Genomic DNA, 57,671 nt, shown 5'->3' on the forward strand with positions numbered 1-57,671 from the left:
TAGCAATTTTGAAGAAAAAAAGTAAATAGCAAAACATGAAATAAACAATATAATAATAGAAAAAATAATTTGCTTATATGCGTCTTTTAAAACCAACATTTCCAACTCATCTTGCTTTTGAGTTGCACAAGCAATATAGCTTACTTTAGCTTTTGAATTATCTATATTAGCGCAAATTCCAAATCTTTCTTCTTGTGTATCAACGCTTATATATTCAAATGTTTTATAATCTCCAAATTGCTGATGATATTTTTTTATCTCTTCTATACTTGGATGTTGAGTTAAGATTAGTGATTTATTATTTGATGCAAAAGGAATAGAGCTTGTTGTATCAAAAACAAAAACATTTCCTGGAAGTTTTTCAAAGGTCTTTTGCAAAGATGTTAGCAGTAAATCAACACCTAAAACACCTATCAACTTACCATTTTTCTTGATCGGGGTAGAATAAGTAAAACTAGGTAATTTTGTAACAGAATCTTCATAAACATCGCTTATAAACACTCCATCATTTGCAATAGCCCCTTTATACCAGTCTCTAGAAGTAGCATCGTAACTTGGATCATCATAAGAAGAAACTCCACCACCTCTTTTTCTAAAATTAACTCCTTTTTTATCAGAAACAGTATCGCTTACAAGCATAGTTCCATCGGGAAAACCAACATAGACAGCTAAAGTATTTGATCCATCTTTAAAAATTTTTAAATCATCTCCTAGTATTTGCTCCATAGAATCAAAATTTAAAACTTGATTTTTTCCCAAAGAATCAATGTATTTTTTTATGGCAAGTAAAATATCTATATAACCATCAACATATCCTTCCACTTGAGTTTCTGTGATCAATAAATAATCTTCATTCGCTTGTTTACTGTTTGAAATTAAATTATTTCTACTAGAAACAAATGCCATTATAGTGATTATTGATAAAGCTAAAAAGACAATAACACCAACAACAATGGACAATTTATTTTTCACACTCATTTGTGTATTTACATTCATATATCTCCTTTTTTGTATTTAAATTGAAGTATTTTAGTAAATATATTTTATCAAAAAAATAATAAATTTTAATAAAAATTATATATTATGACAAAATATTTGTTTATTATTTAAAATAATACTCTGCTGGTTTAGTGAAGAAAAATGAGGTATATAAGCATAACCGCTAATAGGATTTATAACTATACATATATGCTGATCTTGTTTATTAGATAATCTTATAATGCAATCATTATTAAAAGAAGCAAGTTTATCATAAGGACGCATAGCATTTTTCAAAGGTGTATATAAGCGACCATAATCATCAAAAATTAAACGCGTACTTCCCTTGCAAGCACCTTCAAACAAAACTTTTGAAATACCATATGTTTTTTCTATATTATATTTTAAATTCGCCTTAGAATCATTTTGATTTATTACTCCGCTTTGTCCTGAGTTCATCAATAAGTTTGGATTAATTAAATCAACAGCTATTTCTCTGTCTTTATTAATCATGTTTTTACCTATATTTGCATTACCATCACCATTTTTATCTAAAAAAATAGTATAAGTTTGTTCATTATTTGTAGCTGACTTTGAGCGTATGAAATATAATTGCCATTTGGCTTTAAACCACTCTCGTTTAGCAATGTTAAATTCTTTTACTCTAAAATCATTTTGTATTAATGCTAAATGTCTTGTGTATTTAATATCATTTAAAATTTGTTCAGCCCCTAAACGCAAATAGTCAGGTTTGTAATAAAAATACCCCATAGAAAACAATAAAGACAATATAATACAAACAAAAACTAGTTCTATTAAAGTAAAAGCTTGTTTCATTTTATATAATAATAAATTTTATGCTTACCTAAACTAACATATATCTTACTAGCTTTTTTACTAGAATGAAGTTCTAATTTACCTTTGGAAATACCATAAAATTTAAGTCTTAAAGCTAACTCTTTATCTTTAGTGAAAATATGTGTAAAATTTCTTTGTTTTAATTTTAAAGACAATTCTTTAGCAATATGATAATCATAAGCAAAATGTTTTTTTGGATCTTTTAATAAATAATAAAAACTTTGATTAAAAATAATACCAAGATAAAAAAATAGTAAAAAAACTAAAGAGCATTCTATAAAAATTTTATGTTTTAGGCGTAATTGTGGCATTCTTGAGCGATAAGAAGACATTAAATAACGAACTAATAATGGAGTACAAACTACACAAAAAGGTAAAAAGTCTTCTAAAAAAAGTCTTTGTCTTATAGAAAAAATCAAACAAAAAACAAAAGTAGTTGCACTAATAAACCATAAAAGAGGTTTATCATCTTGTAAAAGAATTCTATAAATAACATAAAAAAAATAAAGAAAAATTAAAGGTGAAAAGCAAGCTGCAAAAATACCTAAAGTATCTAAAAAATATCCTTTAGGTTTTCCACTTGCATCAAAACCATAAATACTCATTGCAATAGCAAATAAAATCAAAGAGCATGCAATAAGTAATTTATCTTTTTTATATATAGCAAAAAAGAAAAAAGATAAATATAAAATTACAAAATTTCCATCTACAAAAAGAACTAAAAAAAACAAGATATAAAATAAAAAGAATTTTTTATATTCAAACAGCACCAAAATCAAAAGCGTAAAAAATATTACTACGCTAGATTCATTGATAAGCAAAGCACTGGCTACACTACTAGGAAGTAATATAAAAAGCACAACAGAAATAAAAGCATCAAAAGAAGTTTTGGTGTATCTTAAAGCCAAAATATACAACAAAATACAACTTAAAGAATGCAACAAAACAAACGGGAGTCTTAATCCAAAATCATTTTGTCCAAGAAGAGTAGTACCAAATCTAGCAATCATAGCAATTAAGCTATGATCGTAAAAATAAATTTGTGCTTCACTATAGCTGATAGATAAAGTGCTTACACCATATAATAAAGCACAAAAATCAAAAAATAAAACGGCTAATAAATACCTTTTCATTTTTGATTAGTCAAGTTTTACAGGCCCATTACTTGCGTGAGATTGTAAAAATCTTAAAATTCTATCTTTTTCCGCATCAGTGATTTTAGCAAAACCTTGCATAGCAGATAAATATGCATCCCATTCTTCCATTAAATGTTCTTTTGGTTTATGTGCTGCGTGACAACTTGTGCAAGTATCATAATAAGTTAATTCTATCTCATCCCAAGCAAGAATTTCTTGATCGGTCAAATCTTTACTTTTAACTAAAAATTCCATTTCATTACTTGCATTTTTACCATTTAAAGTAAGTAAAAGATAAATTCCATCTTTGGTATAAGCAAGGCTTTTTGGATTTGACTCCACAACCTCACCTTTGACTTTAATTAAAGAGTATTCACCTTCTTCTTTTATAAGCTCCACTTTAGAGCCTTCATAAATTTGTCCTACTACTTTTTTACTAGCACTATCTAAAAGATCTACTTTTTCATTAAAAATAAACATATCTTTAGCAAACAAAGCACTAGCTAAAAAAGTTAATGTCAATATAATTTTCTTCATTTTAAGCTCCTATGATTTCTGGTGGTGTAGTTGAATTATAAGGTTTTATAACTTCTTTTAGCTTTTTAATACCCACTAAGCAAGTATTTACACTAGTTGCTTGAGCCATAGTTGAAGTTGGTCTTGAGCTTGTTAAAACATTTACATGGCCTGCATTACATCTTGGCTTGCTATCGCTTACATCTTCAGGGTCATACCAAGCACCCTCTTGGATACTAATAACCCCTTCCATGATATTATCTGTTACAAAAGCACCTGCTAAAAGTGATCCACGATCATTATATACTTCTACAACTTCTCCGTGGGTAATGCCAAGTTTTTTAGCATCATTTGTATTAATCATCACAGGCTCTCTACCTTGAATTTTATACAAATCTCTTACCCAAGTATTATCAAGTTGAGAATGCACTCTATATCTTGGATGTGGACTTACTAAATGGAAAGGATATTTTTTAACTAATTTTTCATTACCCAGCCACTCTGCAGGCTCAAACCATGTTGGATGTGCTTTAAAATCATCTAAATTGTATTTTTCAAATTTTGGAGAATAAATTTGGATTTTTCCACTTTCTGTTGCAAGTTTATTTGCCACAGGATCGGCTCTAAATTCAGAGTGTCTTACAAAATTATAAGCTTCTTTTGGTGGTTCAAAATGGATAAAACCTTGTTTCCAAAAGTCAGCAAATTCCATATAATAAGGACAATCACTTCTTCCATAAAAACCTTCAAGCCATTGTTGTTTTGTTTTATTACCTGTAAATTTTTTATGCTCTCTCTCGCCAATTCTTTTTGCTAATTCTTCGAAAATATCATAGTCATTTCTACTTTCAAAATAAGGCTCAATTACTTTTTTCATAGCATAAACATAATCTTGAGAATAAGAGCCACCAAAGCTAATATCATCTCTTTCTAAAGTTGTAGTTGAAGGTAATACAATATCTGCCATTTTTGCCATAGGAGTCCACCAAGGCTCATGTACAATTAATGTATCAAGTGTTCTTAAAGCTTTGATAAGTTCATTTGTATTTGGATGATGGCCCAATACAGAAGCGCCCACTACATACATGAGTTTAATTTTAGGATAAGTGATTTCTTTACCTTTAAATTTAACTGTTTTACCTGGATTTAAAATAGCTTCTGAAACTCTACTTGCAGGAATATTAGTATCAAGATTATTTTTACCTTGTGGTAAACCTACTGGTAATCTTACACCTGAAAATGCTTGACCACCACCTGAATAATGCATAGAAAAACCAAATCCACCACCAGGCAAGCCTACTTGACCTATCATTGAAGCTAAAACCATTAAAGTCCAATCAGCTTGCTCGCCATGGTGTGCTCTTTGCATAGCCCAGTTACCTGCTAAAAAGGTTCTATTTTTTACAAAAGTATCTGCTAATGCAGTAATAACTTTTTCTTCAACGCCGGTAATATTTGCAGCCCAAGCTGGAGTTTTATCAATACCATCAGTTTTTCCAAGCAAATAAGGTAAGAATTTGTCAAAACCATCAGTGTATTTTTCAATGAATTTTTTATCATATTTTCCACTTTTATATAAATAATTCATCATACCAAGCATTAAAGCAACATCAGTATTTGGACGAATCTTAATCCACTGGGCATTTAAAATTTCTGCTGTTTGAGTATATTGAGGATCGATAGTTATAAATTTAATTTTTGATTTGCTGTATTTTTTATAATAATCATCATTACCACGATTTGCAACTTTAAAATCAATTTGATTACATTTATAAAGATCAGCTCCCCATAAAACATAAACCTGAGTGTTTTCCAAAATAACTTCATGAGAAGTTTGTAAAGAATAAACTTCCAAATCTCCTACTATGCTAGCATTTACTTTACCAGCAGCACCATTACTATACTCACCATCAGTGCCAATATGGCCACCTAAAGCGGTGTTAAAAAATCTTCCTGCTACTGAGTTACAATTGTGCAATAAACCTACATGTCCCCATGCACCATAACTTGCATTAAATAAATTTTCAATAGGGGTTTCTTTTAATTTTTCCAATACAAGCTCTAAAGCTTTCTCCCAACTTACTCTTACAAAAGGTTCTTTACCTCTTAATTTAGGTCTTTTTTTACCTTCTAAAAAGCTTTTTCTAACACAAGGATACTTTACCCTAGTGTCTGAATAAGTTCTATCGATAATAGCATCAGTTATTACTGAAGGATGTTTATCAGATTTTTGTGGAGTAACTTTTACTATTTTTCCTTCTGAATTTACTTCAGCCCAAAAAGCACCAAAGTGAGTTGCATGAGGAATTTTTTTAGTATCGTAAAATTTTGTTTGTGCTGCCATTAAAGGATTAACGGAAGCAACTGCTGAAGTTGCAGCAAGACCTTTTAAGAATTTTCTTCTTGTTAAACTCATGTTTGTCCTTCCTTTTAGTTTAGTATTTAATTATATTGTATTATTTATAGCTAATAATAAACTAAATTTTAATACTCCAGAAAAAATCAATCCATTCTTTAGCTTCTTTAATATAAAATTCAGGGATTAATAATGCTGAAGTTTTGTAAAAAACACTTGCTACTTTAAGCTCTAAATGAGGAAACTTTTGACTTAAGACTCTCTTAATTTCTATCATAGTTTCACCACTATCTATGATATCATCTACCAAAAGAACTTTTTTATATGAACTAAGATCAGGAATATTAAAAATTTTAATCGTATCTAATTTTTGAGTATCTTCATAATGGATAGAATTTAAAGAAAATAAATTTCTATTACCCATACCTTCTGCTAAAAAATGGCCTAAAGTCATACCACCTCTTGCTATAGCAAGTAAAACATCGGGATTAAATTCCTCTTTTATTTTGCGCGTAAAAGGGATAATTTCTTTTTGAAATTCTTCATAAGCATAATAATACATAATCACTTCCTATAAAAATTGTAATAAAAATACCAATAATGAAATTGCACTTAAAATGATAATTCCAAGATTAATTTTATCAAATTCTTTTTGCATAATACGCATAAATAAATACGCAATAAAACCAAAAGCAAAGCCTGTTGTAATAGAATAAGTCAGCGGCATCATAATAATAATAAAAAACGCACTCACAGCTATTGCTTTATCTTTAAAATTAATATTTGCAACTTCCATAAACATTAAAACTCCAACAAGAACCAATACAGGATAAATAGAATTTGCGGGAATAGCTTTAAATACCGGTAGTAAAAATAAAGTGAAAACAAAACATATAGCAGTAACTAAAGCTGTAAGACCTGTTCTACCGCCTGCTTCAACTCCTGCTGAACTCTCCACAAATGCCGTTACAGTAGAGGTACCAACAACTGCTCCCATAGCTGAACTAACAGCATCTACCCCTAAAGTTTTTCCTAGTTTTTTATCACCTTGTTTTGGATCATCAAATATTTTTCCTCTTGAGCCTACGCCCGTGATTGTCCCTACGCTATCAAAAAGCTGAGTAATAAAAAAAGTAAGCACTATAGGAATCATACTAAGCTCTAAAGCTCCTTTAATATCAAGCTTACCAAATATTGCACTTAAACCATTATCTCCGTTTATAACTGGCATCGATAAAAGTTGTTCTGGAAACCTAGCTCCATCAATACCAAAAATCCAAGCACACAAAGCACTTACAAAAACAGCTAAGATAAAAGCAGCTTTAATCCTCCAAGCCCAAAAAACAAAAACTAAAAACAAACCAAATAATCCAAAAAGTACTTTAGTGCTTGAAAAATCTCCCAAGCCTACTAAAGTTGCTTCGCTTTTGGTGATAATTCCCATTTGCACAAGTCCCATAAAAGCTATAAAAGTTCCAATACCCGCTGATATAGCTTTTCTTAGATCATTTGGTATGCTTTTTATAACCCAAATTCTAAAATTAGTAAAAGATAATAAAGTAAAAACAATACCTGATAAAAAAACAGCCCCCAAAGCACTTTGCCAAGGAATTTGATAAGTATTACACACGCTAAAAGTAAAATACGCATTTAATCCCATGCCTACACTCATAGCCACAGGAGTATTAGAGAAAAAAGCACTTAAAGTAGTAGCTATAATAGTTACCAAAGCGGTTGCTACGATTAAAGCTTCTAGTGGCATACCTGAATTACTCATTATATTAGCATTAACTGGTATAATATAAATCATTGCTAAAAAGGTAGCAATACCTGCATAAATTTCAGTTTTTACATCGCTATTATGCTCTTTAAGTTTAAAAAAATCCATTTTAATCCTTAATAAATTTTTAGTTCATTATATAAACTATCTCGCTCTATTGCTATATAACCTGAACTTTGAATCATCTCTATGAAGGTTTTTAAACTTAAGCCATTTGAACTTTTTGCTCCACCTGCACTTTGTATGCTTTCTTTTTCTATGGTACCATCTAAATCATTTGCGCCAAAATCTTGAGCCACCATAGCTAAATTTATACCCATAGTTGCCCAATAAGCTTTGATATTTTTAATATTATCAAGCACTATTCTTGCTATAGCTAAAGTTTTTAAAATTTCCACCGAGCCAAGTGGCTTTTTACCTGTAATAAAACTATTATCTTGTTGCCAAACTAAAGGAATAAAAGCATTAAACCCACTTGTTTGATCTTGGAGATTTCTTAATCTTATCATGTGATTAATTCTATTTTCTCTACTTTCTATATGCCCAAATAACATAGTAGCATTACTTTGTTTGCCTTTTTCATGCCAAAGTTTGTGAATTTTTAGCCAATTTTCACTACTTACCTTACCATGACAAATTCTTTTTCTAACTTCTTCATCAAAAATTTCAGCTCCACCACCTGGCATAGAATCAACACCATACTCAAGCATTTTTTCTATCACTTCTTCATAACTCATATCAAAAGCTCTACTTAAAAAATCAACCTCAGCAGCAGTTAGAGCTTTAATGTGTAAAAATGGATATTTTTCTTTAATCATTTTAAAAATTTCTAAATACCACTGCCATGATGTATTTTTATTGTGCGCTGAAACAATATGAATTTCTTTCGTATCTCTTAAAACTGTCTCATCAACTATTTTCATTATCTCTTCATGTGTCATAGTGTAAGGATTAGGATTTTTCCTATGTGCTGAAAAAGCACAAAATTTACAAGTATCTGCACATATATTTGTAGGATTAATATGTCGATTGATATTAAAATAAACCTTTTTGCCATGCAAATTAGTACGAATTTTTTGCGCATATTTAGCTAAAGTAAAAAGCTCTAAATCCCAAAGTTTATTAGCCTCTTCTTCGTTTAATCTTTCTTGATTTTCTAATTTTTCTATAATTGTTTGCATATTCTTACCATATTTTTAATTTTAAACTACAATTATAATTTTAACTTACTTAAAATTTAATACAAAGTATTTTTTGGTATGATTTTAATAAAAATTTAAAGCAAGGAATAATTTTCAAAAATGGATATGCAAAAAATTCAAAAATTAAAAAATTCTTTAAAAGACTATGAAGCATATTGTTCTAGACTTTTTTTAAAGCAAGGTTCTTTTAGCTTTTACCATTCTAAAGAGATTGATCGTTTTATAGAAGATATTTATGAGCTTGTTTTAAATGATTTTTTTGATGATTTTTTTCCACATAATGACAAAATTCCTTTTTGTATTATCGCCATTAAACAATATGCTAAAATGAATTTAAGCATAAAAGAAAATATTGATTTATTGCTTATTTATAAAGATATAAAAGCTTATAATATTAAGCCTTTAATGAAAGCATTTATTACTTTTTTAAACGATATTGGTTTAAGCATTAACTATCAAATTTGTGAAATAAATGGACTTTATAATATAGCTAAAAATGAGCTTAAACAAAATATTTTACAATATCGCTATATTAGTGGTTCTAAGATTTTATTTAAACAAATCAAAGAAAAAATTTCCCAAGCTCAAGATGAGTTAAAAGAAGAATTTGCTCTAAAAATCTTGCATGAATTTAACCCTTATTATCAACCTTTAATCAAGCAAGAATTTGATATTAATAAAAATTTTGGCGGTTTAGATGAGCAACTTAATATAGAAAATTTAAATATTTTATTTAAAGATTCTCCCAAAAATTACATGCTTAATTTTATCAATGAAAAAGAATTTAGCGAATTTAAGCTTGCGAGTGATTTTTTATTTTCACTTAAATGTGCAATGAATCTTTTAGAAGGTAAAAACACAAATTTATTTTTAATACAAAATTCACAAGAACTTGCTAACTTAATGCATAAAAAAGAAAAGAAAAATTTAGATCTTAAATCCATACTCATTCAAAAAGCAATGCAAAGTATGCAAATTTGTGGAATTTATACACATTTTTTAGCAAGGTGCATCCAGGAAAAACATTATAAAGAAAATAAACTTTATGAAATACAAGATAACTTTTTTACTCATTCAGATGAAAATGAAAATTTAAATTCAATACTCAATCGACTTTTAAAACTAGAAGATGAGGATTTTATTTTTGATATTAAACTAATTTTTGCATTAAAAAGAGCAAAAAATAATGATGAAAATTTGGAGTTATTTAAAGGTATATTAGAAAAAAAACATTCTTTTAGTATTTTAAAACTACTAAACAATGCAAACATTTTAAAAGATTTTTGCAAACCATTAATTCAAAGTAAATTTTTACTCGAAGAAGAAGGTGTTTATAGCGCATTAGATAGAGCATTACTTTGCTTAAAATACTTTGAAGAAAAAGATTGCAAATTTGATAAAAAAACACTTCTAATAATAAAGCTTACCATACTTTTAAGTGCTATTCATGAAGAAAATGAAATTTCTTTAGCTAATATTTACAGAGCTTATGTTGGAAAATTCCAAGTTGATAATGAACTTTTAGATTTTGGCTTAAGATTATTTAAAAATTTCAATGCTTTTAAAGATATTATAGAAAAAGAAGATATTTATAATTCTACTATTGTATTAAATTTTATTTCCAAATTAAATGATACTCATACCCTAAAAACCTTACATCTTTTATCTTTTTGCAATGCTAAAGCTTTGGGTATAGAAAATCATTTTTATTATAAAAGTTTAGAAAGATTGTTTCAAAATGCACTAGAAGGTTTTGAGGATGAAAATTTAATTGATGAGAGTCAAAGAAGGGTAAAAAAAGAACAAACCCTAAAAAGAAGCAAGGCTTTTTTAGATCTTGATGAGCAAACTCAAAACAATATCACTCATATTAAATCTAATCTCTTTTTTATAAAAAATAGCTTTGAAAAAATTATTAAAATAACACAGATTGCGCAAAAAGAAAATTTTACTTTTTGGCTTGACAATCAAGATAATTTTACTCTAGAGCTTATAATGAATAGAAAAAATAATCTTGAAAATATACTCAACACTTTAAGTTCTTTAAATTTAGTCTTTATGAGTTTTTTTGAATTATTTGATGAAAAAGTTTATCTGAAATTTGAATATTCAGATATAGTAAGTGATAATCAAAAACAAAGTTTAGAAAATTTACTTAATTCTAAATTACATTTAAAAGTACAAAAAAAAGCAAAAAAACCAAACATTAAAAAAGATGAATTAAAATTAGACATGAATTATTCCAAAAGCTATGCCAAAATAACCTTAAACACAAAAGATCAAAAAGGTTTAATGGCTTATGTAATGGATGTGCTTGTAAGATATGATATTATCTTAAGTGCAGCAAAAATTCAAACTATAAAAGAAAGAACGCGAAATGTTTTGATTTTGCATAAAAATGAAAGCTTGCAAGATCATAAAGATCAAATTCTTAAATCACTAATAAGCGAGTAAAAGATGTGTGGAATAGTAGGTTATATAGGAACTAAAGAAAAGAAAAAAATCATATTAGAAGGTTTAAAAGAGCTTGAATATAGAGGTTATGATAGCGCCGGTATAGCAGTAATGAAAGATGGAGAATTAGACTTTTTTAAAGCGGTTGGAAAATTAGAAAATTTAGCTAATAAGACTGCTAATTTTAATAGTGATGGATTTGGGCTTGCTATAGGCCATACGCGTTGGGCAACTCATGGAAAACCAACCGAAATAAATGCGCATCCACATTTAGGACAATACTCTTGTGTAATACATAATGGAATCATAGAAAATTACCAAGAATTAAAAACAAAACTCACACAAGAAGGTATTAATTTTCTAAGTCAAACTGACACTGAAGTTATTGTACATTTATTTGAATATCATGCGAGTAATTTAGAGCCATTTGAAGCTTTTAAAAAGACTATAGCTGAACTAAAAGGTGCTTTTGCAATCTTACTTGTGAGTAAAAAAGATCCTAATACAATTTATTTTGCTAAAAATGCTGTACCACTCATCATCGGAAAAAATGGCGATGAAAATGAATATTATTTTGCATCAAGTGATGCACCTTTAGTTTCTTTAGTGGATAAAGTAGCTTATCTTGAAGATGGAGATTATGGATATGTTAATTTAAATGAATGCAAAATTTGTCATGATCAAGCTTATATACAACCTACTTTTGTGGCTTTAAGTCAAGATAAAAGTTATGCTCAAAAAGATGGTTATAGATTTTTCATGGAAAAAGAAATTTATGAGCAAAGTAGAGTTTTAGGCGAAGTTTTAATGGGACGATTACAAGGTGAGCAGATTGTTTTTGAAGATATAGATGAAACTCTTTTACAAAACATAGATGAAATCACACTTTGTGCTTGTGGTACAAGCTATCATGCAGCATTAAGTGGGGCTTATTTACTTGAAAGACTTGCAAAAATTAAAACTAAAGTTGAAGTAGCAAGTGAATTTAGATACAGAGAAGCTATTATAGGTAAAAATACTCTTTTTATAGTAATCTCTCAAAGCGGTGAAACAGCTGATACATTAGAAGCTTTAAAAATAGCAAAAACACAAGGAGTTAAAACTTTAGCAATATGTAATGTGGATAATTCTAACATCGTGCGTTTGGCTGATATATCTTTACTTACTAGAGCGGGCATTGAAAAAGGTGTAGCTTCAACTAAAGCATTTGCCACTCAAGTAGCAACTTTATGGATGCTTGCAATCTATCTTGCACAAAAAGCAAATTTAGATATGAGTAAAGAAATCAAAGCTCTAAGAAGCTTGCCAAGTATAGTTAAAGTTGAACAAAACTTACATGAAAAAGTACATAGAATTTCAAAAAGATACCTACATGGCCATGGCTTTTTCTTTATAGGAAGAGATGTATTTTATCCATTAGCACTAGAAGGAGCTTTAAAACTTAAAGAAATTTCATACTTACATGCTGAAGGCTATCCGGCAGGAGAGATGAAACATGGACCTATTGCTCTAGCAGATAGTGAGCTTTTTACCGTTGCATTAATGCCGCAAAATTGTCTTTATGAAAAAACAAAATCAAATGTAGAAGAATTAGCTGCAAGGGATTCTACTTTACTTGCTATCTCTCCACTTGATTTTGATTTAAGTGATGATTTTATAAAAACTTCAAAACAAGAGCACTATATGTGCGAATTTTTCGAAATGATGGTAATCTTACAACTTCTAGCTTTAGAAGTTTCTATAAGACTTGGCAATGATGTGGATATGCCAAGAAATCTAGCAAAAAGTGTTACAGTAGAATAATATTTGTGTAGTTTTGAAAAAAACTACACTTTTTTAAAAAATTTTATAAATACTTCTTAAATTATAAGCAAACTTTAGGGTTTATTTAGTTTAAATATCACAACTTATTTTATTACAAGGAAAGGCCATGGAATACAGAATCGAACACGATACTATGGGAGAGATTAAAGTTCCTAATGATAAATATTGGGGAGCACAAACTGAAAGAAGTTTTGAAAATTTTAAAATTGGTTGTGAAAAAATGCCAAAAGTTTTAATTTATGCTTTTGCAAATCTTAAAAAATCTTTGGCTTTAGTAAATAATAAACTTGGCAAATTAGATGATGTTAAAAAAAATGCTATCGTGCAAGCTTGCGATGAAATTGTAGCAGGAAAATTTGACGATAATTTCCCATTAGCAATATGGCAAACAGGTTCAGGCACTCAAAGCAATATGAATATGAATGAAGTTATAGCAAACCGTGCAACTGAAATTATGGGTGGAGATTTTAGAAAAGAAAAGCTTGTTCATCCAAATGATCATGTAAATATGAGTCAAAGTTCAAATGATACTTTTCCAACTGCTATGAGTATAGTTTCGGTAGAGCAAGTAGAGAAAAAACTTATCCCTGCTTTAGATGAGCTTATTGCAACTTTTGAAAAAAAAGTAAAAGAATTTGAAGGAATTATTAAAATAGGAAGAACTCACCTTCAAGATGCTACACCACTTACCCTAGCTCAAGAATTTAGCGGATATCTTTCTATGTTACTTCACTCAAAAGAGCAAATCATCGCTTCTTTACCTACATTAAGAGAACTTGCAATAGGTGGAACGGCTGTTGGCACAGGATTAAATGCTCATCCAGAACTTAGTGAAAAAGTAAGCGAAGAATTAAGCAAGCTAATAGGCACTAAATTTATTTCAAGTCCAAATAAATTCCATGCCCTAACAAGCCATGATGCAATTAATTTTACTCATGGAGCCATGAAAGGCTTAGCTGCAAATTTAATGAAAATAGCAAATGATATTAGATGGCTAGCAAGTGGTCCTAGATGTGGTCTTGGGGAATTAAACATACCTGAAAATGAGCCAGGAAGTTCTATCATGCCAGGCAAGGTTAATCCTACCCAATGCGAAGCTTTAACTATGGTTGCAGTGCAAGTTATGGGAAATGATGCAACTATTGGCTTTGCAGCAAGCCAAGGAAATTTCGAGCTTAATGTTTTCAAACCTGTGATTATTTATAACTTCTTGCAAAGCCTTGATTTATTAGCTGATGCTATGCATTCATTTAATATCCATTGTGCTGTTGGTATAGAGCCAAATAAAGAAAAAATAGATCATAATTTACATAATTCTTTAATGCTAGTAACTGCACTAAATCCGCATATTGGCTATGAAAATGCAGCTAAAGTAGCAAAAAATGCTCATAAAAAAGGTATTTCTTTAAAAGAAAGTGCTATGGAACTTGGCTTAGTAAGCGAAGAAGACTTTGCTAAATTTGTAGATCCTACAAAAATGATAGGAGTAAAAAAATAATCAAAAGACTAGGAATAACCCTAGTCTTTTTAAGGATTTAAATGATTTATGAAAATGATTTTTTATTTATAGAAAAAGAAGATTCTCAAATTCCTTGGGTGAAAATTTTTACTAAAGAAAACTACAAAGAATTAAGTGATTGTCCAACCTTTTTGCAAAATATGCTTTTTCAGTATGTTTTAGCTTGTGAGTTAAGCCTTAGAGAATACTACAACCCAGAAAAAATCAACATAGCTTCCTTTGCAAACTATGTACCAAGAGTGCATTTTCATGTTATGGCACGTTTTAAAGAAGATGGGTTTTTTCCTGAAAGTATGTGGGGAAAACAGCAAAGAGAAATTAAGGATTTAAATTTACCTGATTTTGAAGGATTTACATCAATATTACTTAAAAAAATAAATAATATTCATGTTTAAAAATTTATTAATTCTAGTTATCAAGTCCTATCACATCATCTACTTAGGATTATTTTAGTACAAAAATCATATAAGTTTAAAATATGAGAAAATCAAACTATAAGCTTGATAATAATTCATCTTTGTTTTTATAAAAGGTCAAATAACTTTTTTTTAAAACTCATGTTTTTATTAAAAACAGCAAATAAATTATTTAATATAATAAACTAAAATTTCAAAAAAGAAAGGTTTAAATTATGAAGCAATTGTTATTTTTACTTACACTTTGCTCATTTGCATTTTCCACGCAATGTGAGGTTAAAATAAAGCAAATTCAAAAAGAAATAGCTTATGCTAAAATTACAATCATCAAGAAAAAGCTTTAAGTTTAGAATTAGCCTTAAAAGAAGTCCAGGCAGATTGCGCAAAAGATCCTCTTTTTTATGATAAAAAATTAGAGGGCAAAAAACTTAAAGAGCAAGAGATAGAAAAAATCGAACAAGAGTTAAAAGAATTAAAAAAACAAAAAGATTATATGAGTAAAACAGAGTATAAAAATAAAAAACAAGCTTTAAAAGACAAAAAAGACAAAATCAAAAAAGAGATTGAAGAATACATCAACAAACTCTAATTTAATTCCAAATTTGCCACCACTTTTTATTTTACTGTTTTAATTTTTGCATTAAAATATTTTGATTTTTTAATGCAAACTCATTTTCTCCATCAAGCTTTGATAATTCTTTGGTATATTCTAAAACTTGTTTACTCAATCATTTTATTAAAAAATTCTATAGCCTTTTGATAATCTTCCAAATTCTCAAAGTCGCTTCTTAAACAAGAGCTAGATCAATATAAGTTTACAATTTTTTTAAGGCTTTTGTTTGCTTATCTAAAAGTATATAAACCTAGCTCTGTTAAAATATACTAAATAATATGTATTATCTAGTACATGGTTTTATTGAAAGCCAAAAGTACTTCTTGAAATTTCAAACAATTAAATCTACAAAATGCTCTATTATGATAAGCTTCCAAAAACAATACGCTCGCTTAAGACTTCATCGCATTTTTCAAATTCTGAATTTTCAAAATATTCTTTAGCTAAATCTGATAATTCAGTGATTAGATTATCCAAATATTAATCCTAGTTTTGATTTTCTTTATTTAAACTTTTCAAAAATTCTTCTATATTATATTTTGTTCTATAAGTTTCACTCATTAAGTGAATCAAAATATCTCCTAAATCAAGCACAGTCCATTCTTCACTACTTTCTATATTTAAAAACTCCTCACCTTTGCTTTTAAGATTAGTTTTTAAATCATCAATCAAAGAAAGCGCGTGTCTTTCCCCCATAGTAGTAGCAATCACTACAAATTTAACAAAATAATCCTTATCTTGCATATCAAAGCTTTCTATTAAATCTGCTTTTTTATCATCTAAAATCTGCACTATATTATTAATTCTTTCTTGCATTGTTTTCCTTTTGTTAAATATTTTTAAATTTAGAATAATAAAGCTTAACTTCTTCTTTGATTTGCTCACAAACTTGCGTTGTTTGTAAAGTTTGTCTTATAAAAGATGAAGAGATATTTACTTTAGTATCTAAAGTTTTAAAATGTTTTGGTATAAAAATATCATCTCTTTTAGCTATAACAAATTCTACCAAATTTTGCAATCTTTCAAATTCATGCCATTTTTCAAGACTTTGCAAATGATCAGCTCCTAAAATAAGATAAAATTTTGAACTTTCATATTGCTTATATAAAAATTCAACACTTTCTATACTAGGCACAGGTCTTTGCTTTTTTATTTCAAAATCACAAATTTCAACTTTTATTAAGCTTCCCCAAATTTCCTTGCACCATTTTAAGCGTCTTTGTTCATCTGCAGTAAATTCTTGTTTAAAAAGACTAATAAAAGTAGGCATAATAATGAGCTTATCAAGCTCTAAATTTTCTAATGCATTTAAGACTATAGCATTATGACCTAAATGAGGCGGATCAAAACTACCGCCAAAAAGTGCGATTTTCATTAAAATTTAACCTTTTTTTAGTAGAATTTTATCTACTTAATCATAAAAAGGAAATGAAAATGGCTGTAAAAGTTGCAATAAATGGCTTTGGACGCATTGGAAGATGTGTTGCAAGAATTATCATGAAACGCGATGATATAGAACTTGTAGCGATTAATGATACTACTGATATTGAACTCACAAAATATCTTTTTAAATACGACACCGTTCATGGGACATATGATGGTAGTGTTGAAAATGAAAATGATGATTTAATAATTGATAATAAAAAAATAAAAGTTTTAAAAAGTAGAAATGTGGCAGATTTAGACTTTGCAAAATATGGCGCACAAATTGTTTTAGAATGTACCGGTGCACACTTAACTATGGAAAAATGTCAAGGATTTTTAGATCATGGAGTGCAAAAAGTCATCATGAGTGCACCTGCAAAAGATAAAACTCCAACCTATGTTTTAGGAGTAAATGCACATGAATACAAAGGCGAAAATATCATCTCAAATGCAAGTTGTACCACTAACTGTCTAGGACCAATTTGTAGAGTTTTACAAGATAATTTTGGCATAGAAAAAGGTTTAATGACTACTATACATGCTTACACCAATGGTCAAAGTATTATCGATGCAAAAGCAAGAGATAAAAGAAGATCACGCGCTGCTGCACAAAATATCATCCCTACTTCTACCGGTGCAGCAAAAGCTATGAAGCTTGTTATGCCTGAACTTGATGGAAAATTACATGGTCAAAGCATGCGTGTGCCTGTAGCTGATGTATCAACTGTAGATTTAACTGCAACTTTAAAGAAAAAAGTAAGTAAAGAAGAAATTAATGAAGCCTTTAGAAAAGCAGCTGCTAGTAATTTAAAAGGCATATTATTAGTTGATGATGAAGAAAGAGTTTCAAGTGATTTTATAACTTGCTCTTATGGTGCAATTGTAGCAAGTGATTTAACTCAAGTTATTTGTGATGATTTTGTTAAAGTGGTTGCTTGGTATGATAATGAATGGGGTTATTCTTCTCGTTTAGTAGATATGGCAGTATTTATAGCAAAGGCTTAAGATGAGTAGTATTTTATCGATTAAAGATATTGATCTTGCAAAGAAAAAAGTATTTATAAGATGTGATTTTAATGTTCCTCAAGATGAGTTTTTAAATATCACCGACGATCGTCGTATTCGCTCGGCCATCCCTACTATAAGGTATTGTTTAGATAATGGCTGTGCAGTTATTTTAGCTTCACATTTAGGGCGCCCAAAAGAGATAGCTTCAAAATACTCTTTAGAACCAGTTGCAAAAAGACTTGCACGCTTAATGACTAAAGAAGTCATCATGGCTAAAGATGTTATAGGCGAAGATGCAAAGAAAAAAGCTAGCGAATTAAAGCCAAGTGAAATTTTGCTTTTAGAAAATTTACGCTTTGAAAAGGGTGAAACCAAAAATGATGAAAATTTAGCCAAAGAACTTGCTTCTATGGCTGATGTTTATATTAATGATGCTTTTGGGGTTTGTCATAGAGCCCATGCTAGCGTTGAAGCTATTACAAAATACTTTGATAATACAAACAAGGGTGCGGGATTTTTACTCCAAAAAGAAATTGAGTTTGCAAGCAATCTTATCAAACACCCTGCACGTCCTTTTGTAGCCGTAGTAGGTGGTTCTAAAGTAAGTGGGAAATTACAAGCTTTGACTAACTTACTTCCAAAAGTAGATAAATTAATCATAGGCGGGGGTATGGCCTTTACTTTCTTAAAAGCTCAAGGTTATGATATAGGAAATTCTCTTTTAGAAGAAGATTTAATTGAAGAAGCAAATAAAATCTTACTCAAAGGTAAAAATCTAGGTGTAAAAATTTATCTTCCTGTGGATGTTACAGCAGCGCAAACTTGCTCTCAAGAAGCAGTAATGAAATACACTCCTGTGCAAGAAATTCCTGCAGGTTGGATGGGGCTTGATATAGGTCCTGCTAGTGTAAGGTTGTTTAAAGAAGCACTTTCTGATGCTCAAACTATATGGTGGAATGGACCTATGGGGGTTTTTGAAATTGATAAATTCTCAAAAGGTAGTATTAAAATGAGCCATTATATTAGCGAATCTCATGCAACAACTGTAATAGGTGGTGGCGATACTGCTGATGTTGTAGCAAGAGCAGGTGATGCTGATGAGATGACTTTCATTTCAACCGGTGGTGGAGCATCATTAGAACTTATAGAAGGAAAAGAACTTCCTGGGGTAAAACCTTTAACGATAAAGGACAATGAATGATTTTTGCAGCAAATTTAAAGTGCAATCATACAAGATCAAGCTTTGAACTTTATGCTCAAGAATTAAATCAAAATTTAAACAAAGAAGATGAAGTTTTCATCTTCCCTCCTAGTATAGCTTTTTTAAAAGACAATTTTTCCTTTCAACAAGGCGCGCAAAATTTCTACCCTTGTGAAAATGGAGCATATACCGGAGAAATAGGTAAAATTCACTTGGAAGAATTTAATATCAAAAGTGTTTTAATAGGCCATTCTGAAAGAAGAGCTTTAAATGAAAATGAAAGCTTTTTAAAAGTAAAGTTTGATTTTGCAAAAAATCTTGATTTTAATATTATTTATTGTATAGGCGAAAGTTTAGAAACTAAGAATGCTAACGAAAGCTTGGATTTTTTAAAAAAACAAATAGAAAATATTGACTTATCTTATAAAAAACTTATCATAGCATATGAGCCTATTTATTCTATAGGCACAGGAGTTAGTGCTAATCTTGATGATATTAATACCATACTTAATTTTTTAAGAGAATTTACTAACGCTAAGCTTTTATATGGTGGAAGTGTTAATCAAAGCAATGTTAAAGAAATTTGTGCTTTAAAAAATTGTGATGGAGTATTAATAGGTTCAGCCGCATTAAATGCAAATGATTTTTTAAATATGATACAAATAGCCAAAGGTTAAAAAATGTCTTTAAGCAATGAAGAATTAAAAAGCATATTAGAGCATAAAATTGCTCTATTAGAAAACTCGCACAAAGAAGAGAAAAATATCTCATTAGAAGCCGTAAATTCCATCATTAAAATTTTAGGTTTGCCAAATGATTTTGGCCCTTTAGCACATAGATATTTTCAACTTCACACCCCACCTAGTCTCATATGGCTTCATTTAAGTGAATGCACAGGGTGTAGTGAGAGTTTGCTTAGAACTTCATTGCCTGACTTTTTAGATCTGATTTTTGATTTCATTTCTTTAGAATATCATGAAACCTTTATGAGTGCAAGCGGACACCAAGCAGAATCGCATTTAGAGGAAGTTTTAGAAAAAAAAGATTTTCTTTTGGCCGTTGAAGGCGGGGTTTGTGCTATAAATCCTTTTTATCTAACCATAGGGGCACATGGTGAAAACGGATATGAAATTTTACAAAAATGTGCCAAAAATGCTAAAACAATCTTTGCTATGGGAACTTGCTCAAGCTATGGAGGAATTCAAGCTGCACATCCAAACCCTACCAAAAGCATAGGAATTTCTAAAGTCTTGGAAAAAAAAGTAATCAATATACCAGGTTGTCCTCCAAGTGATGTAAATATCATCGCAGCGCTTTGCTTTTATATATTATTTGAGCAAGACATGGCTTTAGATGAACAAAATAGACCTTTGGCTTTTTATGGTAAATGTTTGCATGATTTATGTGAAAGAAAAGCTAAATTTGAAGCAGGCAATTTTGCTCAAAGTTTTGATGATGAAAATATAAAACAAGGTTATTGTCTTTTTAAAGTAGGTTGTAAAGGACCTTATGCTTATAATAATTGCCCTAAGGTTAAATTTAACTCCAAAACCTCTTGGCCAGTAGCTGCAGGACATGGCTGTATTGCCTGTAGTGAAGAGAATTTTTGGGATGATTTTGGTTTTTATGAAAAACCTATGAGCAATGAATTTGCTTATAATGATTTTTCTATTATATTAGATGATAAAATAATTCATAATAGCTCTAACAATGAGCTTAATTCAGATAATATTTTGTTAGATTTAGAAAGCGATATTAGTGGAATTTTTTATCAAAATGACACAAAGATTAATTTTTTAGACTTTAGTTTTGAAACTAATCCTAAAGTTTTTTTAAATAATTTTGCAAAAACTAAAATGGCTATGACTTTAGTACAAAACTATCAAGAGCAATTTAAAACATATTATAATTTTATACAAGAAAATTATGATGATGAAAGCAAAATTAGCAATAATATCTTAGATTTATTTTATTTTATATATCCTTTTATTAGCGGAAAAAAATTAAGCCATTTAGATGAGTTTTTAGATCTTGCTTTAGCTTATAAGTTCAAACATCCTAGCAAATTTGATTTTAAAACTACCATTAATGAACAAGCAAAGCTTGATGTTTCTAAGTCAATGCGTATGCCTTTGATTTATATTTTAGGTGGTTTAGATAAAGAAGCTATTGCTTTTGGATTGATTTTTTCTTTAAAAGAAAATTTAAAACAGGCTTTAAAAGCATGTAAAAATATACATAACAAAAAACAAATTTTAATACACTCAAATAATGAAAAAATACTAAAATTATTTTGGGATTTAACGAGTGTTTAAAGACTTAATGATAAAATATTTATCTCCCTAGTATTTGAAATTTGCAAAGCTTAAAAACTTTGCAAATTTATTTAAGATTTAGTTATTTTGACGATATAACTTTATCTTGATTTGAAAGGAACATTATGCAAATTTCTAGCTACAACTCTCAAAATTTTTCTATGGATATAAAAACAAAAAATGGCAATCATCTTTCTTTTTCTATGTACGATAAAAAAGAAGCAAAATTAGATAAAGATGGAAATTCAGCATCTTTGAGTTTAAGAAATCAATTTGGTTTTTCGTTTTCATATAGTGGCACAAAACTTTCGCAAGAAGAAATTGAAGAAATTAAAGAAGCAGTAGCCAAAGTACAGCCTCAAATTGATGAATTTATGAAAAACTCAAGAGTAGGAACCTTAAAGCCAAAAGAGCTTATCACCACTGCGATGAAAATTGGCGATGCTCTGCCTATACCAAAAAATGAAGAGCATAAAAAAGCAACCTTGCATGAGTTATTTAATATTATGGATAAAAGTTTAAATAAAGAAATGACAAAAACTGATCTTGAAGATATTAAAAAACAGATTTTCCAAGATAGTGCTAAATTATTAGAAGAAATTTGGAAGCAATATAACAATCAAGAAAAGAAAAAAGAAGAAGAAAATAATAAAGAATTTGGATTTTACGCTTAAGAAGGAAAATAAATGCAAGTAAAAGATATTTTAAAAAGCATGCTAGAACTCCAGCAAAAATTAAATGATGATACTAATGGTATAGGATGGGAAAATGGCTATACCAAAGAAGGTAAATTAATTAGCTTTAGAAGATGCATTTATATGGAGTGTGCTGAACTTATTGACTCTTTTGCTTGGAAGCATTGGAAAAGTATACACACTCCTGCAAACTGGGATAATGTATGTATTGAAATAGTAGATATATGGCATTTTATCTTGAGTTTAATTTTAGAAGAATACAAAGAAAAACAAATTAATGATAAAAATTTCATAGCAGAAGAAGTTTCTTCTGTAAGTTTTTTTGATGATTTTTGCAAAGAAACTTCTAATCCAAATGAAGCAGATATTTATGGAATTTTAAATGATATTGAGCTTATTATCCATAAATGCAGTGGATTTGATTATGATTTAGGTGAGCTTTTAAGTGTCTATTTTATTCTAGCTAGAAAATGTGGCTTAAATTTCTTTAAACTTTACAAAACATATATTGGAAAAAATATTTTAAATCAATTCAGACAAGAAAATGGCTATAAAGAAGGCACATATAAAAAAACATGGAATGGTGTAGAAGATAATGAAGTTTTAAATCAAATTTTAAAAGAAACCTTAGATTATAAAGAAATTTACAAAAAACTTCAAAATTATTACGATGAATTAAAATGAATATTTTATATCTAAGCTTGCAAAATTTTTTTAGTAAACCTTTTTTAAAATTTTCTTTTTTGCCTTTTTTTGTTAGTTTAATTATTTTAGCCTTGCTTGTATTCTACACCTATGATATCTTTTTTTCTTATATTGAAGATGTCATTAGCGGAACTTTCATGGCTTGGTTTTTTAGCTTTTCCATAGTACAATTTTCACTTACATTTTTGAGTGCCATAGGTGGATTTTTCATAGTAGTTTTTGCCTCAGTATTTTTATCCATGCTAATTATTTCTTTTTTAACGCCTTATATAGTAAAAAAAATAAATCAAAAATACTACAACTATTTCATACAAAAAGAAGTAAATTCTTTAGAAGTTTTACTCAAAACATTTAAATTTATATTGACTTTTTGCGTATTATTTATAATCGCTACTTTTTTACTAATCATACCTTTTATAAGTATTGTGATTTATTATGGAGTTTTTTATTATTTATTTCATAAACTTTTACTCTTAGATGTATTAAGCAATGTCTTGGATAAAAATTCTTTTAATAATTTTTATAAGAACTCTTCACCTTTGAACTTTAAAATAAGTACTTTAATATTTTTTATTTTATCAAGCATTCCTTTACTTGGACTATTTTTACAAGTATTTTATGTAATTTTTTTAACTCATTTGAGTTACCAAAAGATCTTAAATTTAGAAGCTAAAAATAATGGATGAGAGAATTAAAAAATTCATTCATTCTCAAAAACTCTTAACCTTGAGCGTGCAAGATAATGATGAAATATATTGCGCAAGTTGCTATTATGCTTTTGATGATAAAAATCTTGCATTGATTTTTGCTAGCGAAGAACATACTAAACACATTCAGCTTTCTTATAAAAATCCAAAAGTAGGAGTTAATATAGCACTAGATACAAATATTATCAATCTTATTAAAGGAGTGCAAATTAAAGCTATTTTTAGAAAAGCTACCGCAGAACAAGAAAAAATATATTATGAAAAATTTCCCTTTGCAAAACTTGCAAAAGCTTGTATTTTTACTCTAAATATACAATGGGCAAAATATACCGATAATAAAATTCTACTTTCTAAAAAATTAGAATTTTTTATTTAAAAATATCCTAAAAATATAATATTTTTTAATAAAAATTAATTTTTTTATAATTTTTTAAATATTTTTTTAATAAAATTATACAAACCATCATAATCATAAAGTCAAATATTGACTTTGTCAAGGAGAAAAAATGCTCTCTTCTATTAAGAAATACCTACTAGGTAATTTTTCCAACAAAATAGCTTTCTTAGTTTGTATTTTTGTTGTAGTTTTGCTATGTGTTTTAGGTTTTTTTAATTATGTTAAATCTAAATCCAATAGCCATACACTGTTAGTTCAGTTTCAACAAAAGGTTGCTTTTGATGTGAGTAAAAGATTTGATTTATACGCAAGCGATAGGCGCAATATGATCAATTCTTTAACAAAATACATCAAAGAAAATAAAAATAATCTAAATTCAATACAATATACTAGTTTATTAAATTCTATAGGAAATTCTTTGGGTTTTGATTTAACCTATGTGGGTTTTGAAGATGGAACTATATTTAGATCAAATGGCAATAATCAAACTCCAGAAAGTGGTTATGATCCTAGATCTAGAGGATGGTATAAAGAAGCCAAGGGAAAAAGAGAGTTAATTGTCACAGATCCTTACATATCATCTAGTATGCAAAAACCAACCATTTCTTATGCTAGTCCTATTATAGACAATGGAAAAGTTATAGGTGTAGTTGCTGCTGATTATGATTTGAAAAAATTCTCAGAAGAAGTTTTGGCTATAGGTAAAACACCTTATTCACATGCTGCTGTTTTAGCTGATGATGGAACTTATCTTTTTCATACCGATTCTTCCAAAATCTTAACCTCAACTAATATTAGTAAAGATATTATTTCAAATTATTTTAAAACAACTGAAGGTGCAAACAAAGGTCTTTCTAGGGATATTTTCAAAATTCAAACTAAGGAAGAAGGGATCAAAGCTTTAATTTGTAATGGTAGTATCAATCCAAAATATACTATTTGCTCTATAGCTGATTATGATTTTTACAGCGATACAGCTAAACAAACATTGATGGAACAAATTATTATTTCCTTAATTGCTATTTTTATTACTTTGATTTTTATTAGAATAATCATTTCTTATAATCTTAAGCCAATTGCTATTATATCTTCAGGCTTGCATAATTTCTTTAACTATTTAAATCATAAAGACATTCATTCACACCCTATTAAACTAAAAACTCAAGATGAATTTGGGAAAATGGCAGATGAGATTAACGAAAATATCAATATCATCAAAGAAGCTCTAAGCAAAGACGCAAAAGCTATTGAAGAATCTGTAAATGTTGCTAGAAAAATAGAAACAGGTGAGCTTAATTTACACATTAGCTCTCATGCTAACAATCCACAAATTCAAGAACTCATAGATGTTTTAAATAAAATGCTTGATACTTTACAACAAAAAATTGGTAATAATTTAAACGAAATTCAAGCGGTATTTGATAGTTATAAACAATTAGATTTTACTGCAGCTATTAATACCCCAAAAGGCGATGTTGAAAAAGCAATCAATGCTCTTGGGAATGAAATCAAAAACATGCTTTCAAAATCACTAAACCAAGGTGAGTTATTAAATCAAAAAGCTGAAGCACTCAAACAAAGTATGCATGAACTTACAAATGATGCCACACATCAAACCTCATCATTACAAGAAAGTGCAAGAGCTTTAGAGCAAATGAATTCAACTATGAGTGAAATTTCTATCAAAGCACAAGATGTAGTTAAACAAAGTAATGATATTAAAAGTGTTACCACTATGATTTCAGATATTGCTGATCAAATTAACCTACTTGCATTAAATGCAGCTATTGAAGCAGCTCGTGCAGGAGAACATGGTCGTGGCTTTGCTGTTGTTGCTGATGAAGTTAGAAACTTAGCAGAAAGAACTCAAAAGTCTTTAGGTGAGATTGAAGCTAATACTAATATCTTAGCCCAGTCTATAAATGATATGGGTGAAGCTATAAAGGAAGAAGCTAATGATATTAGCCAAATTAATGAGTCAGTGGCTACTATAGAAAAACTTACACAACAAAATTCTCAAACAGCAATACATACAAATGCTATTGCAAATGAAGTAGATTCTTTAGCACAAGATATATTAAGTGAAACAAAAAAAAGAAAATTTTAAAAGATGCCTTTTTGGCATCTAGATTTAAGAAAAAGAAGGTTTAATTTGTTCTAACCAAGCATCAATTCTACTTTCGGTTAAATCCTCATGGTTATCATTATCTAATGCAAGCCCTACAAATTTATCTCCTTCTACCGCATCACTTGATTCAAAAGTATAACCACCTGTAGAAACTGAACCTACTAAATTTGCACCTGCTGCTTTTAAAGCCTGAGCAAGTTTTCCCATAGCACTACAATATGTATCTGAGTAGCTTTCACTATCTCCCATACCAAAAACTGCAACGGTTTTTCCACTAAGATTTAAAGCTGAAAAATCAAAACTATCCCAATCATCTTGAAAATCTCCACTTCCCCAAGTAGAAGTTCCGCAGATTAATTTATCATAAGAATTGATTTTTTCTGCATTAATATCTGCAATATTTAACACATCTGAAATTCCTAATTTTTGAGCGATCATATTTGCCGCACCTTCGGTATTTCCCATAGAGCTACCATAAATTACTGCTACTGACATTTAACATCTCCTTAAAATTTGATTATTAATAGTATAGGGAACTAATTTTAGCAAAGTTTTGTTATTTTCACATAAATTATGTCTTATTTCTTTATGTTGAGTAAAATTTTTATTTCTTGGATACACAATATAAAATATTTCAAAAACATTTTTTTTGATAATTTGCAAAGCTAAATTTATATCCTTTTTATTATCTTCAAAAAAAGAAGGCATAATAGCCATTTTATCATTGATAATAATGATATTTTCTTGAATATCTACCCTAGCCTTTACATTGCTTTTACAAATTTTATCATATACAAAAGACTCAAAAGCCACCTGTGGATCTAAGATAAAATTTGATGACATAAAAACATTTTGTATTAATCTAGCTAAAGCATATTTTGGCATCTTTGCTTCAAGCTGTAATTTATTTAAATTTCCTTCTTTATATGCTTTGATGATTTTATGAGAATATGGACAAAATTGTTTTATTTTACTAAATTTCAAAACCCTTTCTGTGATCATATTTTGGATTTTTAACTCAAAAATATTTCTTAAACTAGTAGCTTTTTTTGCATAAATATAAGGTATTTTTAGATCATTTTCCACCAAAGAATTATACAAATTTAAAAAAATAAAATTAATATTTTCTTGTTCTAAATCTCTAAATATTTTAGGTACCAAATCCTCTTTGTTATTAAAACCAAACATATTATGCCTTTTTTGTACATTCATAAGTTTGTTCAAGACCAAAAACCTTGCAATATTCGCAATATACACAACTCACACTGCGTTTAGCACAAACCAAAGGTATATTGCGTTTTTTTGCCTCTGTTTTAATTTTTTTCATGGTGTTGTGATTTAAAAAACTAGTAAGCATGACTATGCATTCAGTATTTTGTGGAATGGGTTTTCTATTTACCCTATTTTCATTTCTAGCATCCCAATGCTCTATACTTTTTGCGCCTAAATTTGTCAAAACTGCCTTAATTGGAGTAATTTCATCTGCACCTATAACCAAAACTGACATTGAGCTTTCCTTTTATAAAAATGATAATTGTTATTATAATTTATAAAAGATAAATTTTAACTGATACTCAATATCAATTTTTAAAATTATGTATTATAGGTTTGATCAAAAATATCTGCGTGTAAAATCTCTTCTAAAACCACTGTAGCATATGAACCTTTTTGCAAGAAAAATTCTAAAGTAAAATGAGCTTTTTCTTCATCATAATAACTTTTACAATCTTGCAAATAAGACCACATAAAGCGTCTTGAACCTTGCATTTTATCTTTAAACTCATATGCAAAAGAAAAAATCTCATCTTCTAATTTTTTAGCTAGACCTTCATTTGTTTCATAAGCTTTAGAGCCTATTAAAAGCCCCATAGAACTAATATCTTTTTGATTAAATCTTTCTACTTCACTTGGCAAATCTTCACATACAAAGCATTTACCAAAAGGATAATGCCCTAAAACTTCACCTTTTAAAAGCTTAAAAAACTGCTTTTGATTTTTTAAACTTTTGATTTCATCTTTATCTAAATCATAAATTTGTTTTATTTCTTTTTCACTAAAATCATTGATAAAATGTGATAATTCCACCCTTTTACTCAAATATCTGTTAAAAAGTTCGCTTTGAAAGGCAGAAATTAAAAATTCTTGTATTTTTTTATTTTTGATTTTTTTACCTTTTAAAATTTCTAGTCCTTGTAAAAAATTATCTTGAAATTTACCAAAACGCTGATATCCAAAATAATTAGCAAAACCTTGTTCTTGGATATTTTTGAAAGCTTGTTCTATTTTTAAAGCATCTACTTTTGAAACTTTTTTTAATCTTATAAAAAATGAATTTCCTTTTAAATGCCCTATTCTAAGTTTATTATCATGATAAAAACTTTCTAAAATTTTCATCTTATCATGTTTAAAATTTTTTAAGCCCTCTTCAAATTTTTTAGGCATAGAAATATATTGAAAAGTTAAGCCTTGTTTATCTTTTAAACCACTATAACCAAAATCTCTCATTTTAACACCGCTTTGCTCACTTAAAATTCTCAAAGCTTCACTGGTGCTTAGATCTTTTTTTTGTATATGTAAAATAAGATGTTCACCTTTACCACTAAATTCATACAAAGGCTTTTCTCTTACTACAAAATCATTACTATTTTTTGAAAAATACACATTTATCGGGCTGTGTTTTAAAGTATATAAGGGCTTAAAAATGATGTTCTCTTCCATAAAATTTATACCTTCCTGTTGTTGTTTTTGCAAAAATATTTAGTTTAATTCTATGCTTTTTAGCCATATTTTGTATAAATATTTTATGTTTTTTATCAAAAGCAAATAAAATTTCATACTCTTCTGCACTATTTAAGCTAAATTTATCTAATTTTTTAAGAAATTTTATACCAAGTTGATTTATAAAGAGCATTCTCGATAGATCCTTATTTAAACCATCTGAAATATCCATACTTACTCTGACTTTTTTTGCTATATCATAAAAAAATTTCTGCCTTAAATTTGGTTTTATAAAACGATGTTTAGAATGTAATTTTCCACCGCGAAATAATATATTTAAACCTTTTAAACTCTCACCTAATTTCCCACTAAAAGCAAGCAAATCTCCCTTTTTTAAACCTTTTCTAAAAATAGCCCTTTTATTCACTTTAGAAATAATAGTTATACTAATATTAATTTTCCTATCTGCTATAGTATCTCCGCCTATAATTTGCACCCCAAATTCTTTTGCGCTATCTAGCAAGCCTTTTTGCAAAGCTTTAACTTGTTTCATTTCTAAACATTTTGGTAAAGAAAGCCCCAAAAGAGCGTATTTTGGTGTAGCATTCATAGCAATTGCATCAGAAATATTAACGAGCATAGCTTTTGCGCCAATTTGCTCTAAACTCATCCAAGAGCGTTTAAAATGCACATCCTCACAAAATAAATCTTTAGAATAACAATATCCATCGATGATTGCTCCATCATCTCCGTTGATAGAATTTGCAAAAGCATTTATAATAAATTTTTCTTTATCCATGTGAATATTTTATACAAAAAGCTTTTAATTTTATATAATAATCAAATTTTTATAAGTTTAAAATGTATATAATCAAAAATAATACCAAGGATAAAAAATGCAAATAACTTTAAGAATTTTTCGTTTTGATAAAGATAGTGATTATTTAGCTTATTATAAACCATATGTTTATGATAGTAAAAATTTTAAAAGTGTTTATGATATTTTAAGTCAGATTAAAAAAGATGATATATATTTTGATTTTGAAGAAAATCCAGAAAGTTGTATTAAAGTTAATCAAGTTACCATTAGACAAAGAAGAGATTTAAGTAATATTATTGAAAGATTTGGAAAAGAACTCATCATAGAACCACTCGATACTAAAAGAGCTATTAAAGACTTGATCATGGATAAGAGTGATTTTTTAGAAAAACTTGAGCTTTTTAAAGGACTTATTGACATACATGATATAGAGCTTTACAAGCAATATGATTTTTTATATTATACAAGCGAAGTAAGAGAATTTCTACCTGAATATCTAGGAGATAGTTTCTTTATATTTGCCTATAAAATGCTACTTAAATATCCAGAAAAAACTCCACAATTTTTAAAATTGATAGCAGATGAAGAAAAAGGAATTTATTATCATACTAAATTCAAAAATTTTATTTCATCTAATGAGCTTGACTATGAATCTTACATCAAAGAATTAAAAGTTATGCTTGTAAAATCAGGTCTTGCAAGAAGTATTTTTTAAGGAATTAAAATGTATAAAATTTATACCAATAGCAATAATGATTTATTTTGTTATTTTGATATTATCAAAAATGTCTTAGATACAGTCGGTGTTGAAAGCACATTATGTGAAAAACCTTTGGGTAAAAATTATTTTATTATTGACTATGATCCTAAAGATATTTTAGATGAATATTCTAGAATGATGAGTGAGAATAATATCTTAGCTTGCGAATATAGCTCTTATGAAATTATGAGTAAAATCGATAAGATTAAATACGCTCCAAAGTTTTTTTTAAAATACTTAAAAACAGAACACATTAAATATTTTTTTGATAAATTTAACATAGGTGTATATCAAGGATTTTCCCATGCTAATTGCTCTTTAGAACTTGCTAAGATTCTTAAAGCAAATATAATTGATTTTGAAAGAAAATATAAGAGTTGTGGCTATGGGTTCTTAAGTTTAAATGCGCAATTAGCTTATAAAAGTGCAGCAGCAATCATTTTAGATGCTTATGATAGTGGTTGTGATTTTTTAGTTGTAGAAGATTTTTATTCTTTTTATATGTTTGATAAGTGTTCTAAAGAATTACAAGCAATTTCAAATAGAAATTTTGAAGATTTTTATATTTTAAGTTTCGCAGAGCTTGCAAATTTAGCTCTAGGTATAGTACCATACACTTTAAAAAAACACAAATTAAAAGTGAGTTTAGTCAATGAAAATCGCTCTTGAATGCAAGGATTTAATTTTAGAAAAAACTTTAGAAATTGCTTTAAAAGATTTTTTAGTTTTAAAAAAAGATTGTGATTTTTTAGTCTGTGATGAAAAAATCAACACACAAAAGCCACAATTTATCATCAACAAAAAATCAAATTTCTTAACTCACCCTTTTAACATAGAAGAGTTGCTATGTGCTTTAAATGATTTCAATGCAAGCTTGCAAAATATTGCCTATAAAATAGCAATGCGTGAGAAAAAAATTATGAATCAAAAATGTGAAGCCATTTTAGAACAACTACGCCAAGAAAGTCATGAAAAAATCGATGCAATATTTGATCTTTATAAAACAGAGTTAAAAAATCTTATCAAAGAAGAAAGTAATAATGCATAAAACACAAGAATATCAAAGCGTAAGAGATTTTTTAAAAAATTACAAAGAGGATAAAAAAACAAGCTCAAAAAAACAAGCTCAAAAAATTTACACCACCATAGAAAGTGGAATTTATAAGGGTAAAAAAATTTTACTTCCTAGCCTAGATACCACAAGAAGCACTAAAAGCATAGTAAAATCATGTGTTTTTAATGTTTTGCGTTTTTCTTTGCAAGATAAGGTTTTTATAGAGGCCTTTGGAGGAAGTGCTTTAATGGCATTAGAAGCAAGAAGCAATGGTTGTTTAAAAAGTTATGCCATAGAAAAAGATAAAAAGGCTTATGAAATAGCTTTAAAAAACGCTTCTGGTGTTGATCAAAATACTCTTTGTTTTAATGATGATACTTTTAAAAAAACTCCTCAAATTATTCAAAATTCCAAAGAAGATATTATTTTATATCTTGATCCTCCATTTGATATTAGAGAAGGTTTTTTTGATATTTATGAAAAAACTTTAAAATTGATAGAAAATATACAAAATTCAAATGTAAAAATCATTATCATTGAACACCACAGCACTTTTAAAACTCCAACTAAAATACAAGATTATGAGAAAACTAAAGAAAAAAAATTTGGCTCAACTACTCTAAGTTTTTACTCCTTTATATAAATTTGGAACTTTTTTTGCTTTAATTTTATGAAAATAGCATAGATTAAAGGAAGAATCGATGAGAATATTATTATTTTGCTTGGTATTAAATCTAAGCGTTTTTGCAGCTACTATTAAAGAACTTACCAATGTAGTGGGTGTTAGAGATAACCAACTTATAGGATATGGTTTGGTTGTTGGTTTAAATGGAAGTGGAGATGGTACAAGTAGCGAATTTACTCTACAATCTATTTCAAATATGCTTCAAGGTATGAATGTAAAAGTTAGCCCAGGCGATATAAAATCAAAAAATACAGCAGCAGTAATGGTAACAGCAAAACTTCCTGCTTTTGCAAGAAGCGGAGATAAACTTGATGTAAGTGTAGCTTCTTTAGGTGATGCAAAATCTTTACAAGGTGGAACCTTACTTATGACAGCTCTAAAAGGAGTTGATGGAGAGATTTATGCAGTAGCTCAAGGTTCATTAGCTATAGGTGGACTTAGCCCAAGACCGGGTGCAGCAGGAACACACTCAACCTCAGCAAATGTTATTAATGGCGCTGTAGTAGAAAGAGAAATTCCACAAAACTTTAGTCAAAGCGAAGATTTGATTTTAAGCTTAAAAGAAGCAGATTTTAAAACAGCTAATAATATAGAAAGAGTTTTAAATACTATTTTTGACGCAGATATAGCAAAAGCTTTAGATTCTAGAACTATAAAATTAACAAAACCTGAAGAATTTTCTCATGTTGAATTTATGGCAAGAGTATTAGAACAAGATATAGCTTATACCCCAGAAAGCAAAGTAATCATTGATGAAAGAACAGGAACTATCGTTGCGGGAGTAAATATAGAAGTTGAACCTATATTAATTACTCATAAAGATATTACTATAAAAATCGATCCAAACAATACCGTAGCTTTAGGACAAAATGAAATCGATATGAAAGATGGTGGTATTTTAGACCCTGTATCTAATACTTTAAAAATCACAAACAATAAAACAACAGTAGCAAACATAGCTAGAATGTTAAATAAACTTGGAGCAGCACCAAATGATATCATAGCTATTATGCAAAATCTAAAAAGAGCTGGTGCAATCAGCGCTGAATTAGAGGTGATATGATGAGAGTTGATAATTATTTAGCGAGCAAAAATTACAGCAGTGAGCTTTATGAAAACATTACCAAGCATAATAATAGCTATAAGGCTGCTAAAAACTATGCAGATAGTGCTTTTAAAAATGATTTAACTCATATACAAGCATTAAATGATGAAGATAAAGCTTTAAAAGAACAAACCGATGCTTTTGAAGCTTTCTTAATCAAAAGTGTTTTGGATATTTCTTTAAAACAAGAAAATTCTTTATTTGGAAAAGATGCAAGTGATGAAATTTATTCATCTATGTATAATGATACTATGAGTAAAGCATTAAGTGGTGGTTTAGGTTTTTCAAAATTATTATTTGATTATTTAAAAGAAAGGCGTTAAGTTATTTTTTTAAGTGTCGATATGGTTCTTAGAGTTTTTCAATAGAACTGGAGGCTTAAAATGATAAACCCTATACATCAAAGCTATGTGGCTCAAGTTGCTACTAGCGATATAAATAAAACAGAAAACAAAGAAAATAACAAGGCAAAAGAAACTCAAAAGGTAGAAGAAAATAAGGCATCTTTTATTGCTTCACAAATAAAGAATGGCGAGTATAAAATAGACTTGCAAGCCACTTCAAAAGCAATAGTAGATTCTTTATTATAATTTTTATCCTTTTTTGGGTTAGTGCCTAAGAAAGGATAAAAAATGGTTAAACAACACTTAGACAAAACAAATTCTATTTTAGAAAAACTCATCAATCTTACTTTAGAAGATATAGCTCAAATTCAAGCTGCTAATCACCAACATGTTAGCAAAAGCGTAGAAGAAAAAACTAAACTTGTAAATGATTTTCAAATTGCTAAAAAAAATCTTGATAAGGCTTTAGTAGAACTTAGCAATCAAGGAAACAATAAGGGTTTAGACGAACTTTTAGATGATGAAGATAAAGAAAAACTTGCTCTTTTAAAGCAAAATTTAAATACCTTGCACCAAAAAAATAAAGAGTATGCTAAGCTAGCTCTTATTATTAAAAATTTTTACGACAATCTTTTAAACACAATGTTTGAACAAAATGGAACAAATAATGCTTATGGGGATAATAAGACAATTCCAGATTCATTATTTAAGATCAATGTTTAAAGGCTAAGTCATGGGAATTTTTGATAGTTTATATACAGGGGTTAGTGGTATAAGAGCTGCTGAACTTCAAATCAATACCACAGGTAACAATATCTCTAATGCAAATGCAGTATTTTATACTAGACAAAGAGCGGTGCAAAGTTCAGGTATGTCTCTTGATAGAGGTGGCTTACACCTAGGAACAGGTACGCAAATTGATACTATTAAAAGATTGCATGATGAGCATTCTTATTATGAGCTAAAAAACGCCACTACTCAACAAAACTATACAAATTATTTAGGACAAATTTTACAAGAAGCAAGTCAAAGATTTCCTGATATGCAAGGAACTGGTATTTTACAAGATTATAAAAATTACTATGATGCGTGGAATAACTTTGCTTCCAACCCAAGCGATGGAGCAAGTAAAATAGATCTTGTTAATAGTGCAAACACATTAGCTCAAAACATACAAAAAACATTACAAGATCTTAGCAAAATGCAACAAACAGTTAATGAGCAAATTCAACAAACCGTAGATGAGATTAATAACATTGGTCAAGAAATTGCAAATATTAATAAACAACTTGAAAATGAAGAAGTTTTACCTACCGATAATGCAAATCAACTAAGAGATAAAAGAGATGAGCTCGAACTTAGACTTTCAAAGTTAGTTAATGCTGTTGCTTGGAAAGGAACAAGCTCTCAAGATAGTACTTTAGAATCTACCATGACTGATTCTGGAAGATATTATGATTTAAGTATTCAAGGTTTTAGTATAGTAAATGGCTCTAGCTTTCACCCTTTAAAATTAGATAATAACAACCCTAATGGTTTTTATCAAATTTATTATGAAGTAAATGATGAAAACCGCTATGATTTAACAAGCAAAATTTCAGGCGGACAGCTTGGTGCTCAACTTGATCTTAGAGGTAGAAATTATGATGGCAATCATGATACTTACAGCGATGGAAAATTACAAGAGTATAAAGATATGCTCAATACCTTTACAAAAACACTCATAACTCAAACTAATAATGTCTATGCTCAAGCAGCAACCGATAAAGTAAATTCAGATGATTTAAAAGGTTTAAAATCTGATACTTCTTTAATGAGTTATGATAAAAACATCCAAGCAGGAAGCTTTGACATCACAGTTTATGATGAAAAAGGTGAGCCGGTTGCTACTAGAACTATAAAAATAGATGTTAATACCACTATAGAAGATGTTATTAAACAAATCAATGCAGATATTGATGATAATAAAAATGGTCAAGGTGGTGATGATTTAAATGATTATTTTCAAGCCTTTTATCATTATGATGGAAAAAGTGATAGCGGAAATTTCCAAATCAATGGCTTAAAAAAAGGTTATAAAATAGCTTTTAAAGACAATGGCACAAATTTCCCAGGCGCTTTAAATGTATCTTCATTTTTTAATGGTCAAGATGCAAGTAGCATTAATGTAAATTCAAGCATTAGAAATGATCCAAATAGTTTAAAAGCTAGTTCAAACGGAGTTGATGGAAATAACGATGTAGCTAACGCTATGTTGCAACTTCAAAATCAAAAAGTAAATTTTTATAATAAAGATGGTACAGTAGATACTATGACTTTGGATGGATATTATAGAAAATTTACAGGCCAAATTGCTTCAGATGCTGAAAGCAATGGCTTTGCGCATGCAACTAATATGACGGTATTTAATACAGCTTATGCAGAATACCAATCAAAAAGTGGTGTAAATACCAATGAAGAATTAGCAGCACTCATACAATATCAAGCAAGTTATGGCGCTGCAGCTAAAATCGTAACTACCGTTGATCAAATGCTTGAAACCTTACTTGGTTTAAAATCTTAATGCAAATTAAAGCTCTTTTAGATGAAGCAATTTTAAGCAAAAACACTCAAAAAGAGCTTTTCTCTCATCCTGATCCTTTACAAATTGCAAGTGTTTATAAAGATGAAAATATAGCCTTGCTTTGTGCTTTATTTGCCTATGGAAATGCTAAAAATATTGTAAATTTTTTAAATAAACTTGATTTTTCCTTGCTTGAGAAAAGCGATGAGATTATTAAAAAAGAATGTAAAAATCTAAAATACCGCTTTCAAAACTCTCAAGATATAGCTCAAATTTTCATCACACTCAAGCGCTTAAAAAATGAAGATAGTATAGAAAATATTTTTACCAAAACTTATCAAAAAGAGCAAAACATAACACAAGCAATAAAAGCTTTCATAGAAACAATTTACAAGCTTAATCCTTATAAAAGTTATGGTTATGAATTTTTCTTTTCAAAAGAATTTAACATTCCAAAAGGTCCTTTAAAAAGATACAATATGTATCTTAGGTGGATGGTAAGAAAAGATGAATTAGATTTAGGTTTGTTTAAAAATATAGACAAAAAAGATTTACTCATACCCTTAGATACTCATACTCATAAAGTTTCATTAAAACTTAAGCTTTTAAAGCGTAAGATTTATGATTTTAAAAGTGTTTTAGAACTTACGCAAAGTCTTAAAAAATTCGATCCTACTGATCCTATAAAATATGATTTTGCTTTATATAGAATCGGACAAAACAAGGAAAGCTTATGGAGCTTGAATTAACTTATTATGTGATTTTATTCTTTGTTGCTGCTTTTGCAGGTTGTGTTGATGCGATTGTAGGTGGTGGTGGGCTTATTACCATACCTGCTTTATTTGCTTGTGGTATTCCTCCTCATTTAGCCCTAGCTACTAATAAACTTCAAAGCACCTTTGGATCGCTCACTGCGGTTTTAGCTTATAGAAAATCTATGCATATAGAAAAGATAGCCTTGGGAATTTTATTTACTGCTATTGGAGCTGCCATTGGAACTTATGCAGTCTTACTAATAGATCAAAATGCTGTTAAAATCATTGTATTAATTTGCCTTGTTTTAATCTTTTTTTACACTATTTTCAAGCCTGATTTAGGCCATGTACATAATAAAGCTAAAATGAGCACTACAAGCTTTCAAATCATCTTTGGCTTGCTACTTGGTTTTTATGATGGTTTTTTAGGACCCGGCACTGGATCTTTTTGGATTTTTGCTTGCGTGATATTTCTTGGTTTTAGCATGAAAAATGCAAGCATTAATACCAAAATCTTAAATTTTACTAGCAATATAGTAGCTTTAGGGGTATTTTTATACTCTTATGAGGTGCTTTGGAAAGTTGGTATTTTAATGGGTATAGGCCAAATTTTAGGTGCTTTTATAGGATCAAAACTAGTCTTAAAAACGCAAGGAACTTTTATCAAAAAACTCTTTTTGATTATGGTTGCTTTAACTATAGCTAAGGTTGCTTATGATTATCTTGCTTAAATTTCTTGACTAATTTGCCACATAGGTAAAAATACACCCAAGGCTAAAACTAAAATCAAACTCGCCATAAAAATTGTCATCAAAGGCTCCAAAACACTCAAAAGCTTTTGAGTATAATTTTCTTTTTTATACTCATAAAACAAAGCAAGCTCATAAGTACTTTCATCTAATTTAGAACTTTTTAAAGCTAAATTTAACATTCTTATCACAAAAGGCTCAAAAAGCTTTGTGTTAGAAAAAGCTTGAGCTAAATCAAGTCCTGATTCAAATGAAGTCTTTATAATAAACATTTTGTTTTTAAAGAATTGATTTTCTATACCTTCACAAGCAAGTTCAAAAGCTCTTTTTATATCCACCCCTGCTTTTAATAAATATGAAAAAATTAAGAAAAAACAAAATTTATCTTGATAAAATATTATTTTTCCAAAAATGGGAAAATAAAAAAGAATTCTATGAAAAAACAAAGACTTCCTAAAAAAATAAGTAAGTATTATAAAAAATCCTATATTTAATAAAATAATCATATAAAAATGACTAAAAAAATCAGCTATAATAAAAAGAATTTGAGTGATTTTTGGCAAATCCAATTCAAGTTGTAAAAATAAAGTTTTAAATTCAGGCAAAACTAAAGTTATAAGAATAAAAAAAGCAAAAATAATACACATAAAAACGAAAAGTGGATAAGCTATAGCCTTTTTTAACTGCTTAAAACTATGAAGATTTTTTTCTTTTAAACTAATAATAATATCAAGAGCCCTATGTAAATCTTCTCTGCCATCACAAATTTTTAAAATAGCACATTCTCTAGAATTTAAAATATCTTTAAAGGCTTCATTATAAGAACTTCCATTATTGAGTTTATTATAAATTGTATTAAAAATTTTAATATTTTGTTTTTCATAGCTTGATTTTAAAAATTCTAAAATTGCTTCCTGTAAGCTTAATCCTGCCTTTAAGATCATATTTAAATCCTTAAGAATGAAAATAAGCTCTTCTTCTTTGATTTTATGTTTTATCGGTTTGAAATATTCTTCAACACTAATAATATTTACAAATGACTTTAACGCAAAATTTCTAGCTTCATATAAATTTCTAGCCCTTATTATATATTGTTTTTGCTCTTTATTTAATACATAAAAAATAACAAATTTTTTCAAAAACTAATCTTTCTTAACTCATCTATACTTGTTAAGCCAAGTTTTGCCTTTTCTAAAGCATCCATACCTAAAGTCAAAAAACCTTTTTTTAAAGCGTATGTTAAAATATTTTCATAATTTGCATTATTTTCTATCATATTTTTTAAATTATGATCTAAAAATAAAAATTCAGCTACCATCAAACGCCCTTTATATCCACTATACATACACTCAACACAACCTTTTGCTTTGTAAAATTTTCCTTCAAAAACTTGATTTTGAAAGTAAAATTTTTCCTTGTTAGGTTCTTTACATTCACATAGTTTTCTTACTAATCGTTGAGCTATAATTAAATTAAGAGAATGAGCTATTAAGTATTCTCTTGCACCCATATGCTTCATTCTAAAAATAGCTTCTATAGCGCCATTAGTGTGTAGGGTGCTTAAAACTAAATGTCCGCTTAAAGAAGCTTTTAAAACTATATCCAAACTATCCTCATCTCTAATTTCACCTATCATAATCACATCAGGATCGTGTCTTAAAACTGCTCTTAAAGCTTTGTGAAAATCAAATCCGGCTTTAGAATTTAAAAGAATTTGTTGAGCATATTTAAGTTTATATTCTATAGGATCTTCTAAGGTGATGATTTTTTTACTTTGTTCAATTTCATTTAAAATAGCATGCATAAAAGTACTTTTACCACTCCCTGTTGGCCCACAAAACAAAATCAGACCATAAGGTGCATTCGTGTGTATTTTCAGCTGAATTAAATTTTCTTCTTTGATAAAAAGTTTATTAAGTTTTAAAACATATCCATCTTGTTTTAAAATTCTAAGCACTATGCTTTGTCCAAATAATAAAGGCATAATTGAAACTCTAAAATCATATTTTTGTTCTAAAATGATTTTAGAAAAACTCCCATCTTGAGCTTGTCTTTGTTCAGCTACATTAAGCAAAGCAATAATTTTTACATGCATCAATAAGGCTTGGTATGATTTTGCATCAAAACTATGTATATATTTTAACTCCCCATCTATTCTAAATCTTATATATACTTCATTTTCTAAAGGCTCTAAATGGATATCACTTGCTCTTAAAAAACAAGCATAAGTTAAAATTAAATTCAAAAACTGCTCTAATAAAAATTCATCTTTATTTTCATCACTTTTCAAACTAAGCTCTAATCTATTAAGATGATTTTGAAATTTAATTAAAAATTTAACCCTTTCTAGCAAAAATTCAAATTGCGTAAAAACACAAAGAAAAATCTTGATAGTTTTAAAACGATATAAATTTTGTATTTTTTCCAAAACATTCTCTTCCAATGGTTTAAAGGAAGCTATATGGATATTTTCATCATCTTCATAAAAACAAAAAATATTATGTTGTTCTATTAAAGAAAAAGGCAAAATGTGAAGATATTTTTCAAAATCAAAAGTTTGATTTAAATTTAAAAATTCCATTTTGTATTGAGAAGCAATTTCTTTTAAAGAATACTCGCTTAAGTTTTTTAATTTTTGATGTGTATCACTCAAAATAAATCTCCAAAAGCTTTTCGTATTCTTTTTTAGCTATTAAAGCATCTTCATATCTTCCGAGTTTTATTTTAGCATTAATAAAAACAAGCCAAGCTTCTTTTTGCAATAAATCAAAATCATTAGCCTCTATAGCCCAAAAGACTGCTTGTTTGTATTCTTTATTTTGATAAAAATATTTTGCTAAATTTAAAGCATTTTCATAGTTTGGTTGATTAATGAATTTTTCATAAAATATGTTTTGATCGAAACTATTGTTTTGAATTTCTATAGCATTTAAAAAAGAAAAACATATTAAGATTTTAAAACATATCATCTTCATGCTGAAAACCTAGGTCTTTTAAACTTAAAATTTTATTATTAGTTTTTACTAAACTTGGTTTGATAATAAAAACTATTTCGCTAATATCTTCATAATTTTGTTTTCCTTGAAATAAAGCTCCAAAAAGTGGAATTTTAGATAAAATGCTTATTTCATTATGATTATTAATGGTATTTTTACTAATCAATCCGCCTAAAATTAAAGTTTGTCCATCATCAACCTCAACTACAGTAGAAAGCTTTTTTTGTATAGTATCTGGCGCTATATTTCTTGGTTTGCTTTGTCTATGATTATCAAAACTATATTTAAAATCACTCAAGCTTGGATTAATCCTAAGCATAATTTTATGATCATCTGAAATCTCAGGCAATATATTAAGTAAAATTCCTACAAAAATAGAATAATTATTATATATTTCACTAACTATTGTACCATTTTCTGTTCCTTTAGAACTTTCTTTTACTTGATAATTTATTGTATCGCCTATAGAAATAATAGCTTGCTGATTGTTTAAAGCCATAAGTTTTGGGTTAGAAAGTATAGTTGTTTTACCATTTTCTTGTAATAAATTTAAAATAGCTTTAGTTTCAATATTTGCTTTTAAGTTAATATTTCTAACACCATCTTTATTAATTATAAAATCATTATCATCACCATTAAGTTTAAAAGCAAGTTCTTGCCAATTAATTCCACTTGAATGATTTTTGTTTAAATGCACAGCAACAATACTTACATCAATTAAAACTTGTTTTTTAAGTCTTTTATTTAAGTCATCTAAATATTTTCCAACTCTTGCAAGTTCATATGGAGTTGCATTTAAAGTAATAATTCCTGCATTAGTATTGACAATAGGTTTAGTTGTATTTTCATCCAACAAAGCTTGAATTTCTTCTGAAATTTTCTCCCAAAAATCAAATTTATCAGTACTAATAACTAAATTATCTACTTCCTTATAATTATCATAATCTCCTTGTTTTGGTCTAGAATCCACTGAAGCTTTAGTAATACTTTGTCCTTCTCTAATAGAACTTATATAATGCACTTTAAAAGTTTCAACTTGTTTTCCATAAATTTTTAAAGCATTTTTATCGTATTCATAAGCAAGATTGTTTTCCACCAATAAAAGCTTAAAAATCTCTCTTAAAGACATTTTCTTTATATGTAAATAATTTTGAGCATGCATTAATTTTTCTTGAGCAAAAATATCTTTGATAATAATACTAAAATCACACTCTCTTCCGAGTTCATTTAAAATTTCAAGCAAAGAAGTTTTGTTTTCTACTCTTATATTAAAAAAATGCTGATTACACTGCATGGCAAATACATTTGTAAAAAACAAAAAATTAATACATAAAAATACTATTTTTTTCATACAAATTTACAACCATTATTTTTTCTTCCTTTTTTAATACAACTTGAGAATTTCTAATTTCAACTATTTTAAAACCATCAATATAATCGTTTAAAGCATACCACTTATCATTAATCTTAATCTTATTTGAAACAATAGCTTGCAAAGAAAAATTAGATTTTATATTTGTAGTCTTTTTAAAAAAAGGATCTTGAATTGAAATTAAATTATCAACATAACAATTTTGATTTAAAAATGGATAATTAACACCAAAAGCATTAATTACCCATAAAACAAGAAAAAAAATTCGAAACAAAATTAATTTTCATTGCTAAAATCAGCACTTGCTAAACGCTTAAGCTGTCTGTAACGACGTTGTGCCTCTGCTTTATTTTTTTCAAATAATTCTTTTGCTTGCTCAGGATTTGATTTTTTCAAAGAATTATAACGAACTTCATTCATTAAAAAGCTTTCATATAAATCCCAATCAGGTTCTTTTGAAGAAATTGTTAAAGGATTTTTACCTTCAGCTTCTAAACGCGGATCATAAATATAAGTTGGCCAATATCCACATTTTGTAGCTAACTCTGCTTGATTTCCTGAATTTCCAAGTCCACCTTTAATACCATGAGCTATACAAGGAGAATAAGCAATAATCAAAGAAGGTCCATCATAAGCTTCTGCCGCCATTACAGCTTTTAACAATTGTGCATAATTTGCATTAGAATTTACTTGAGCCACAAAAATATAACCATAAGTCATAGCAATTTGACCAAGATCTTTTTTCTGTACTGGCTTACCTGCTGCAGCAAACTGTGCTACTGAACCTGTTCTTGAAGATTTTGAGCTCTGACCGCCTGTGTTAGAATACACTTCAGTATCAAGCACTAAAATATTTACATTCTCACCGCTTGCCAAAACATGATCAAGTCCACCATAACCTATATCATAAGCCCAGCCATCACCACCAAAAATCCAATGTGATTTTTTACTTAAATAGCTTTTAAGTTCTAAAATATCATTAACTGCTTTGATTTGCTTATTTTCTTCTAACAATGGAACTAATTTATCTCTTAATTCCAAAGAAACTTTAGAATCTTCTTTATTTGCAATCCACTCTTTATATAATGCAGAAAGTGCGTTAGGTACTTCTTGCATACTTTCATTCATTATGTGTTCTATTTTATGTCTTGTAGTTTCAGTTGCTATTTTCATACCAAGACCAAATTCAGCATTATCTTCAAATAAAGAATTGCCCCAAGCAGGTCCATGACCATTTTTATTGCTTTTTCTATATGGAGTTGAAGGAGCTGAGCCACCATAAATAGAACTACAACCCGTTGCATTAGCAACAATCATTCTTTCACCAAATAATCTAGTAATTAAAGTAATATAAGGAGTTTCTCCACACCCTGGACATGCTCCATGAAATTCAAATAAAGGTTGAGCAAATTGGATGCCTTTGGTATTTTCTCTATTTAAAATATTATCTTTATAACTTACTTTTTTGAATAAATAATCTGCATTTTCTTGCTCACCATGATCAAGCTCTTCACCTAGTGGTACCATCACTAAAGATTTTTCTTTGGTAGGACACTCATGCACACAAAGCTCACAACCTGTACAATCAAGCGGCGAAACTTGAATTTTGAAATTTAATTTTTGTTCTTTCACGCCTTTTGCATTTAAGCTGTGCTCTTTTACACCTGCTGGAGCATTGTTTAATTCTTCTTCATCAATCAAGAAAGGTCTGATAACTGCATGAGGGCATACTGAAGCACATTGATTACACTGAATACAATTAGTTTCTATCCATCTTGGCACCATAACACCAACGCCTCTTTTTTCATACTCAGTAGTACCATGCTCAAAACTACCATCTTCATAGCCCAAAAATGCCGAAACTGGTAAATCATCGCCCTTAGCTGCATTCATAGGTTTTGCGATTTTTTCAACAAACTCAGTACCTTTATAAGCTATAGTTTCTTCTTTTGCTTCATTAGCTAAATTTACCCAAGAAGGATCAATATCAACTTTTACAAGTCCATCTGCACCTACATCAATAGCTTTATAATTCATTTCAACTATAGCATCACCTTTTTTACTATATGATTTATAAGCTAATTCTTTCATATATTTTTGCGCATCTTCAAAAGGAATGATATTAGCAAGTTTGAAAAATGCTGATTGCATAATCGTGTTTGTTCTACTACCTAGTCCTATCTCTCTAGCAAGTTTTGTAGCATTAATGATATAAAAATTAATTTCCTTTTGCGCTAAAACTCTTTTTACTGCATTTGGAATTTTTTCAATAGTTTCTTGCGCACTCCAAATACTATTTAAAAGGAAAGTTCCTCCTTTTCTAATGCCTGCTAAAACATCATAAATTTCTAAATACGCAGCCACTGAACATGCTACGAAATGTGGCGTAGAAACTAAATAAGTTGAAGTAATAGGTTTTTTAGAAAATCTTAAATGGCTTCTTGTATAACCACCTGATTTTTTAGAATCATAAGCAAAATAAGCTTGCGCGTAAAAGTCTGTTTTATCTCCTATAATTTTAATAGAGTTTTTATTTGCACCTACAGTGCCATCGGCACCAAGTCCATAAAATAAACACTCTATAGTACTTTCATCACCCAAAGAAATTTTCTCTCCCACAGGCAATGAGGTAAAGGTTACATCATCATTAATTCCTATGGTGAAACCATCTTTTGGATTTGCTTGATTTAGATTTTCAAAAACTGCTATCAACTGAGCAGGATCCACATCTTTTGAAGAAAGTCCATATCTACCACCAACGATTAAAGGTGCTTTTTCTTTTCCATAATATGCACTTTTTAAATCCAAATAAAGTGGCTCGCCTAAACTTCCTGGCTCTTTAGTTCTATCTAAAACAGCAATTTTTTCAACACTTTGAGGCATTACATCAAATAAATATTTTAAACTAAATGGTCTATATAAATGAACTTTTAAAACCCCTACTTTTTCACCTTTGCTACTCAAATAATCTACAACTTCTTTTAAAGCTTCAGTCACTGAACCCATTGCTACAACAACACGCGTTGCATTTTTATCCCCATAATATACAAAAGGTCTGTATTCTCTTCCTGTAATTTTTGAAATTTCTTGCATATATTCATTAACAATATCAGGAACAGCTTCATAATATTTATTTGCCAACTCTCTTGTTTGAAAATAAATATCATCATTTTGAGCCGTACCTCTTGTTTTTGGATTTTCTGGATTTAGACAGGAATTTCTAAATTCCAATAAAGCCTTACGATCCAATAAGCGATCAAAATGTGCATAATCCATTACTTCAATTTTTTGGATTTCATGAGAGGTTCTAAAACCATCAAAAAAATGCATAAAAGGCACTCTACCTTTAATAGCTGCTAGGTGTGCAACACCTGCTAAATCCATACTTTCTTGCACAGAATGCGAACAAAGCATAGCAAAACCTGTTTGTCTTGCAGCATAAATATCTTGATGATCTCCAAAAATAGATAGCGCTTGAGATGCTAAAGCTCTAGCTGCCACATGAATTACTCCAGGCAAAAGTTGACCTGCAATTTTATACATATTTGGTATTTTTAGCAAAAGTCCTTGAGAAGCGGTATAAGTCGTGGTTAAAGAACCTGCTTGTAAAGACCCATGAACTGTCCCTGCTGCACCTGCTTCACTTTGCATTTCTACAACTTTAACTGGCACTCCAAAAAGATTTTTTTTGCCTTGAGAAGCCCATATGTCAGTATAATCAGCCATAGGAGAGCTTGGAGTGATAGGATAAATTCCAGCAACCTCTGTAAATGCATAAGCAGCGTAAGCTGCTGCTTCATTACCATCCATCGTTTTCATTATTTTACTCATTTAATCTATCCTTATAATTAAATAATTACTTAAAGTCAATAACTACTTTATCTTTAATTATCTTAAACAATAATAAAAATTTTTTATTATTTATAGGTATAGAGTTTAAATGGGAAATTATCGGATATTTCTTATATATTTTATGGCTTCATAGGTATTTTTAAAAAGCGGAATTTCAAATTTAGCTAAACTTTCTTTACTTTCATAACCACTACTTACAGCCACAGGAATAATATTGGCATTTTGAGCAGCTTTTATATCTAAATGAGTATCACCTACCATAAAAGCATTTTCTTTGTTTTTAGAAAGTTTCTTCAAAGCTAATAAAATAGGCTCAGCATCTGGCTTTGGACAAGTTACATCGTCTCTACCTATAATAACTTTAAAATGCTCTCCTATACCTAAATGATCAAGTAAAGGTTTAGAAAATTTAGAACTTTTAGTCGTAACAACAGCTAAATCAGCAAATAAACTAGCCTCATATACACTTTCTTTTGCCAAAGGAAGTAAAGAAGTTTGTTCTATATAGATTTTTTGATATACTTTTCTATAAGCATTAACATATTCACTTGTTTTCTCTTTTGCCACACCAAGCTTTTCAAAAGCTACATCCAAAGGAAAACCTATCAAAGCCTTAATAGCTTCATGATCTCTTAAAGGCTCATTAAAAGCTTTAAAAGCAGCATCAAATCCATCTAAAATGGCACTTGTAGAATCTATCAAAGTGCCATCTAAATCAAATAAAATTGTCTTTTTTAGCAAAGTTTATTCTTTAATAAAAAATTTTGCTTCAACGCGTCTATTTTGCGCACGACCTTCTTTGGTATCATTGCTTGCTTTTGGCTTTTCAAAACCATAGCCTTTAGTTACAATTTTTTCTTTAGCAACACCTGTTTTTTCAAGTTCCTTCGCTACGGCATTAGCACGCTCTAATGATAATTTTTGATTATAAGCCTTAGGACCTGTACTATCTGTATGGCCTTCTAAAACAGTATAGTATTGAGGATTTTCTTCTAAGATCTTACCTACTTCTTGAATTTTTTGAGCAAATTCTGGATTTATATTAGTCTGATCAAAACCAAAATGCCCCTCAAGGGCTATTGTTTTTTCACAACCTATATGATCAAGCAAAGCACCTTTTCTTGGCTCTGAACATGTTTTATCGATTTGTTTTACTTGTGGCTTTTCTTCAATTTGCTTAGTTTCAACATTAGGGGTTTTTGGAGCTTTATTGCCAAAATAAAAACTTAAGCCAACACTAGAAATTAAATTATGTTCGCCATTGTTGAATTTAATTTGATCTCTTGCTTCAAGTCTTAAAGCTAAATCTTCTCCAAGCGCGAATTTAAAACCCGCACCATATTGAGCAAACATGCCACTTTTATTTTCATAAGCCCCGTGACTTAAATACTCATAACCTGTTCCTAATAATCCATATAAATACACATGATTAGCTAAATCAATTCCTTTAATAGCATTCACATAAAATCTCGAAACACTAGTATCTATATGTGTATTATCATTTGGATTATTATATTTTGCATTATCATAATACTCTAAACCAAGTTCAGCTTGATCTATCCATAAATCATCATAGTGATAGCCAAATCTTAAGCCAACTCCACCATAATTTTTAAGATCTAAATTTCCTTCTGGTGTTGTATAGTTAAAGGTCGGGGTTATTTCTATTTTGCTAGTATCAAAAGCAAATAAAACACTAGCTAAACTAACTAAGCTTATAATTTTTTTCATAACAATCCTTATAAAATAAATTGAGCGATTATATAAAAAAGAAGATTAAAATAAAATAAGCCCCTTTGGGTAAGGGGCTTAAATTTACTACAAAAAGGAGGTTTCCCTGATCGGACCTTGGAATTATAAATATTTATTCTAAACAAAAAATCCTTTGATTTTAAATAAAATAAAAATATATGAAAAAAATATGATTTTTTTAAAAAAATAGAGAAAATGGATCCAAAATGGATCCAAAAAATATTAGCGTTTAGAGAATTGTGGGCTTCTTCTTGCTTTTCTGCGACCGTATTTTTTACGTTCAACAGTTCTGCTATCTCTAGTAAGAAGTCCTTTTGGTTTTAATAATGCTCTAAAATCTGCATCCATAGCAGCTAAAGCTCTTGAAATACCATGTCTTAAAGCTTCAGCTTGAGCACTGTAACCACCGCCTAAAGTTGTTGCTTTAATGTCCATAGAAGTTTCTTGCTTAGTTACTAATAAAGGCTGAACTACTTTTAATTTTATAGCTTCATGTCCGCCAAGCCAAGTGTTTAAATCCATACCATTAACGATGATTTTACCACTACCAGCTTTTACCCAAACTTTAGCTACAGCGGTTTTTCTTTTACCTGTTGCGTATGTTGTTGCCATGATTATTTTCCTTTATTAGCAATTTGAGCAGTATGAGGATGTTCGCTACCTGCATAAATTTTTAATTTTTTAAGCATAGCTCTACCTAGGTTTGTTTTAGGTAGCATACCACGAACTGCTAATTTATATAATTTAACTGGATTTTTTTCTAATAAATCACCAAATTTTTCACTTTTTACGCTTCCAAAATACCCTGAATGTCTGTGATATAGTTTATCTTCTGCTTTATTTGCACCTGTGAAAACTGCTTTAGAAGCATTGATAATGATTACATAATCTCCACAATCAACATTTGGAGTATAGCAAGGTTTATTTTTACCTCTTAAAATAGTCGCTACTTCTGTTAAAAGACGACCAAAACGCTTTCCTTCAGCGTCTAAAACGATCCATTCGCGTTTTACTTCGTTTGGCTTTGTTATCTTTGTCATCATCTTACCTTTGCCAAAAATTTTTTAAAAATGAGATTATAATTATTTTAGCTTAATTAATACTTAATTTAAGAATACTTAAAGTTTAAATGATATCTTTTTTATATTGTAACTTATTCTTAAATAGTTTATATTACAATTGTAATATAAAATACTTTATAAGGCGAAATAATGTTAAATTTATTTGCTAAACATAAAATAAAATTTGCTATTGCTTTTGTACTACCTATTTTAGCTTTTGGTTTTAATATTTATTATAATACAAATAAAAGTGAAATTCATACAACTAACCCAAACAAACAAAATAACAAATATGAAATTTTAAAAGAAAAGTGCAACAGTGGGGATATTAAGGCGTGCTTAGATTCCTATCCTCTTAAATATAAAAAGCCCATACAAGCTAAATTAAATGGAAAATGGGGATTTATAGATAAAAACGGGGAAATAATAATAAATCCTATATTTGATAATGTTTCTAATTTTAAGGAAAATCTAGCAAGTGTTAATTTAAACGGAAAATGGGGTTTTATCAATGAAAGCGGAAAATTTATTACAGAACCTATATTTAATTATGCTTGGAATTTTAAAGAAAATTTTGCAAGTATTAGATTAAAGGAAAAATGGGGATTTATAAACAAGAATGGAAATATAGCCATAAAGCCTATTTTTGATTACACTCTCGATTTTAATGAAAATCTAGCAGGTGCTAAATTAAATGGAAAATGGGGTTTTATAGATAAAAATGGAAAATTTATAATAAAACCTATATTTGATGAAGTTAGAAATTTTAAAAAAAATCTAGCAGAGGTTAAACTAAATAACAAATGGGGTTTTATAGATAAAAGTGGAAAATTTATATTAGATCCTATTTTTGATTATACTCTTGGTTTTAGTGAAAATATTGCAGGTATTAATTTAAACGAAAAGTGGGGATTTGCTAATAAAAACGGGGAGATAATAATAAATCCTATATTTGACAATATTTCTAATTTTAAGGAAAATCTAGCAAGTGTTAATTTAAACGGAAAATGGGGTTTTATAGATAAAAATGGAAAATTTGCAATAGAAGCTAATTTTGATTGGGCTTGGGATTTTAAAGAAGATTTGGCAAGTGTTAGACTAAATGGAAAATATGGCTTTATAGATAAAAATGGAAAATTTGCAATAAAACCTATTTTTGATAAAGTTTATAGTTTCAACCAAGGAATTGCAAAAGTCAAGTTAAATGAAAAATGGGGACTTATAGATAAAAATGGAAATTTTATAGTAGAACCTATATTTGATGATATAGATTATTATTAAACCTCCACTATTTCCACTTTATCCTTTAAAACATATACCAAAAAAGCCTTAGTGGAAGTCTTGGCTAAGATTTTTTCTATGGCTTCTTTGTAAAGTAAAACTTGCTTTTTATGCTCGTTTAAATTTAAACCCGTTTTATAGTCTATAATGATAGCTTCATTATCATCAAATGCAAGCATATCAAGCTGTTTTTGCTCACCTTTATAAGTGATGATTTGCTCTTTTAGTAGCTTTTTACCCGCTAAAAGCGCGTTAAAGCTCTCATCTTTTAAAAGCATAGTAAGTCTTTTAAAAAGCTCATTAAAACTTTCATCATCTAAGTAAAAACGATATTTTTTATACACCATTTGCTTGCAAAATTCAAAATTGCTTTTAGTGTTAAAATCAAAATATTGCAAAAACTCATGCAAAGCCAAACCAAAATGTATTTGCGTGCTTGAAAGATGACTTTTTACTTTGACTTCTTGCAAATTTACCTTTTGAAATTCTTCAAAGCTTTCTATTTGTTCTAAATTTTCTAAAGGCTCATTTGTTTTGACAAGCTGTTCTTCTATAATACCTATTTGTTTTTCTTCATAGTCTTGAAAATAACTCTTAAAGGTTTTAAAACTCTCATCATTTTTTATAATAAAAAGAGAGTTTTTAGCTCTAGTAAGCGCTACATATAGACAATTTATCTCATCTTCTGCTTGAAGTTTTTCTCTTTTAGCTAAAAAGGTATTGTAATTTTGATCTTCAAGATATTTTCTAGCGCTATGTCTGTATTTTACTTCCCAACCTTGCTCTAAATCATACTCAAACATTAAAGTTTCATTATCCGGAGCTTTTTTACTAAGTCTATCAAGTACGATTAAATTTTCAAATTCAAGCCCCTTAGATTTATGCACAGTCATAATACTTACTCCATCATCTTGAACTTGTAAAGACTTTAACTCGCATGGAGCAAACAAAAAATCAAAAAAATTATCAAAAGCACTTGCATACTCTAAATATGCAATGAGATTAACATCACTTAAGTCAAGTTTTAAAACATGTACTAGGTATTTTAAAATCTCACCTACACTGCGGTTTAAATCAAGCGTGATAAACTCAAGCTCTTTTTCTAAAATACTACTTGCAAAGTACAAACTAAACTCATCTTTAAGCACACAAGCCTTTGCATACTCAAAAAGCACTCTTACACTAATACAATCCATCAAAGCTACATTGCTTTGCGTATAAGCTTTAATGTCATTTTCTTCAAGAAATTCTTTCATTAAAGTAGCGTCTTTGTTAATCCATACCAAAATGCAAATTTCACTAAGCTTTACGCCTTTTTCTAAAAGCTTTTGAATGATCTTTAAAACTTCTTTACCACTTGCTTCATGCAAAGAACTTTTTGGCGGGATATGATTTTGTAAAACTTCCACATATCCACCTTCTTTAATGCTTTTTTGCAAAGTAAAACTAGGATTTAAAAAGCTATCAAAAAATTTATCTTTAAAGACTTCATTTACATAATCAACAATGATCTTTTTACTACGATAATTAGTATCTAAATGCTCTAATTTAATTTGCGGAAAGTCTTTTAAAAGCTTATCAAAAAGCTCTTTTTTGCCCCCTCTAAAACCATATATGCTTTGCTTTTTATCGCCCACATAAAAAAAGCTTCTGTTTTTTTTCACTCCCTCGCCTGAAACAAGTTCAGCGATAATAGGTTTTAAAATTTGATACTGCAAAACATTAGTATCTTGAAATTCATCGATTAATAAATGAGAAATATAACCATCAAGCCTAAAATAAATCAAATCTTTATTAGTTTCATCGCTAATTAACTCATAAGTTTTTAAAGCTATATCTGAAAAAGTCAATGCATTTTGCTTAGCATTGTTTTCATTTCTTGCTTCTTTAAAATGCTTCAAAAGCTTTGCAAGCATACTAATGCGATAATTTTCCATTTGAGTAAAATACTCTTTTGCGCTTTGTAAAAACTCTGCTCTTTTTTGCAAAAATTCACTATCGATGACTTTTATAAAATATTTTTTATCTAAATCACAAATAATAGGTTTAGCAAAGAAATCTTCTATGTTTTCAAATTCGAAATTTTTTTGATAGTTTTTATCTGTGCTTAAATTTCTTGCATAAGTTATAAACTCACTTAAGCTTTTTTCTAAAAAAGTTTTATTTGGAAAATGTGCATTTTGTATAGAATTTATCTCACAAGATCTTTCATACAAGCTTTCAAGATTTTGCAAAAAATCACTTTTACTTTTTGTTTGGACAATATAATAAGCTAAAGCCCTTAGTTCTTCTTCATCTAATTTAGAAATGAAATTTTTATAACTATCTTGATTTTCTATAATATCAAAATCACTCATAAGACCTAAATTTAAAGCAAAAGAACGAATGATTTGTGAAAAAAAGCTGTCAAAAGTGTAGATATTAAGCTTAGATCTTAAAAACTCATCTTTGTATTTTTCTCTTAAAGCTATAAGCTCATTTTTGCTTTTGCCTAGCATTTTCATAAGCTCATTACATTCTGCTTTATTCTCTCCATTTTCAAGCACATCAAATTCTAAAAAGGTTTTAAAAACTCTTTCTTTCATTTCACTTGTAGCTTTATTAGTAAAAGTAAGGGCTAAAATTTCATTAATCTTAGCTCCCATTAAAACCAAAGCTACAAAACGCACACTTAATGCAAAAGTTTTTCCACTTCCTGCGCTAGCTTCCAAAGCTAAAAAAGGCTCAAAATGATAACTCAAAGCTTAAACTCCTTTTTATAAAGCATGGTATAAGGGCTGTAAGTATTGTCGTTTTTTTGATTAAAAAATTCTTTTTCCAAAGGCTCTTTAGCAAGCTCATTAAGTAAATCTTTCAGTTCTTGTACGCTCTTACTTTTAGCATTTTCATGTATGATTTTGATATTTTTAAGATCATAAAAACAAGCTTTTGTATTTAATAGGGTATTTTGATTTTCTAATAAAAACTTATAAAAAGCAAGTTGATAAGACTTTTCATCTGCCTTGCCACTTTTATAATCTATAATCAATCTTTCATTGCCATTATTATCTACTCTATCTAAAAAGCCTATGGCGTGAATTTTCACTCCATTTTCTGTGATAAATTCTTTTCTTGGTGGATTAAATTCACATTTTTCTACCACATAACCTTGCTTAAAATGCTCATTTTCAAGTGTTTGGAATTCTTTAAATATAGTTTGTATTAAAGCTAAATTTAGCGCATCAACTCGGTATTGTTTAATGCTTTTTACCACTTGCATAAAAACTTCATAATCAAAATGATTTTTAGATTTTTGCGTATAATAAAGTTCTAAAGCCTTATGGATAAAACTCCCCAACTCATTTGCTCTAAGTGTATCGTCTAAAGTCTTTGGCTCTTTTAATCTTAAAACATATTTATAATAATAATCCAAACCATAATGCACAAGAAGATGAAATCTTGAAAAAGAAAGATCATTTTGAAAATAATCATGTTTTGCTTTAATGCTTACAATAGGCTCAAGATTAAAAGCACATGGATAAGTTTGAAAATATTTCACATAAGCATTATTACTATAAGTCTTGTCTTCATAAAGTGGAAATTCAAGTTCATTTAAAAATCTTGATTTGATTTTTTCTTCATTTTCCACATAAGAAATTCCAACTAATTTTGCCTTGGCTATTAAAGTGTAATAATAATGTCTTTGTAAATTTTCTCTTTGAGCATGAGTGATAAGTCCTGCTTTTTTGCGAATTTCATTGTTTAAAAATAACTCACTTGAAACTCTTTTTGGGATAAATTCATCATTAAAATCGACTATAATCACCCCATCATATCTAAGTCCCCTACTTTCTAAAAGCCCCATTACAGTAACTTCACCACCACCAACACTGCTTAATTTTATACCATCAATTTGCATGAAAAATAATTCTAAAATTTGCACAAAGCTTAACTCGTGTGTTTTTACAAGCTCTTTGATAAAAATAAGCTCTTGATGTATATAATTTTTTAACTCCTCATCACTATCTTCTAGCAAATTAAAAATAAAATTCTCAAAAAAATCATAAGAAATATTTTCATCAAAAAGCTTTTTAAACTCTGTAAAATCAACACTAGAAGAAAAAAAATGTAAATTACACAAATGTTTGTTTAAATTACACCTTTCATAAAATTCTTCATTTTCTTCATACTCAAACTCATCATCTTTAGCACTTTCATACAAAGACTTTAATCTATGATAAAAAAGTGTATTTTTAATACTTTCTCCACTTGCATAATTTAAAACATTGTTTTTATCATAAAGTCTTAAAATATCTACAAAATTCTCATCAGGTGTAATCACTACAATATCTTTTGCGCTTATACCGGATTTTAAAAAAGAATTAATTTTTTCAAAAACAAAAGCAGCTTGCAAAGATCTTAAATGAAAACTTTTATAACTAATTTTACTTTCTTTAAAAAAGCACTCTTCTTTTAAAATTGTTTTTTGATTTAAATCAAACAAATAAGCATAATTTGCCTTAAGAGAAAGTCCTTGTAAAAAGCTAAGAGTATTTAAAAAATCTTTATTAAATTTAGTGCAATTAAACTGCACTTTAAGAGGAAGCATTTCCTTAACTTTTAACAAAAGCTCTACTTCAAAGGCATTTAAAAAACCTTGAAAATCAAAAATAATCTCATCATAATTTTTTAAAAAATCACTATTAATTTCATAATCTAGCGGCAAAGAAATATCATCATATAGATTTTGTTCTTTTAACAAGGTAAGATAATTTTTAAAAAGTTCTTCTAAAATTTGCAAATGTTCATCATACTGAGCGTAAGCATCATGAAATTTTAATGAGTTGATATCTTTTTTTTCTAAACTAAGCTCTTTAAAGAAACTAAATAAATAAGCATTATTTTTTAAGAAAGCAAAAAAATTACTCGGTATTTTTAAGCTTTGCTCTAAATTTTTAGTTTGCTCACAAGCCTTTTTCATCAAAAGTAAACACTCATAGTGTGTTGCTTGAAAATGCGGAGAAAAAACTAACTTTTGTATAAATTCGGCTATACTCATAGCCGGCTCTACTAAACTATCAACCTGTAGTTTTTTCTCATAATACTTTCTTAAAGCTCTTAGTGAGCTAAATACAAAAAGTTTCATTATTTAGTCTGCAAAAAGAATTTAAAAAATCCTACACTATTTTCATCTTGAGTGATTTTTAAAAGTATTTGCCAAACACCTTTTTCTTTGATATTAAAATCAAACACCAAATCACTTCCTTCTAATCTTACTTGCAAATTTTCATCATTTACATTTGTATGTGGACGCGAAAGTAAAGTTTGGATTTGAAGCTTACTTAAATCATAATCTTTTAAATTTTCAATTGCAATCCTAAGCTCATTTTGCCCTTCATTGATATAATAAACTTGATTTTTCTTATGCATAAAGCTTTCTTTGTCTTTAATGCTTAGCTTAAAATTTTCATCAAAAGTCTTTTGTCTGTTTTGAATTTCATTATAATTTAACTCTACATTTTGATAAGAATCAAAATAAAAATTATCTTCATACACAGGAGCCTTGCTTGCAATAAAAATCGTAACAATACAAGCTATAACAATAAGCCCCAAAGAAATCAAAATACCATAAGGCCAAAATGTTTTCTTATTTTCCATTTTTATTTTCTCCTTTTGATTTTTCTTTGAACTAGCATTAAAATTGCAACACATAAAAATCCATAGATTAAAATTCTCATGATATTTAAAGTATCACGATTTGAATTTCCATAAAAAGGTTTTATATTAAAATAATTTGCTACTTGATCGGCTATATCTGCATAACCATTTAAAATAGCTGCATTATAAATATCTTTTTGTTTAGGATTTGCAAGTATAGGTAAAATTGTTCCTTTTTCAGGATAAGGACTCAAAACACCTTCTTTATCAAAAAAAGCCAAAGCATCATCGCTTGCAAGTATATCTACCTTATGTGAAGCTTTAGAAAATACAAGTAAAATATATGGCTTACTTAAATTAGCTTCATAATTTTTTAAACTTTCAAAATCTTTTTTATCACTTAATGCTAAAGCGATATTTACTCCAGTTAATTCATAAATTTGTCCAGAACTTGTAGTGATATTTTGTTCTATCGCAGTGTTTAAGATATTATCATTTAATAATATTTCAGCATGTAAAAAATTAGCAAAACAAATAAAAATGGCGGCTAAAAAACCGCCTTTAAATATATTTTTCATCCTATAAAAAGATGATTTGCAGTTAAAACCGACCAAGCAGTGATTCCAGCCGCTACAACTAAACCGGCTATGATTAAATATTCAAGAACTTTTGCCATAATCATTCCTTTATAATGATATGTTCTTCTCTTTTAGAGTCAAACATTTTAATTTGTTCTGCATTTTCTATTTTATAAGGTTTTTGCATAACATCTTGTTGTGTTTTTAGACCCAAAATAGTTAATCCTGCTAAAATCGATAATAATAAAATAGTTGCTATTAACATTCCGCTAACGCCTGAAAGTGAAAATACACATCTGTTTGAATTTTCCATTATTCGCCCCTTGAAAGAGAAATCACATATTCGCCAACTGCTTCTTTTTGAAGCTCATTTAACAAGCCATTGTTAAAATGAGGCATTACACCTATACTACCTGCTTTACCACGATTTAAAACATCTACTACAAATTCTGCACTACCATATTTTGTTAAATCTGGAGCCACTAATTGACCATCAATAGTTCCTTTTCCATCTTCACCATGACATACTGTACAAGTGACAAATAATTCTTTTCCTTTTGCTACAAGTTGAGGATTTTCAGTTTTTTTAATTGCTGAAATTTCAGAAGCAACATAAGCAGCAATTGCAGGAATATCAGCTTCATCTATACCATTATCTGCTGCACTTAACATCTCACCCATAGGATAATTTAAGCCCTTAGAACCTTTAGTAATTACTTCTATAAGTCCCTCTTCTGAACCCCAAACATTAAGATTTTGAGCTTTTCCATTGATACCATCACCTGTAATACCATGACAAGAAGAGCATTGAACTAAAAAGATATTTTTACCCATTTCTTGCTTATCTTCATTGCTTAAATTTGCAAATTTTTGTGCAAATTTCTCATTATGCGCTTGTACTTCTTTATTATATTGACCAATTTGAGAATAACTATTTAAAGGATACCCCCAAAGAAAATACCATATACACCATACTATAGCTAAGAAAAATACCACAGCCCAGCCAAGTGGTATAGGATTTTTATATTCACCTATACCATCCCAACTATGTTCACTTAGCTCACCCTGACTTTTTTCTTCTTTCATACTTTTAAACAATTTTCCTACCACAACAAGCGTAATCAATATGATAAGAATTGCTCCAATAAAAGATAATAAATTAACATTATCTTGTAAGTTCAACCATTGCATTAAGCACTCCTTTTATTTTGCTCTAAAACACGATCGCCAATTTCATCATGTAATGCTAAATCAGCATATTTTTCATAGTTTCTTCTACCTGTTTTTTCAGATCTATACAAATGAAACCAATAAGAATACAAAACTACCACTAAGAATACTACAAGGGCAAAAAAG

The 57,671-nt window shown here is 28.7% G+C and carries 57 protein-coding genes and 2 pseudogenes (1 of these 59 running past the window's edge); 27 read left to right on the top strand and 32 right to left on the bottom strand.

Going from position 1 to position 57,671, the window contains the following annotated elements:
* From E2O22_RS04055 to mqnE, 8 genes are all read right to left on the bottom strand, one after another.
* The coding region (locus E2O22_RS04055; RefSeq protein ID WP_207921001.1) for a cache domain-containing protein at nt 1-996 on the bottom strand (996 nt) is incomplete at its 3' end.
* Between the two features lie 78 nt (nt 997-1,074).
* The gene (locus E2O22_RS04060; RefSeq protein WP_133319343.1) at nt 1,075-1,815 is read right to left on the bottom strand and encodes a pilus assembly FimT family protein; all 741 of its coding nucleotides are present in this window, start codon (nt 1,813-1,815) and stop codon (nt 1,075-1,077) included.
* Nucleotides 1,812-2,969 carry a glycosyltransferase family protein gene (locus E2O22_RS04065; RefSeq protein WP_133319344.1) on the bottom strand — a complete coding sequence of 386 codons (1,158 nt, stop codon included), beginning with the start codon at nt 2,967-2,969 and terminating at the stop codon, nt 1,812-1,814. Before E2O22_RS04065 ends, E2O22_RS04060 begins: the two co-directional genes overlap by 4 nt.
* A gap of 6 nt (nt 2,970-2,975) precedes the next feature.
* Nucleotides 2,976-3,509 (bottom strand): SH3 domain-containing protein, encoded by a 534-nt coding sequence (locus tag E2O22_RS04070; RefSeq protein ID WP_133319345.1) that lies wholly within the window; start codon nt 3,507-3,509, stop codon nt 2,976-2,978.
* A gap of 1 nt (nt 3,510) precedes the next feature.
* Nucleotides 3,511-5,904, bottom strand: coding sequence for a molybdopterin guanine dinucleotide-containing S/N-oxide reductase (locus E2O22_RS04075; protein ID WP_133319346.1), 2,394 nt, complete (start codon nt 5,902-5,904; stop codon nt 3,511-3,513).
* A gap of 61 nt (nt 5,905-5,965) precedes the next feature.
* Complete coding sequence (locus E2O22_RS04080; RefSeq protein WP_133319347.1) at nt 5,966-6,406, bottom strand: phosphoribosyltransferase; 441 nt, start codon at nt 6,404-6,406, stop codon at nt 5,966-5,968.
* A gap of 9 nt (nt 6,407-6,415) precedes the next feature.
* Entirely contained in the window at nt 6,416-7,732 is a 1,317-nt protein-coding gene (locus E2O22_RS04085; RefSeq protein WP_133319348.1) for an NCS2 family permease, read from the bottom strand.
* A gap of 8 nt (nt 7,733-7,740) precedes the next feature.
* Nucleotides 7,741-8,805 (bottom strand): aminofutalosine synthase MqnE, encoded by a 1,065-nt coding sequence (gene mqnE, locus E2O22_RS04090; RefSeq protein ID WP_133319349.1) that lies wholly within the window; start codon nt 8,803-8,805, stop codon nt 7,741-7,743.
* A 120-nt stretch (nt 8,806-8,925) separates the two neighbouring features.
* Between mqnE and E2O22_RS04095 the strand changes: the two genes are divergently transcribed.
* From E2O22_RS04095 to E2O22_RS04115, 5 genes and pseudogenes are all read left to right on the top strand, one after another.
* On the top strand, nt 8,926-11,280 hold the full coding sequence (locus E2O22_RS04095; RefSeq protein ID WP_133319350.1) for a nucleotidyltransferase: 2,355 nt from the start codon (nt 8,926-8,928) through the stop codon (nt 11,278-11,280).
* Between the two features lie 3 nt (nt 11,281-11,283).
* Nucleotides 11,284-13,083, top strand: coding sequence for a glutamine--fructose-6-phosphate transaminase (isomerizing) (gene glmS / locus E2O22_RS04100; protein ID WP_133319351.1), 1,800 nt, complete (start codon nt 11,284-11,286; stop codon nt 13,081-13,083).
* A 127-nt stretch (nt 13,084-13,210) separates the two neighbouring features.
* On the top strand, nt 13,211-14,602 hold the full coding sequence (fumC, locus tag E2O22_RS04105) for a class II fumarate hydratase (protein WP_133319352.1): 1,392 nt from the start codon (nt 13,211-13,213) through the stop codon (nt 14,600-14,602).
* A 41-nt stretch (nt 14,603-14,643) separates the two neighbouring features.
* Complete coding sequence (locus tag E2O22_RS04110) at nt 14,644-15,018, top strand: HIT domain-containing protein (RefSeq protein ID WP_133319353.1); 375 nt, start codon at nt 14,644-14,646, stop codon at nt 15,016-15,018.
* A gap of 236 nt (nt 15,019-15,254) precedes the next feature.
* Nucleotides 15,255-15,628: pseudogene (locus tag E2O22_RS04115) on the top strand (DUF1090 family protein).
* A 510-nt stretch (nt 15,629-16,138) separates the two neighbouring features.
* Here E2O22_RS04115 and rsfS read toward each other — a convergent pair.
* The gene (gene rsfS, locus E2O22_RS04120) at nt 16,139-16,468 is read right to left on the bottom strand and encodes a ribosome silencing factor (RefSeq protein WP_133319354.1); all 330 of its coding nucleotides are present in this window, start codon (nt 16,466-16,468) and stop codon (nt 16,139-16,141) included.
* A gap of 13 nt (nt 16,469-16,481) precedes the next feature.
* Nucleotides 16,482-17,027 (bottom strand): nicotinate (nicotinamide) nucleotide adenylyltransferase, encoded by a 546-nt coding sequence (nadD, locus tag E2O22_RS04125; RefSeq protein WP_133319355.1) that lies wholly within the window; start codon nt 17,025-17,027, stop codon nt 16,482-16,484.
* Between the two features lie 59 nt (nt 17,028-17,086).
* On the opposite strand from nadD, the gene gap reads away from it, so the two are divergent.
* The 10 genes and pseudogenes from gap to E2O22_RS08225 all read left to right on the top strand — a co-directional run bounded on the left by gap (nt 17,087) and on the right by E2O22_RS08225 (nt 26,212).
* Nucleotides 17,087-18,082 (top strand): type I glyceraldehyde-3-phosphate dehydrogenase, encoded by a 996-nt coding sequence (gene gap / locus E2O22_RS04130; protein WP_133319356.1) that lies wholly within the window; start codon nt 17,087-17,089, stop codon nt 18,080-18,082.
* Nucleotide 18,083: 1 nt separating this feature from the next.
* On the top strand, nt 18,084-19,286 hold the full coding sequence (locus E2O22_RS04135) for a phosphoglycerate kinase (RefSeq protein ID WP_133319357.1): 1,203 nt from the start codon (nt 18,084-18,086) through the stop codon (nt 19,284-19,286).
* On the top strand, nt 19,283-19,963 hold the full coding sequence (locus E2O22_RS04140) for a triose-phosphate isomerase (protein WP_133319358.1): 681 nt from the start codon (nt 19,283-19,285) through the stop codon (nt 19,961-19,963). The genes E2O22_RS04135 and E2O22_RS04140 overlap by 4 nt, the downstream gene beginning before the upstream one ends.
* Nucleotides 19,964-19,966: 3 nt before the next feature.
* On the top strand, nt 19,967-21,601 hold the full coding sequence (locus E2O22_RS04145; RefSeq protein WP_133319359.1) for a hydrogenase small subunit: 1,635 nt from the start codon (nt 19,967-19,969) through the stop codon (nt 21,599-21,601).
* Nucleotides 21,602-21,726: 125 nt separating this feature from the next.
* Nucleotides 21,727-22,275 carry an ATP-binding protein gene (locus tag E2O22_RS04150; protein ID WP_133319360.1) on the top strand — a complete coding sequence of 183 codons (549 nt, stop codon included), beginning with the start codon at nt 21,727-21,729 and terminating at the stop codon, nt 22,273-22,275.
* Nucleotides 22,276-22,287: 12 nt separating this feature from the next.
* Nucleotides 22,288-22,980, top strand: a complete 693-nt coding sequence (dut, locus tag E2O22_RS04155) for a dUTPase (RefSeq protein WP_133319361.1) — start codon at nt 22,288-22,290, stop codon at nt 22,978-22,980.
* The gene (locus tag E2O22_RS04160; protein ID WP_133319362.1) at nt 22,977-23,687 is read left to right on the top strand and encodes an EI24 domain-containing protein; all 711 of its coding nucleotides are present in this window, start codon (nt 22,977-22,979) and stop codon (nt 23,685-23,687) included. The genes dut and E2O22_RS04160 overlap by 4 nt, the downstream gene beginning before the upstream one ends.
* Nucleotides 23,680-24,084: a hypothetical protein gene (locus E2O22_RS04165; protein ID WP_133319363.1), complete on the top strand. Its 405-nt coding sequence runs from the start codon at nt 23,680-23,682 to the stop codon at nt 24,082-24,084. Before E2O22_RS04160 ends, E2O22_RS04165 begins: the two co-directional genes overlap by 8 nt.
* A gap of 346 nt (nt 24,085-24,430) precedes the next feature.
* Nucleotides 24,431-25,051, top strand: a pseudogene (locus tag E2O22_RS08220) (PDC sensor domain-containing protein); the annotation flags it as partial.
* Between the two features lie 636 nt (nt 25,052-25,687).
* Nucleotides 25,688-26,212, top strand: coding sequence for a methyl-accepting chemotaxis protein (locus E2O22_RS08225; protein WP_393921402.1), 525 nt, complete (start codon nt 25,688-25,690; stop codon nt 26,210-26,212).
* Between the two features lie 24 nt (nt 26,213-26,236).
* Here E2O22_RS08225 and fldA read toward each other — a convergent pair whose 3' ends face one another.
* The 5 genes from fldA to E2O22_RS04195 form a co-directional block, all read right to left on the bottom strand.
* Nucleotides 26,237-26,728 carry a flavodoxin FldA gene (gene fldA / locus E2O22_RS04175; protein ID WP_133319365.1) on the bottom strand — a complete coding sequence of 164 codons (492 nt, stop codon included), beginning with the start codon at nt 26,726-26,728 and terminating at the stop codon, nt 26,237-26,239.
* On the bottom strand, nt 26,729-27,421 hold the full coding sequence (locus E2O22_RS04180; RefSeq protein WP_133319366.1) for a hypothetical protein: 693 nt from the start codon (nt 27,419-27,421) through the stop codon (nt 26,729-26,731).
* 1 nt (nt 27,422) lies between these two features.
* The gene (locus E2O22_RS04185) at nt 27,423-27,740 is read right to left on the bottom strand and encodes a DUF2325 domain-containing protein (protein WP_133319367.1); all 318 of its coding nucleotides are present in this window, start codon (nt 27,738-27,740) and stop codon (nt 27,423-27,425) included.
* Between the two features lie 86 nt (nt 27,741-27,826).
* Nucleotides 27,827-28,960 carry a tRNA pseudouridine(13) synthase TruD gene (gene truD / locus E2O22_RS04190; RefSeq protein WP_133319458.1) on the bottom strand — a complete coding sequence of 378 codons (1,134 nt, stop codon included), beginning with the start codon at nt 28,958-28,960 and terminating at the stop codon, nt 27,827-27,829.
* Complete coding sequence (locus E2O22_RS04195) at nt 28,929-29,750, bottom strand: thiamine-phosphate kinase (RefSeq protein ID WP_133319368.1); 822 nt, start codon at nt 29,748-29,750, stop codon at nt 28,929-28,931. The genes truD and E2O22_RS04195 overlap by 32 nt, the downstream gene beginning before the upstream one ends.
* 97 nt (nt 29,751-29,847) lie before the next feature.
* Between E2O22_RS04195 and E2O22_RS04200 the strand changes: the two genes are divergently transcribed.
* Genes E2O22_RS04200 through E2O22_RS04250 form a run of 11 tightly spaced genes read left to right on the top strand, consistent with a single transcriptional unit; the run spans nt 29,848 to nt 37,768 of the window.
* A complete protein-coding gene (locus E2O22_RS04200) occupies nt 29,848-30,486 on the top strand; it encodes a DUF5644 domain-containing protein (protein ID WP_133319369.1) in 639 nt (212 codons plus the stop codon).
* A 9-nt stretch (nt 30,487-30,495) separates the two neighbouring features.
* The gene (locus tag E2O22_RS04205; RefSeq protein WP_133319370.1) at nt 30,496-31,200 is read left to right on the top strand and encodes an HdrB C-terminal domain-containing protein; all 705 of its coding nucleotides are present in this window, start codon (nt 30,496-30,498) and stop codon (nt 31,198-31,200) included.
* Nucleotides 31,184-31,579 carry an ornithine carbamoyltransferase gene (locus E2O22_RS04210; protein WP_133319371.1) on the top strand — a complete coding sequence of 132 codons (396 nt, stop codon included), beginning with the start codon at nt 31,184-31,186 and terminating at the stop codon, nt 31,577-31,579. Before E2O22_RS04205 ends, E2O22_RS04210 begins: the two co-directional genes overlap by 17 nt.
* Entirely contained in the window at nt 31,572-32,228 is a 657-nt protein-coding gene (locus tag E2O22_RS04215; RefSeq protein ID WP_133319372.1) for an RsmD family RNA methyltransferase, read from the top strand. The genes E2O22_RS04210 and E2O22_RS04215 overlap by 8 nt, the downstream gene beginning before the upstream one ends.
* Before the next feature lie 58 nt (nt 32,229-32,286).
* Nucleotides 32,287-33,333, top strand: coding sequence for a flagellar basal body P-ring protein FlgI (locus E2O22_RS04220; RefSeq protein ID WP_133319373.1), 1,047 nt, complete (start codon nt 32,287-32,289; stop codon nt 33,331-33,333).
* On the top strand, nt 33,333-33,698 hold the full coding sequence (locus E2O22_RS04225; protein WP_207921002.1) for a rod-binding protein: 366 nt from the start codon (nt 33,333-33,335) through the stop codon (nt 33,696-33,698). The genes E2O22_RS04220 and E2O22_RS04225 overlap by 1 nt, the downstream gene beginning before the upstream one ends.
* Nucleotides 33,699-33,758: 60 nt before the next feature.
* Nucleotides 33,759-33,965, top strand: a complete 207-nt coding sequence (locus E2O22_RS04230; protein WP_133319374.1) for a flagellar biosynthesis anti-sigma factor FlgM — start codon at nt 33,759-33,761, stop codon at nt 33,963-33,965.
* Between the two features lie 42 nt (nt 33,966-34,007).
* A complete protein-coding gene (flgN, locus tag E2O22_RS04235) occupies nt 34,008-34,442 on the top strand; it encodes a flagellar export chaperone FlgN (protein WP_133319375.1) in 435 nt (144 codons plus the stop codon).
* 10 nt (nt 34,443-34,452) lie between these two features.
* Nucleotides 34,453-36,282 (top strand): flagellar hook-associated protein FlgK, encoded by a 1,830-nt coding sequence (gene flgK, locus E2O22_RS04240; protein WP_133319376.1) that lies wholly within the window; start codon nt 34,453-34,455, stop codon nt 36,280-36,282.
* Entirely contained in the window at nt 36,282-37,031 is a 750-nt protein-coding gene (locus E2O22_RS04245; RefSeq protein ID WP_133319377.1) for a TIGR02757 family protein, read from the top strand. Before flgK ends, E2O22_RS04245 begins: the two co-directional genes overlap by 1 nt.
* Entirely contained in the window at nt 37,016-37,768 is a 753-nt protein-coding gene (locus E2O22_RS04250) for a TSUP family transporter (protein ID WP_133319378.1), read from the top strand. The genes E2O22_RS04245 and E2O22_RS04250 overlap by 16 nt, the downstream gene beginning before the upstream one ends.
* Here E2O22_RS04250 and E2O22_RS04255 read toward each other — a convergent pair.
* The 10 genes from E2O22_RS04255 to rplM form a co-directional block, all read right to left on the bottom strand.
* Nucleotides 37,765-38,925, bottom strand: a complete 1,161-nt coding sequence (locus tag E2O22_RS04255; RefSeq protein ID WP_133319379.1) for a type II secretion system F family protein — start codon at nt 38,923-38,925, stop codon at nt 37,765-37,767. The genes E2O22_RS04250 and E2O22_RS04255 overlap by 4 nt on opposite strands.
* Nucleotides 38,922-40,439, bottom strand: a complete 1,518-nt coding sequence (locus E2O22_RS04260; protein ID WP_133319380.1) for a GspE/PulE family protein — start codon at nt 40,437-40,439, stop codon at nt 38,922-38,924. Before E2O22_RS04260 ends, E2O22_RS04255 begins: the two co-directional genes overlap by 4 nt.
* A complete protein-coding gene (locus E2O22_RS04265; RefSeq protein ID WP_133319381.1) occupies nt 40,432-40,761 on the bottom strand; it encodes a CDC27 family protein in 330 nt (109 codons plus the stop codon). The genes E2O22_RS04260 and E2O22_RS04265 overlap by 8 nt, the downstream gene beginning before the upstream one ends.
* Nucleotides 40,742-42,133 carry a pilus (MSHA type) biogenesis protein MshL gene (mshL, locus tag E2O22_RS04270; protein WP_133319382.1) on the bottom strand — a complete coding sequence of 464 codons (1,392 nt, stop codon included), beginning with the start codon at nt 42,131-42,133 and terminating at the stop codon, nt 40,742-40,744. Before mshL ends, E2O22_RS04265 begins: the two co-directional genes overlap by 20 nt.
* The gene (locus E2O22_RS04275; RefSeq protein WP_133319383.1) at nt 42,105-42,428 is read right to left on the bottom strand and encodes a hypothetical protein; all 324 of its coding nucleotides are present in this window, start codon (nt 42,426-42,428) and stop codon (nt 42,105-42,107) included. The genes mshL and E2O22_RS04275 overlap by 29 nt, the downstream gene beginning before the upstream one ends.
* A gap of 2 nt (nt 42,429-42,430) precedes the next feature.
* Nucleotides 42,431-45,985 (bottom strand): pyruvate:ferredoxin (flavodoxin) oxidoreductase, encoded by a 3,555-nt coding sequence (gene nifJ, locus E2O22_RS04280; RefSeq protein WP_133319384.1) that lies wholly within the window; start codon nt 45,983-45,985, stop codon nt 42,431-42,433.
* Nucleotides 45,986-46,102: 117 nt separating this feature from the next.
* Nucleotides 46,103-46,747: an HAD family hydrolase gene (locus E2O22_RS04285; protein WP_133319385.1), complete on the bottom strand. Its 645-nt coding sequence runs from the start codon at nt 46,745-46,747 to the stop codon at nt 46,103-46,105.
* 3 nt (nt 46,748-46,750) lie between these two features.
* Complete coding sequence (locus E2O22_RS04290) at nt 46,751-47,737, bottom strand: OmpA family protein (RefSeq protein ID WP_133319386.1); 987 nt, start codon at nt 47,735-47,737, stop codon at nt 46,751-46,753.
* Between the two features lie 243 nt (nt 47,738-47,980).
* Nucleotides 47,981-48,370: a 30S ribosomal protein S9 gene (gene rpsI, locus E2O22_RS04295; protein WP_039617655.1), complete on the bottom strand. Its 390-nt coding sequence runs from the start codon at nt 48,368-48,370 to the stop codon at nt 47,981-47,983.
* A 2-nt stretch (nt 48,371-48,372) separates the two neighbouring features.
* Nucleotides 48,373-48,798 carry a 50S ribosomal protein L13 gene (rplM, locus tag E2O22_RS04300; protein ID WP_039617653.1) on the bottom strand — a complete coding sequence of 142 codons (426 nt, stop codon included), beginning with the start codon at nt 48,796-48,798 and terminating at the stop codon, nt 48,373-48,375.
* A gap of 171 nt (nt 48,799-48,969) precedes the next feature.
* Here rplM and E2O22_RS04305 point away from each other — a divergent pair, with 171 nt between their 5' ends.
* Entirely contained in the window at nt 48,970-50,100 is a 1,131-nt protein-coding gene (locus E2O22_RS04305) for a WG repeat-containing protein (protein ID WP_133319387.1), read from the top strand.
* Here E2O22_RS04305 and E2O22_RS04310 read toward each other — a convergent pair.
* From E2O22_RS04310 to E2O22_RS04345, 7 genes are all read right to left on the bottom strand, one after another.
* Entirely contained in the window at nt 50,097-52,841 is a 2,745-nt protein-coding gene (locus E2O22_RS04310) for a RecB-like helicase (RefSeq protein WP_133319388.1), read from the bottom strand. The two genes, E2O22_RS04305 and E2O22_RS04310, sit on opposite strands and share 4 nt — an antisense overlap.
* The gene (locus E2O22_RS04315) at nt 52,838-55,225 is read right to left on the bottom strand and encodes a PD-(D/E)XK nuclease family protein (protein WP_133319389.1); all 2,388 of its coding nucleotides are present in this window, start codon (nt 55,223-55,225) and stop codon (nt 52,838-52,840) included. The genes E2O22_RS04310 and E2O22_RS04315 overlap by 4 nt, the downstream gene beginning before the upstream one ends.
* Nucleotides 55,225-55,737, bottom strand: a complete 513-nt coding sequence (locus E2O22_RS04320; protein WP_165955270.1) for a FixH family protein — start codon at nt 55,735-55,737, stop codon at nt 55,225-55,227. The genes E2O22_RS04315 and E2O22_RS04320 overlap by 1 nt, the downstream gene beginning before the upstream one ends.
* Before the next feature lie 2 nt (nt 55,738-55,739).
* Nucleotides 55,740-56,315 carry a hypothetical protein gene (locus E2O22_RS04325; RefSeq protein ID WP_133319391.1) on the bottom strand — a complete coding sequence of 192 codons (576 nt, stop codon included), beginning with the start codon at nt 56,313-56,315 and terminating at the stop codon, nt 55,740-55,742.
* A gap of 100 nt (nt 56,316-56,415) precedes the next feature.
* A complete protein-coding gene (locus E2O22_RS04335) occupies nt 56,416-56,628 on the bottom strand; it encodes a DUF4006 family protein (protein ID WP_133319393.1) in 213 nt (70 codons plus the stop codon).
* The gene (gene ccoP / locus E2O22_RS04340) at nt 56,628-57,506 is read right to left on the bottom strand and encodes a cytochrome-c oxidase, cbb3-type subunit III (protein WP_133319394.1); all 879 of its coding nucleotides are present in this window, start codon (nt 57,504-57,506) and stop codon (nt 56,628-56,630) included. Before ccoP ends, E2O22_RS04335 begins: the two co-directional genes overlap by 1 nt.
* A protein-coding gene (locus E2O22_RS04345) for a cytochrome c oxidase, cbb3-type, CcoQ subunit (protein ID WP_133319395.1) crosses the window boundary here: on the bottom strand, nt 57,506-57,671 show its 3' portion. It continues 38 nt past the right edge of the window; only the last 166 of its 204 coding nucleotides appear in the window; the start codon falls outside the window, past its right edge; its stop codon occupies nt 57,506-57,508. The genes ccoP and E2O22_RS04345 overlap by 1 nt, the downstream gene beginning before the upstream one ends.

Origin of the sequence: Campylobacter lari (genome assembly GCF_004357905.1) — a bacterium.
Taxonomy (GTDB): Bacteria; Campylobacterota; Campylobacteria; order Campylobacterales; family Campylobacteraceae; genus Campylobacter_D; species Campylobacter_D lari_D.

Coding starts and splice junctions, on each gene's coding strand:
- E2O22_RS04245 (WP_133319377.1), top strand. CDS start 36,282: ATGCAAATTAAAGCTCTTTTAGATGAAGCAATTTTAAGCAAAAACACT.
- E2O22_RS04250 (WP_133319378.1), top strand. CDS start 37,016: ATGGAGCTTGAATTAACTTATTATGTGATTTTATTCTTTGTTGCTGCT.
- fumC (WP_133319352.1), top strand. CDS start 13,211: ATGGAATACAGAATCGAACACGATACTATGGGAGAGATTAAAGTTCCT.
- E2O22_RS04220 (WP_133319373.1), top strand. CDS start 32,287: ATGAGAATATTATTATTTTGCTTGGTATTAAATCTAAGCGTTTTTGCA.
- E2O22_RS04290 (WP_133319386.1), bottom strand. CDS start 47,737: ATGAAAAAAATTATAAGCTTAGTTAGTTTAGCTAGTGTTTTATTTGCT.
- gap (WP_133319356.1), top strand. CDS start 17,087: ATGGCTGTAAAAGTTGCAATAAATGGCTTTGGACGCATTGGAAGATGT.
- E2O22_RS04150 (WP_133319360.1), top strand. CDS start 21,727: ATGCAAATTTCTAGCTACAACTCTCAAAATTTTTCTATGGATATAAAA.
- E2O22_RS04185 (WP_133319367.1), bottom strand. CDS start 27,740: ATGTCAGTTTTGGTTATAGGTGCAGATGAAATTACTCCAATTAAGGCA.
- nadD (WP_133319355.1), bottom strand. CDS start 17,027: ATGAAAATCGCACTTTTTGGCGGTAGTTTTGATCCGCCTCATTTAGGT.
- E2O22_RS04215 (WP_133319372.1), top strand. CDS start 31,572: ATGCATAAAACACAAGAATATCAAAGCGTAAGAGATTTTTTAAAAAAT.
- ccoP (WP_133319394.1), bottom strand. CDS start 57,506: ATGCAATGGTTGAACTTACAAGATAATGTTAATTTATTATCTTTTATT.
- nifJ (WP_133319384.1), bottom strand. CDS start 45,985: ATGAGTAAAATAATGAAAACGATGGATGGTAATGAAGCAGCAGCTTAC.
- mqnE (WP_133319349.1), bottom strand. CDS start 8,805: ATGCAAACAATTATAGAAAAATTAGAAAATCAAGAAAGATTAAACGAA.
- E2O22_RS08225 (WP_393921402.1), top strand. CDS start 25,688: ATGCATGAACTTACAAATGATGCCACACATCAAACCTCATCATTACAA.
- E2O22_RS04265 (WP_133319381.1), bottom strand. CDS start 40,761: ATGAAGATGATATGTTTTAAAATCTTAATATGTTTTTCTTTTTTAAAT.
- E2O22_RS04085 (WP_133319348.1), bottom strand. CDS start 7,732: ATGGATTTTTTTAAACTTAAAGAGCATAATAGCGATGTAAAAACTGAA.
- E2O22_RS04145 (WP_133319359.1), top strand. CDS start 19,967: ATGTCTTTAAGCAATGAAGAATTAAAAAGCATATTAGAGCATAAAATT.
- E2O22_RS04230 (WP_133319374.1), top strand. CDS start 33,759: ATGATAAACCCTATACATCAAAGCTATGTGGCTCAAGTTGCTACTAGC.
- glmS (WP_133319351.1), top strand. CDS start 11,284: ATGTGTGGAATAGTAGGTTATATAGGAACTAAAGAAAAGAAAAAAATC.
- E2O22_RS04200 (WP_133319369.1), top strand. CDS start 29,848: ATGCAAATAACTTTAAGAATTTTTCGTTTTGATAAAGATAGTGATTAT.
- E2O22_RS04140 (WP_133319358.1), top strand. CDS start 19,283: ATGATTTTTGCAGCAAATTTAAAGTGCAATCATACAAGATCAAGCTTT.
- E2O22_RS04070 (WP_133319345.1), bottom strand. CDS start 3,509: ATGAAGAAAATTATATTGACATTAACTTTTTTAGCTAGTGCTTTGTTT.
- flgN (WP_133319375.1), top strand. CDS start 34,008: ATGGTTAAACAACACTTAGACAAAACAAATTCTATTTTAGAAAAACTC.
- E2O22_RS04135 (WP_133319357.1), top strand. CDS start 18,084: ATGAGTAGTATTTTATCGATTAAAGATATTGATCTTGCAAAGAAAAAA.
- flgK (WP_133319376.1), top strand. CDS start 34,453: ATGGGAATTTTTGATAGTTTATATACAGGGGTTAGTGGTATAAGAGCT.
- E2O22_RS04165 (WP_133319363.1), top strand. CDS start 23,680: ATGGATGAGAGAATTAAAAAATTCATTCATTCTCAAAAACTCTTAACC.
- E2O22_RS04210 (WP_133319371.1), top strand. CDS start 31,184: ATGAAAATCGCTCTTGAATGCAAGGATTTAATTTTAGAAAAAACTTTA.
- E2O22_RS04075 (WP_133319346.1), bottom strand. CDS start 5,904: ATGAGTTTAACAAGAAGAAAATTCTTAAAAGGTCTTGCTGCAACTTCA.
- E2O22_RS04335 (WP_133319393.1), bottom strand. CDS start 56,628: ATGGAAAATTCAAACAGATGTGTATTTTCACTTTCAGGCGTTAGCGGA.
- E2O22_RS04065 (WP_133319344.1), bottom strand. CDS start 2,969: ATGAAAAGGTATTTATTAGCCGTTTTATTTTTTGATTTTTGTGCTTTA.
- E2O22_RS04325 (WP_133319391.1), bottom strand. CDS start 56,315: ATGAAAAATATATTTAAAGGCGGTTTTTTAGCCGCCATTTTTATTTGT.
- dut (WP_133319361.1), top strand. CDS start 22,288: ATGCAAGTAAAAGATATTTTAAAAAGCATGCTAGAACTCCAGCAAAAA.
- rpsI (WP_039617655.1), bottom strand. CDS start 48,370: ATGGCAACAACATACGCAACAGGTAAAAGAAAAACCGCTGTAGCTAAA.
- E2O22_RS04315 (WP_133319389.1), bottom strand. CDS start 55,225: ATGAAACTTTTTGTATTTAGCTCACTAAGAGCTTTAAGAAAGTATTAT.
- rplM (WP_039617653.1), bottom strand. CDS start 48,798: ATGACAAAGATAACAAAGCCAAACGAAGTAAAACGCGAATGGATCGTT.
- E2O22_RS04080 (WP_133319347.1), bottom strand. CDS start 6,406: ATGTATTATTATGCTTATGAAGAATTTCAAAAAGAAATTATCCCTTTT.
- E2O22_RS04195 (WP_133319368.1), bottom strand. CDS start 29,750: ATGGATAAAGAAAAATTTATTATAAATGCTTTTGCAAATTCTATCAAC.
- E2O22_RS04095 (WP_133319350.1), top strand. CDS start 8,926: ATGGATATGCAAAAAATTCAAAAATTAAAAAATTCTTTAAAAGACTAT.
- E2O22_RS04110 (WP_133319353.1), top strand. CDS start 14,644: ATGATTTATGAAAATGATTTTTTATTTATAGAAAAAGAAGATTCTCAA.
- mshL (WP_133319382.1), bottom strand. CDS start 42,133: ATGAAAAAAATAGTATTTTTATGTATTAATTTTTTGTTTTTTACAAAT.
- rsfS (WP_133319354.1), bottom strand. CDS start 16,468: ATGCAAGAAAGAATTAATAATATAGTGCAGATTTTAGATGATAAAAAA.
- E2O22_RS04060 (WP_133319343.1), bottom strand. CDS start 1,815: ATGAAACAAGCTTTTACTTTAATAGAACTAGTTTTTGTTTGTATTATA.
- E2O22_RS04225 (WP_207921002.1), top strand. CDS start 33,333: ATGAGAGTTGATAATTATTTAGCGAGCAAAAATTACAGCAGTGAGCTT.
- E2O22_RS04180 (WP_133319366.1), bottom strand. CDS start 27,421: ATGTTTGGTTTTAATAACAAAGAGGATTTGGTACCTAAAATATTTAGA.
- E2O22_RS04205 (WP_133319370.1), top strand. CDS start 30,496: ATGTATAAAATTTATACCAATAGCAATAATGATTTATTTTGTTATTTT.
- E2O22_RS04320 (WP_165955270.1), bottom strand. CDS start 55,737: ATGGAAAATAAGAAAACATTTTGGCCTTATGGTATTTTGATTTCTTTG.
- E2O22_RS04305 (WP_133319387.1), top strand. CDS start 48,970: ATGTTAAATTTATTTGCTAAACATAAAATAAAATTTGCTATTGCTTTT.
- fldA (WP_133319365.1), bottom strand. CDS start 26,728: ATGTCAGTAGCAGTAATTTATGGTAGCTCTATGGGAAATACCGAAGGT.
- E2O22_RS04160 (WP_133319362.1), top strand. CDS start 22,977: ATGAATATTTTATATCTAAGCTTGCAAAATTTTTTTAGTAAACCTTTT.